At 44.4% G+C, this 53,934-nt stretch carries 64 protein-coding genes and 1 pseudogene; 30 read left to right on the forward strand and 35 right to left on the reverse strand.

Annotation, left to right across the window (positions count from 1 at the left end):
* The 6 genes from ABWP14_RS09465 to ABWP14_RS09490 form a co-directional block, all read right to left on the reverse strand.
* Positions 1 to 203: hypothetical protein (locus ABWP14_RS09465; protein ID WP_353202724.1), on the reverse strand; the 203-nt coding region annotated here is incomplete at its 3' end.
* 4 nt (positions 204 to 207) lie between these two features.
* Entirely contained in the window at positions 208 to 975 is a 768-nt protein-coding gene (gene folE / locus ABWP14_RS09470; protein WP_353202725.1) for a GTP cyclohydrolase I, read from the reverse strand.
* A 42-nt stretch (positions 976 to 1,017) separates the two neighbouring features.
* On the reverse strand, positions 1,018 to 1,389 hold the full coding sequence (locus ABWP14_RS09475) for an MAPEG family protein (protein ID WP_353202726.1): 372 nt from the start codon (positions 1,387 to 1,389) through the stop codon (positions 1,018 to 1,020).
* On the reverse strand, positions 1,386 to 2,042 hold the full coding sequence (gene plsY / locus ABWP14_RS09480; RefSeq protein WP_353202727.1) for a glycerol-3-phosphate 1-O-acyltransferase PlsY: 657 nt from the start codon (positions 2,040 to 2,042) through the stop codon (positions 1,386 to 1,388). The genes ABWP14_RS09475 and plsY overlap by 4 nt, the downstream gene beginning before the upstream one ends.
* A 51-nt stretch (positions 2,043 to 2,093) precedes the next feature.
* Positions 2,094 to 3,050, reverse strand: a complete 957-nt coding sequence (xerD, locus tag ABWP14_RS09485; RefSeq protein WP_502930177.1) for a site-specific tyrosine recombinase XerD — start codon at positions 3,048 to 3,050, stop codon at positions 2,094 to 2,096.
* Entirely contained in the window at positions 3,043 to 3,528 is a 486-nt protein-coding gene (locus ABWP14_RS09490) for a YajQ family cyclic di-GMP-binding protein (RefSeq protein WP_353202728.1), read from the reverse strand. Before ABWP14_RS09490 ends, xerD begins: the two co-directional genes overlap by 8 nt.
* Before the next feature lie 103 nt (positions 3,529 to 3,631).
* On the opposite strand from ABWP14_RS09490, the gene murB reads away from it, so the two are divergent.
* Positions 3,632 to 4,675 (forward strand): UDP-N-acetylmuramate dehydrogenase, encoded by a 1,044-nt coding sequence (gene murB, locus ABWP14_RS09495; protein WP_353202729.1) that lies wholly within the window; start codon positions 3,632 to 3,634, stop codon positions 4,673 to 4,675.
* A gap of 29 nt (positions 4,676 to 4,704) precedes the next feature.
* On the opposite strand, the gene xseA is transcribed toward murB, so the two are convergent.
* A complete protein-coding gene (gene xseA, locus ABWP14_RS09500) occupies positions 4,705 to 5,907 on the reverse strand; it encodes an exodeoxyribonuclease VII large subunit (protein ID WP_353202730.1) in 1,203 nt (400 codons plus the stop codon).
* A gap of 313 nt (positions 5,908 to 6,220) precedes the next feature.
* On the opposite strand from xseA, the gene ABWP14_RS09505 reads away from it, so the two are divergent.
* The 9 genes from ABWP14_RS09505 to ABWP14_RS09545 all read left to right on the forward strand — a co-directional run bounded on the left by ABWP14_RS09505 (position 6,221) and on the right by ABWP14_RS09545 (position 10,981).
* A complete protein-coding gene (locus ABWP14_RS09505; RefSeq protein ID WP_353202731.1) occupies positions 6,221 to 6,868 on the forward strand; it encodes a MotA/TolQ/ExbB proton channel family protein in 648 nt (215 codons plus the stop codon).
* A complete protein-coding gene (locus ABWP14_RS09510; RefSeq protein ID WP_353202732.1) occupies positions 6,865 to 7,326 on the forward strand; it encodes an ExbD/TolR family protein in 462 nt (153 codons plus the stop codon). Before ABWP14_RS09505 ends, ABWP14_RS09510 begins: the two co-directional genes overlap by 4 nt.
* A gap of 21 nt (positions 7,327 to 7,347) precedes the next feature.
* Positions 7,348 to 8,436, forward strand: coding sequence for a tetraacyldisaccharide 4'-kinase (gene lpxK, locus ABWP14_RS09515; protein WP_353202733.1), 1,089 nt, complete (start codon positions 7,348 to 7,350; stop codon positions 8,434 to 8,436).
* Positions 8,437 to 8,466: 30 nt separating this feature from the next.
* A complete protein-coding gene (locus tag ABWP14_RS09520) occupies positions 8,467 to 8,643 on the forward strand; it encodes a Trm112 family protein (RefSeq protein WP_353202734.1) in 177 nt (58 codons plus the stop codon).
* Positions 8,633 to 9,397 (forward strand): 3-deoxy-manno-octulosonate cytidylyltransferase, encoded by a 765-nt coding sequence (kdsB, locus tag ABWP14_RS09525; protein ID WP_353202735.1) that lies wholly within the window; start codon positions 8,633 to 8,635, stop codon positions 9,395 to 9,397. The genes ABWP14_RS09520 and kdsB overlap by 11 nt, the downstream gene beginning before the upstream one ends.
* A gap of 91 nt (positions 9,398 to 9,488) precedes the next feature.
* Positions 9,489 to 10,154 (forward strand): adenylate kinase, encoded by a 666-nt coding sequence (gene adk, locus ABWP14_RS09530; protein WP_353202736.1) that lies wholly within the window; start codon positions 9,489 to 9,491, stop codon positions 10,152 to 10,154.
* A 132-nt stretch (positions 10,155 to 10,286) separates the two neighbouring features.
* Positions 10,287 to 10,475 carry a type II toxin-antitoxin system RelE/ParE family toxin gene (locus tag ABWP14_RS09535; RefSeq protein ID WP_353202737.1) on the forward strand — a complete coding sequence of 63 codons (189 nt, stop codon included), beginning with the start codon at positions 10,287 to 10,289 and terminating at the stop codon, positions 10,473 to 10,475.
* 40 nt (positions 10,476 to 10,515) lie between these two features.
* Positions 10,516 to 10,674 carry a type II toxin-antitoxin system RelE/ParE family toxin gene (locus tag ABWP14_RS09540; RefSeq protein ID WP_353202738.1) on the forward strand — a complete coding sequence of 53 codons (159 nt, stop codon included), beginning with the start codon at positions 10,516 to 10,518 and terminating at the stop codon, positions 10,672 to 10,674.
* The gene (locus tag ABWP14_RS09545; RefSeq protein WP_353202739.1) at positions 10,664 to 10,981 is read left to right on the forward strand and encodes a helix-turn-helix domain-containing protein; all 318 of its coding nucleotides are present in this window, start codon (positions 10,664 to 10,666) and stop codon (positions 10,979 to 10,981) included. The genes ABWP14_RS09540 and ABWP14_RS09545 overlap by 11 nt, the downstream gene beginning before the upstream one ends.
* A gap of 9 nt (positions 10,982 to 10,990) precedes the next feature.
* Here ABWP14_RS09545 and nrdR read toward each other — a convergent pair whose 3' ends face one another.
* Both nrdR and glyA read right to left on the reverse strand, forming a co-directional pair.
* Positions 10,991 to 11,437: a transcriptional regulator NrdR gene (gene nrdR / locus ABWP14_RS09550; protein ID WP_353202740.1), complete on the reverse strand. Its 447-nt coding sequence runs from the start codon at positions 11,435 to 11,437 to the stop codon at positions 10,991 to 10,993.
* A 19-nt stretch (positions 11,438 to 11,456) separates the two neighbouring features.
* Positions 11,457 to 12,701 carry a serine hydroxymethyltransferase gene (gene glyA / locus ABWP14_RS09555; RefSeq protein ID WP_353202741.1) on the reverse strand — a complete coding sequence of 415 codons (1,245 nt, stop codon included), beginning with the start codon at positions 12,699 to 12,701 and terminating at the stop codon, positions 11,457 to 11,459.
* Between the two features lie 64 nt (positions 12,702 to 12,765).
* Between glyA and tolQ the strand changes: the two genes are divergently transcribed.
* The 7 genes from tolQ to queC all read left to right on the forward strand — a co-directional run bounded on the left by tolQ (position 12,766) and on the right by queC (position 18,172).
* Positions 12,766 to 13,422: a protein TolQ gene (tolQ, locus tag ABWP14_RS09560; RefSeq protein WP_353202742.1), complete on the forward strand. Its 657-nt coding sequence runs from the start codon at positions 12,766 to 12,768 to the stop codon at positions 13,420 to 13,422.
* Between the two features lie 14 nt (positions 13,423 to 13,436).
* The gene (tolR, locus tag ABWP14_RS09565) at positions 13,437 to 13,856 is read left to right on the forward strand and encodes a protein TolR (RefSeq protein WP_353202743.1); all 420 of its coding nucleotides are present in this window, start codon (positions 13,437 to 13,439) and stop codon (positions 13,854 to 13,856) included.
* A 38-nt stretch (positions 13,857 to 13,894) separates the two neighbouring features.
* A complete protein-coding gene (locus ABWP14_RS09570) occupies positions 13,895 to 14,740 on the forward strand; it encodes an energy transducer TonB (RefSeq protein WP_353202744.1) in 846 nt (281 codons plus the stop codon).
* 10 nt (positions 14,741 to 14,750) lie between these two features.
* On the forward strand, positions 14,751 to 16,055 hold the full coding sequence (tolB, locus tag ABWP14_RS09575; RefSeq protein WP_353202745.1) for a Tol-Pal system beta propeller repeat protein TolB: 1,305 nt from the start codon (positions 14,751 to 14,753) through the stop codon (positions 16,053 to 16,055).
* Between the two features lie 126 nt (positions 16,056 to 16,181).
* Complete coding sequence (gene pal, locus ABWP14_RS09580; RefSeq protein WP_353202746.1) at positions 16,182 to 16,691, forward strand: peptidoglycan-associated lipoprotein Pal; 510 nt, start codon at positions 16,182 to 16,184, stop codon at positions 16,689 to 16,691.
* Between the two features lie 2 nt (positions 16,692 to 16,693).
* Entirely contained in the window at positions 16,694 to 17,422 is a 729-nt protein-coding gene (gene ybgF / locus ABWP14_RS09585; RefSeq protein WP_502930178.1) for a tol-pal system protein YbgF, read from the forward strand.
* Positions 17,423 to 17,431: 9 nt separating this feature from the next.
* Positions 17,432 to 18,172: a 7-cyano-7-deazaguanine synthase QueC gene (gene queC, locus ABWP14_RS09590; protein WP_353202748.1), complete on the forward strand. Its 741-nt coding sequence runs from the start codon at positions 17,432 to 17,434 to the stop codon at positions 18,170 to 18,172.
* A gap of 24 nt (positions 18,173 to 18,196) precedes the next feature.
* Here the strand turns inward: queC and ABWP14_RS09595 are convergent, their stop codons facing one another.
* From ABWP14_RS09595 to ABWP14_RS09630, 8 genes and pseudogenes are all read right to left on the reverse strand, one after another.
* Entirely contained in the window at positions 18,197 to 18,415 is a 219-nt protein-coding gene (locus tag ABWP14_RS09595; RefSeq protein ID WP_353202749.1) for a hypothetical protein, read from the reverse strand.
* Positions 18,412 to 18,528 (reverse strand): annotated as a pseudogene (locus ABWP14_RS09600) (type II toxin-antitoxin system HigB family toxin); the annotation flags it as partial. The gene ABWP14_RS09595 and the pseudogene ABWP14_RS09600, both read right to left, overlap by 4 nt.
* 15 nt (positions 18,529 to 18,543) lie before the next feature.
* Positions 18,544 to 19,161 (reverse strand): riboflavin synthase, encoded by a 618-nt coding sequence (locus ABWP14_RS09605; RefSeq protein WP_353202750.1) that lies wholly within the window; start codon positions 19,159 to 19,161, stop codon positions 18,544 to 18,546.
* 9 nt (positions 19,162 to 19,170) lie between these two features.
* Positions 19,171 to 20,286 (reverse strand): bifunctional diaminohydroxyphosphoribosylaminopyrimidine deaminase/5-amino-6-(5-phosphoribosylamino)uracil reductase RibD, encoded by a 1,116-nt coding sequence (ribD, locus tag ABWP14_RS09610; RefSeq protein ID WP_353202751.1) that lies wholly within the window; start codon positions 20,284 to 20,286, stop codon positions 19,171 to 19,173.
* A 64-nt stretch (positions 20,287 to 20,350) separates the two neighbouring features.
* A complete protein-coding gene (locus ABWP14_RS09615; RefSeq protein WP_353202752.1) occupies positions 20,351 to 20,908 on the reverse strand; it encodes a pilus assembly FimT family protein in 558 nt (185 codons plus the stop codon).
* On the reverse strand, positions 20,901 to 21,230 hold the full coding sequence (locus tag ABWP14_RS09620; protein ID WP_353202753.1) for a hypothetical protein: 330 nt from the start codon (positions 21,228 to 21,230) through the stop codon (positions 20,901 to 20,903). Before ABWP14_RS09620 ends, ABWP14_RS09615 begins: the two co-directional genes overlap by 8 nt.
* Complete coding sequence (locus ABWP14_RS09625) at positions 21,227 to 21,787, reverse strand: hypothetical protein (protein ID WP_353202754.1); 561 nt, start codon at positions 21,785 to 21,787, stop codon at positions 21,227 to 21,229. Before ABWP14_RS09625 ends, ABWP14_RS09620 begins: the two co-directional genes overlap by 4 nt.
* Positions 21,780 to 22,136: a hypothetical protein gene (locus tag ABWP14_RS09630; RefSeq protein ID WP_353202755.1), complete on the reverse strand. Its 357-nt coding sequence runs from the start codon at positions 22,134 to 22,136 to the stop codon at positions 21,780 to 21,782. Before ABWP14_RS09630 ends, ABWP14_RS09625 begins: the two co-directional genes overlap by 8 nt.
* A gap of 122 nt (positions 22,137 to 22,258) precedes the next feature.
* On the opposite strand from ABWP14_RS09630, the gene ribBA reads away from it, so the two are divergent.
* The 3 genes from ribBA to nusB are packed head-to-tail and all read left to right on the forward strand — an operon-like array spanning position 22,259 to position 24,441.
* Positions 22,259 to 23,404, forward strand: a complete 1,146-nt coding sequence (ribBA, locus tag ABWP14_RS09635) for a bifunctional 3,4-dihydroxy-2-butanone-4-phosphate synthase/GTP cyclohydrolase II (RefSeq protein WP_353202756.1) — start codon at positions 22,259 to 22,261, stop codon at positions 23,402 to 23,404.
* A 3-nt stretch (positions 23,405 to 23,407) separates the two neighbouring features.
* Complete coding sequence (ribH, locus tag ABWP14_RS09640; protein ID WP_353202757.1) at positions 23,408 to 23,920, forward strand: 6,7-dimethyl-8-ribityllumazine synthase; 513 nt, start codon at positions 23,408 to 23,410, stop codon at positions 23,918 to 23,920.
* Between the two features lie 8 nt (positions 23,921 to 23,928).
* Positions 23,929 to 24,441 carry a transcription antitermination factor NusB gene (gene nusB, locus ABWP14_RS09645; RefSeq protein WP_353202786.1) on the forward strand — a complete coding sequence of 171 codons (513 nt, stop codon included), beginning with the start codon at positions 23,929 to 23,931 and terminating at the stop codon, positions 24,439 to 24,441.
* A gap of 28 nt (positions 24,442 to 24,469) precedes the next feature.
* Here the strand turns inward: nusB and ABWP14_RS09650 are convergent, their stop codons facing one another.
* The 3 genes from ABWP14_RS09650 to ABWP14_RS09660 are packed head-to-tail and all read right to left on the reverse strand — an operon-like array spanning position 24,470 to position 27,109.
* Entirely contained in the window at positions 24,470 to 24,877 is a 408-nt protein-coding gene (locus ABWP14_RS09650) for an aconitase X swivel domain-containing protein (RefSeq protein ID WP_353202758.1), read from the reverse strand.
* Positions 24,874 to 26,106: an aconitase X gene (locus tag ABWP14_RS09655; protein ID WP_353202759.1), complete on the reverse strand. Its 1,233-nt coding sequence runs from the start codon at positions 26,104 to 26,106 to the stop codon at positions 24,874 to 24,876. Before ABWP14_RS09655 ends, ABWP14_RS09650 begins: the two co-directional genes overlap by 4 nt.
* Positions 26,107 to 26,125: 19 nt before the next feature.
* Positions 26,126 to 27,109: a Bug family tripartite tricarboxylate transporter substrate binding protein gene (locus tag ABWP14_RS09660; protein WP_353202760.1), complete on the reverse strand. Its 984-nt coding sequence runs from the start codon at positions 27,107 to 27,109 to the stop codon at positions 26,126 to 26,128.
* A gap of 97 nt (positions 27,110 to 27,206) precedes the next feature.
* Here ABWP14_RS09660 and ABWP14_RS09665 point away from each other — a divergent pair, with 97 nt between their 5' ends.
* From ABWP14_RS09665 to ABWP14_RS09695, 7 genes are all read left to right on the forward strand, one after another.
* Entirely contained in the window at positions 27,207 to 28,139 is a 933-nt protein-coding gene (locus tag ABWP14_RS09665) for a LysR substrate-binding domain-containing protein (RefSeq protein WP_353202761.1), read from the forward strand.
* A 184-nt stretch (positions 28,140 to 28,323) separates the two neighbouring features.
* The gene (locus ABWP14_RS09670) at positions 28,324 to 29,025 is read left to right on the forward strand and encodes an RraA family protein (protein WP_353202762.1); all 702 of its coding nucleotides are present in this window, start codon (positions 28,324 to 28,326) and stop codon (positions 29,023 to 29,025) included.
* A 23-nt stretch (positions 29,026 to 29,048) separates the two neighbouring features.
* A complete protein-coding gene (locus ABWP14_RS09675) occupies positions 29,049 to 30,017 on the forward strand; it encodes a Bug family tripartite tricarboxylate transporter substrate binding protein (protein WP_353202763.1) in 969 nt (322 codons plus the stop codon).
* Between the two features lie 62 nt (positions 30,018 to 30,079).
* Positions 30,080 to 30,847: an HpcH/HpaI aldolase family protein gene (locus ABWP14_RS09680; protein WP_353202764.1), complete on the forward strand. Its 768-nt coding sequence runs from the start codon at positions 30,080 to 30,082 to the stop codon at positions 30,845 to 30,847.
* 57 nt (positions 30,848 to 30,904) lie between these two features.
* On the forward strand, positions 30,905 to 31,882 hold the full coding sequence (locus ABWP14_RS09685) for a Bug family tripartite tricarboxylate transporter substrate binding protein (RefSeq protein ID WP_353202765.1): 978 nt from the start codon (positions 30,905 to 30,907) through the stop codon (positions 31,880 to 31,882).
* 68 nt (positions 31,883 to 31,950) lie between these two features.
* Entirely contained in the window at positions 31,951 to 33,720 is a 1,770-nt protein-coding gene (araD, locus tag ABWP14_RS09690; protein WP_353202766.1) for an L-arabinonate dehydratase, read from the forward strand.
* 74 nt (positions 33,721 to 33,794) lie between these two features.
* A complete protein-coding gene (locus ABWP14_RS09695) occupies positions 33,795 to 35,273 on the forward strand; it encodes an NAD-dependent succinate-semialdehyde dehydrogenase (protein WP_353202767.1) in 1,479 nt (492 codons plus the stop codon).
* An 11-nt stretch (positions 35,274 to 35,284) separates the two neighbouring features.
* Here ABWP14_RS09695 and trmB read toward each other — a convergent pair whose 3' ends face one another.
* From trmB to ABWP14_RS09715, 4 genes are read right to left on the reverse strand one after another with little or no spacing between them, the layout of a single operon-like run.
* Complete coding sequence (gene trmB / locus ABWP14_RS09700) at positions 35,285 to 36,067, reverse strand: tRNA (guanosine(46)-N7)-methyltransferase TrmB (RefSeq protein WP_353202768.1); 783 nt, start codon at positions 36,065 to 36,067, stop codon at positions 35,285 to 35,287.
* Position 36,068: 1 nt separating this feature from the next.
* A complete protein-coding gene (locus ABWP14_RS09705) occupies positions 36,069 to 37,004 on the reverse strand; it encodes a UDP-glucuronic acid decarboxylase family protein (RefSeq protein WP_353202769.1) in 936 nt (311 codons plus the stop codon).
* Between the two features lie 49 nt (positions 37,005 to 37,053).
* Entirely contained in the window at positions 37,054 to 37,509 is a 456-nt protein-coding gene (locus ABWP14_RS09710; RefSeq protein ID WP_353202770.1) for a DUF2721 domain-containing protein, read from the reverse strand.
* A 28-nt stretch (positions 37,510 to 37,537) separates the two neighbouring features.
* Positions 37,538 to 38,383: an undecaprenyl-diphosphate phosphatase gene (locus ABWP14_RS09715; RefSeq protein WP_353202771.1), complete on the reverse strand. Its 846-nt coding sequence runs from the start codon at positions 38,381 to 38,383 to the stop codon at positions 37,538 to 37,540.
* A gap of 159 nt (positions 38,384 to 38,542) precedes the next feature.
* On the opposite strand from ABWP14_RS09715, the gene ABWP14_RS09720 reads away from it, so the two are divergent.
* Positions 38,543 to 40,126 (forward strand): TolC family protein, encoded by a 1,584-nt coding sequence (locus ABWP14_RS09720; RefSeq protein ID WP_353202772.1) that lies wholly within the window; start codon positions 38,543 to 38,545, stop codon positions 40,124 to 40,126.
* On the opposite strand, the gene waaC is transcribed toward ABWP14_RS09720, so the two are convergent.
* The 6 genes from waaC to ABWP14_RS09750 are packed head-to-tail and all read right to left on the reverse strand — an operon-like array spanning position 40,115 to position 45,877.
* A complete protein-coding gene (gene waaC / locus ABWP14_RS09725) occupies positions 40,115 to 41,167 on the reverse strand; it encodes a lipopolysaccharide heptosyltransferase I (protein WP_353202773.1) in 1,053 nt (350 codons plus the stop codon). The genes ABWP14_RS09720 and waaC overlap by 12 nt on opposite strands.
* 35 nt (positions 41,168 to 41,202) lie before the next feature.
* Positions 41,203 to 41,772, reverse strand: coding sequence for a dTDP-4-dehydrorhamnose 3,5-epimerase (gene rfbC / locus ABWP14_RS09730; protein ID WP_353202774.1), 570 nt, complete (start codon positions 41,770 to 41,772; stop codon positions 41,203 to 41,205).
* 13 nt (positions 41,773 to 41,785) lie between these two features.
* Positions 41,786 to 42,700, reverse strand: coding sequence for a glucose-1-phosphate thymidylyltransferase RfbA (gene rfbA / locus ABWP14_RS09735; RefSeq protein ID WP_353202787.1), 915 nt, complete (start codon positions 42,698 to 42,700; stop codon positions 41,786 to 41,788).
* A 21-nt stretch (positions 42,701 to 42,721) separates the two neighbouring features.
* Positions 42,722 to 43,675 (reverse strand): dTDP-4-dehydrorhamnose reductase, encoded by a 954-nt coding sequence (gene rfbD / locus ABWP14_RS09740; protein ID WP_353202775.1) that lies wholly within the window; start codon positions 43,673 to 43,675, stop codon positions 42,722 to 42,724.
* 25 nt (positions 43,676 to 43,700) lie between these two features.
* A complete protein-coding gene (gene rfbB, locus ABWP14_RS09745; protein ID WP_353202776.1) occupies positions 43,701 to 44,759 on the reverse strand; it encodes a dTDP-glucose 4,6-dehydratase in 1,059 nt (352 codons plus the stop codon).
* Positions 44,756 to 45,877: a glycosyltransferase family 10 domain-containing protein gene (locus tag ABWP14_RS09750; protein WP_353202777.1), complete on the reverse strand. Its 1,122-nt coding sequence runs from the start codon at positions 45,875 to 45,877 to the stop codon at positions 44,756 to 44,758. The genes rfbB and ABWP14_RS09750 overlap by 4 nt, the downstream gene beginning before the upstream one ends.
* A gap of 51 nt (positions 45,878 to 45,928) precedes the next feature.
* Between ABWP14_RS09750 and ABWP14_RS09755 the strand changes: the two genes are divergently transcribed.
* A complete protein-coding gene (locus ABWP14_RS09755; RefSeq protein WP_353202778.1) occupies positions 45,929 to 46,819 on the forward strand; it encodes an alpha-1,2-fucosyltransferase in 891 nt (296 codons plus the stop codon).
* On the opposite strand, the gene ABWP14_RS09760 is transcribed toward ABWP14_RS09755, so the two are convergent.
* The 3 genes from ABWP14_RS09760 to galE are packed head-to-tail and all read right to left on the reverse strand — an operon-like array spanning position 46,816 to position 49,722.
* Entirely contained in the window at positions 46,816 to 47,802 is a 987-nt protein-coding gene (locus ABWP14_RS09760; protein ID WP_353202779.1) for a glycosyltransferase family 2 protein, read from the reverse strand. The genes ABWP14_RS09755 and ABWP14_RS09760 overlap by 4 nt on opposite strands.
* Positions 47,803 to 47,808: 6 nt before the next feature.
* Positions 47,809 to 48,711, reverse strand: coding sequence for a DUF6492 family protein (locus tag ABWP14_RS09765; RefSeq protein ID WP_353202780.1), 903 nt, complete (start codon positions 48,709 to 48,711; stop codon positions 47,809 to 47,811).
* Positions 48,712 to 49,722, reverse strand: coding sequence for a UDP-glucose 4-epimerase GalE (gene galE, locus ABWP14_RS09770; protein ID WP_353202781.1), 1,011 nt, complete (start codon positions 49,720 to 49,722; stop codon positions 48,712 to 48,714).
* A gap of 133 nt (positions 49,723 to 49,855) precedes the next feature.
* On the opposite strand from galE, the gene ABWP14_RS09775 reads away from it, so the two are divergent.
* Positions 49,856 to 51,238 carry a hypothetical protein gene (locus ABWP14_RS09775; protein ID WP_353202782.1) on the forward strand — a complete coding sequence of 461 codons (1,383 nt, stop codon included), beginning with the start codon at positions 49,856 to 49,858 and terminating at the stop codon, positions 51,236 to 51,238.
* Here ABWP14_RS09775 and ABWP14_RS09780 read toward each other — a convergent pair.
* Both ABWP14_RS09780 and ABWP14_RS09785 read right to left on the reverse strand, forming a co-directional pair.
* Complete coding sequence (locus ABWP14_RS09780; protein WP_353202783.1) at positions 51,235 to 52,566, reverse strand: undecaprenyl-phosphate glucose phosphotransferase; 1,332 nt, start codon at positions 52,564 to 52,566, stop codon at positions 51,235 to 51,237. The genes ABWP14_RS09775 and ABWP14_RS09780 overlap by 4 nt on opposite strands.
* Before the next feature lie 17 nt (positions 52,567 to 52,583).
* Positions 52,584 to 53,735: a glycosyltransferase family 9 protein gene (locus ABWP14_RS09785; RefSeq protein ID WP_353202784.1), complete on the reverse strand. Its 1,152-nt coding sequence runs from the start codon at positions 53,733 to 53,735 to the stop codon at positions 52,584 to 52,586.
* Positions 53,736 to 53,934: the final 199 nt, after the last annotated feature.

Here is a 53,934-nt window from a genome sequence, read left to right on the forward strand (position 1 = left end):
TAAAACCAATTTCTGGTTGAGGACTCTGCAAGCAATATCCAAGAACGGGCTTGGAAGTCTTTTAAATTCTCAGGAGGAATCGTGAAAAAGGGATTTTCAATCTTAGGGCTAGTAATTTTCTCTACGTTCGGCATCGTTGGCAAAAAAGTGCAACCTGAAGTGATGCTCAGAATAAGCAGGAGAATGACTAACGATCTTTTCATCCGTCTATTTTCGCTCAATTAAGGATAAGAACTCGCGCCGCAGATTGGCATCTTTCAAAAAGGCGCCACGCATCACGCTATTGATCATTTTTGAATCTCGATCTTTGACACCACGCCATTGCATGCAAAAATGATCCGCTTCCATCACCACTGCAACCCCAACCGGCTTAATTTTCTTCTCCAGCATGTCGGTCAATTCCACTACAGCCTCTTCTTGAATCTGAGGACGGCACATGACCCACTCTGTAATACGAGAATATTTCGATAGTCCAATGAGTGCAGAGTTTTTACTTGGCAGAACACCAATCCAGACACGACCCATGATTGGACAGAGATGGTGAGAGCAGGCGCTGCGGACAGTAATCGGCCCAATGATCATCAACTCATTTAAGCGGCTGACATTAGGGAACTTCGTTAAGACTGGTTGCTCAACATAGCGCCCATTAAATACCTCTTGCACATACATCTTGGCAACGCGGCGACTAGTGCCTTTTGTGTTGTGATCACTTTCAGTATCGATTACCAGGCTCTCTAAAACTGCCTGCATCTTCTGCGCAACCTCGTCTACCAAAGCTTCTAATTCACCGGGCTTAATAAATGCAGAAATATTGTCATTTGCATGAAAGCGCGCATTCTGTGCCTTAATGCGACGACGAATCACTGTTGATAAAGGCGAGCCCGCATCATCTTGAGTCGATTTTTGAGTGACTCCTTTTTTTGTAGGTGTTTTTACAGCAGTACTTTTTTTACTGGCAACTTTTTTGATAAGCATGAATTGTGAATGTCTCGAGTAATATTTTAAAAGGGTTGAAATTTAAATCTGAAAAAAGAGGCTGATGACGCAGATGATGCCGATCAACCATACGATTGATCTTGCCGTAGACCAATTAGCCACATAACAGATTAAGTATGCAATACGTGCAAGTACAAAGCCTACTGCCAAGATATCAATACGGGCCTGAGGGGCATTTGAGATCGAGGCAATAATGACTGCGGCAAAAAAGAGGGGTAAGGATTCAAAGAGATTGGCTTGAGCAGCATTGGCACGCGCTCGAAATCCAGTCTGCTTCGCTAACCATTGACGCGGTAAACCGTTGTCATAGCCTTCCCAACCTTTTTTAGCGATTCCAGTAGCAACATAGGGAAGTATTCCCATGATTAATACGCAGAAATAAGCAATGGTCATGATGTGCCTTTATCTCCGCTTGCCAAAGTTTTTTTCTTAGAGCCAATTCGTGACTCAGTGCCATTCATGAGGTTTTGAATATTGCTGCGATGACGCCAGATCAACAATGAGCACACTACAAGTAGCGCTAGACCCATGGGCTGAAAACCGAATAAGAACACGAAGTAGATGGGGCCAAATACAGCGGCTGCTAGCGCCGCTAGTGAAGAGTAGCGCATAAACATCGCCACAATAATCCAAGTACTTAAGGTAGCAGCACCCAGAATCCAATTAATCCCAAACAAAATACCGCAAGCAGTCGCAACTCCTTTGCCGCCTTTAAAGCCATGGAATATCGGAAACAAATGCCCCAAGAACACCGCAATCACAACGCCAGATAAAACCCAAGAACCCAAGGTCGAAGTCAGAGACTCATCCCCCAATAACACTCGAGCAAGCATCACTGCGATGTAGCCTTTTAATGCATCGCCAATCAAAGTCAAAACAGCAGCCAATTTATTTCCGGTACGCAATACATTGGTCGCACCGGGATTGCCTGATCCATAGGTATGGGGGTCGGGCAAACGCATACATTTGCTCACCACCACCGCAAAGGAGATGGAGCCAATCAAATAAGCAATTGGAATGAGCAGGAGGGCTAAATTGGAATTCATAGCGCTATCTTAAACATTAATACCGCATTGGGTAGCACACTAAGTGCTGCACTAGGTACCGCGGGGATGGTGCTGTTGATGAATGGACTTCAGGCGCTCTCTAGCGACGTGTGTATAGATTTGAGTAGTAGAGATATCCGCATGGCCTAAAAGTAGCTGTACCACCCTTAGATCCGCTCCATGATTTAATAAATGGGTAGCAAAGGCATGACGTAAGGTATGTGGCGATAGCGCTACTGGGATGTTCGCAATCGTGGCATAACGCTTAATCAAAGCCCAAAAAGCCTGGCGAGTTAAACCCGTACCCGTATGACGACCAACAAATACCGCATCGGAGCTTTTACCCTCCAATAAGATCGCCCTGGCCTCAGCAAGATAGCGGCGTAGCCATTGACCCGCTTCTCCCCCAAAGGGTACTAGACGCTCTTTTCCGCCCTTACCATTGACGACCCTGACTACACCTTCATTCATACCAAGAGCAACGGTTTTGAGTGAGACGATTTCGGAGACACGTAAGCCACTGGCATACATCAGCTCTAACATCGTGCGATCACGTAAACCCAATGGGGTTTCAATATCAGGAGCATTGAGCAAAGTAGTCACTTGATCTTCACTCAAGGTTTTTGGAAAACGCATGGCTTGCTTAGCGGCACGTAAGCCGATACAAGGATCAGACTTAACTAAATTGATGCGTAGCGCATGACGAAAAAAACGCTTAAACACGGTCAGTCGTCGATTAGCAGTCGTCGCTTTATCAGCACGACGATAGGCAAAATACGCGGTGAGATCTTTTTCAGTGACGCCATATAAATCAGTACCCGATTGTTTATATAGCCACTGTGCCAACAATAAAAGATCGCGACGATAGGCTGTTAGGCTATTCTGAGCAAGGCCATCCTCTAACCAACAAGCATCACAAAAACGCTCAATCGCCTCTTGGCTTGCAGGCGCAATCTCAGCAGGTTCCGCTTTTAAGCCAGCGCCCACTGATGATTCTGTTTTAGTCACGGAAGTTATTAAAGCCCAATGGTGCTTCGGTAATCTCTTTGCGCAAGAAGTTCATGACTTCCTGAAGATCATCCCGCTTGGCGCCAGTGACACGTACTGCATCACCCTGAATGCTCGCTTGCACTTTCATCTTGCTATCTTTAATGATGCGCACTACTTTTTTAGCAAAGTCAGAAGCGATCCCTTTTTGAATCTTCATGGTTTGCTTACGCTTATCGCTACCGATCGTTTCTGTCTTGTCATCCTTTAAATAACGGACGTCTACATTACGCTTAGCCATCTTGCCAAATAAAACGTCCCGCACCTGACCCAATTTAAAATCATCATCGCCAAATAAAATCAGCGCTTCCTCTTTTTGCTCTACTCGGCTATCAGAGCCCTTAAAGTCAAAGCGATTACTAATCTCTTTATTGGATTGCTCAATCGCATTTTTCAGCTCAACCATATCGGGTTCGCAAACTACGTCAAATGAGGGCATATCAACTCCTTTTATTTTTGTGTGTCATCTTTACTTCAATAGTGCATTGCAGGGATTTTCCAGAAATTTTTCAGAAAAACCCGAAGACGGATAAGATTGTGGCATGAACTGTGCAAAAAATGCGCCCCCGTCACCCAATTTGACCCTGAATTTAGGGCTCAAATCCAGAAACACCTTTGGCTTAGCCGCAAGTGCCCAGCGCGCATTTGAGATTACCGACCCTGAACAACTACCCTCTTTAATGAGTGAGATTTCTGAAAAGGCTTGGCCTTGGCACGTTTTAGGGGGAGGAAGCAATGTGATTCTCCCGCCAACTTTATCGGGTGCCACCCTACTCATGAATATCGTAGGGCAAGAGGTGACGCATCAGGATGAGCACAATACCTATCTCACCGTTGGAGCTGGAGTCAACTGGCACGACCTGGTTGCCTGGACCCTAGAACATGAATTACTAGGTCTAGAAAATTTAGCATTAATACCAGGAACAGTAGGTGCAGCTCCGATTCAGAATATTGGCGCCTATGGAGTAGAAATTGCACAGTACATCGACAGTGTCCAAGCCTTTGATACTCAGACCAATGCATTTGTCACTCTTTCTAATGCCGATTGTCAGTTTGCTTATCGCGATAGTGACTTCAAACGCAATCCGCATCGCTATATCCTAACTACGCTCATTTTTAAACTCCCCAAAGCGTGGCAAGCACGAGTGCAATATGCTGATCTAGCGAATTACTTTTCTGAAGTAAATAATCAAGATCCCAGCGCTAAAGAAATCTTCACCGCCGTTTGCGAGATTCGCAGTAAAAAATTACCCGACCCCAAAGTCATTGGTAACGCGGGTAGCTTCTTTCAGAACCCCATTGTCAGTACTGAGCAGTGCGCCTCACTGTTAAAGCAATTTCCCAATCTGGTTTCATATCCAGACACAGCAGGCATGAAAAAACTAGCTGCGGGATGGCTCATTGACCAATGCGGATTTAAAGGTCAACGCCTTGGCGAAGTAGGTGTTTATGAAAAACAAGCACTCGTGATTGTGAATCACGGCAATGCCACTGCAGCAGATATCCTGGCTTTGGCAAAACAGATTCAAGATGCCGTACAAGTAAAGTTTGGTGTTTCTTTAGATATTGAACCCAATATCCTCTAGCGTACTCATATTTACTGTTCCGTCTTCAATCACTTCACGTCGCTCAGCTTGACGTTTGCTTTGCCTTTAGCAAGTCGGATTTCATATTCAGGACCTGCTGTTAACTCGCCTGGATCGCGCACTGCTTGTAAGCCTTCGGATACATTGAGAACCACTGCATAGCCTCGTTCTAGAGTGCGCTGTGGATTAAGCATTTCCAATTGAGATTGAAAGTGTCCTTGATTGCGCTTCCAGGCTTCCACTCTGACAGCCCAAGCTTGATTGAGGCGTTGTTGCCAGCTCGTGATCTGCTCACGCATGCGCTCTGGATTCGGTAAGGCATGGCTTAAACGCAAGGCCAGTTGATCCAAGGTTTGCGCTTCACGCTCTACCCGTTGACGCACCCTCTGGAGCATTGCTTGTTTGATTGCTTCTAATTCTTGTAACATTTGATCTTTGCGCGGCGCTGCTAACTCTGCCGCACCCGTTGGTGTTGGTGCTCGTAAGTCAGCAACAAAATCAGCAATCGTCACATCGGTTTCATGACCTACACCACTGACAATCGGAATGGGTGACTTAGCCATTGCGTAAGCTAACTGCTCATCATTAAACGCCCAAAGATCTTCAATACTGCCACCACCGCGTACCATCAAAATCACATCGACTACATTTTCTTTTTCAGCAGCTTTTAATGCAGCAATAATCCCTGCAGGTGCATCTGGTCCTTGTACTAATGTGGGATAAATCACAATCGGAATATGTGGCGCTCTTCTAGCCAATGTACTGAGCACATCTTTTAATGCCGCAGCTTGCGGTGAAGTAATAATGCCAATCGATCTTGGATGAGATGGAATCTCTTGTTTGCGATCAGCGTCAAATAAGCCCTCTTTGGCAAGCTTGGCTTTGAGCTTTAAAAAAGCCTCGTATAAACCACCCATTCCAGCGCGCCGCAAAGTCTGAATCGTAAGTTGAATATCACCACGCGGAACATACATTCCTAAGTTAGCGCTCACCTCTACTAAATCCCCAGATTGAGGCATGAAGTCAACTTGCCCATTTCGACCTCGAAACATGACGCACTTAATTTGACCCTCTTCATCCTTCAATGAGAAATACCAATGCCCACTGTCATATGCCTTGAAGTTCGAAATCTCCCCACTCACCCATACGGTATCGAAACGCTCCTCTAAAGAGGCAGCAATAGCGCGGTTAAGATCGCCAACAGTGAGGATTTCCCTTGATATTTCCGACATTTTTTTCTTTATCTACAAAAACATATGGCTTGGAGGGTTATAACTATCCACAGAAGCATATAGACTCTCAGGTTAACAAAAATAAGTAAGTATTCACTCACTCAAAACGTCACATAAATCCAACAAGTAAAGCTTAAGTCATTGATTTATATCACTAAAAAATAGATCTTTTTTTCCTAAAAACAGTTCAAAATAAGCTCATCCCATGATCAATCAATGACTTACGCCATTTCCTTAAAAAAGTTACACACAGAGTTATCCACAGGCTGGCTTTCAGAAAACGGTTTTTTAATTCAGCTAAAGTAATGAGCTTATGTACTCAATCTTACTGTCTGCCGGCTGGCCTATCTGGCCTCTTCTAATCATCTCCATTATTGGATTGGCTATTGTCATTGAACGAACCTGGTATTTACGTCAAATTCAGGTATTTCCCAAGGATTGCCTTGAAACAGCCTTTGGCTTGGCAAACGCCGTTTCCAATGGGAAATCCATTCCCGAGTCAGAGATAAGCTCCCTTAAACAGTCCTCCCTTGCTGGAAATTTATTTGCCTGCCTCTTACATGAAAAACTGCAAGGCAATAGTGCTGATTCTGCAATAGAAGAACTACAAGCCTTAGCCCAATCGATCTGGTTAAAACTGGATCGTTACTCAGGGGCACTAGCTACTATCGCCACCGTTGCCCCACTACTCGGCTTATTTGGTACCGTGGTTGGCATGATTGAGATCTTTGGTAGTCAAGGTGCCATCAATGGCGGCGCTGGCAGCCCTCAGCAACTCGCACACGGTATTTCAGTTGCGCTATACAACACCGCTTTTGGTTTATTGATTGCGATTCCTGCATTGGCTGCTTGGCGCAGTTTGCGATCCATTGCGAACCAACGTCAACGCGAATGTGAAGAGTTCACTAGGCAGTTATTTAAAAAACTGTATCCAATCACTGCAACCAATTCTGCACCATGAGTTGGTTAGATTCGCACGCTCGTAGAAAATTTTCTCTAGGAGAAATTGCGAGTCCTGCTGAACCCGAGATCAATCTCATTCCATTTATTGATGTGTTGTTAGTGGTGCTTATTTTTTTAATGATCTCTACTACCTTTACCCGCTTTCAAGAGCTAGCGATTACTTTGCCAACTGCAAATGGAAATGAAGCTCAATCTGAAGTAAGGCAAATTCACATTGCAGTGAGCCGTGATGGGCGCTTTGCCGTCAACGGTAAGGTTGCAGAGCGCTCCCAATTAGGCGCACTGCTCTCGCAGATCAGTAATCAAGGTGGGTCTTCTAAAGAGGCTCCAAATACTATGCAGGTCAACATCGACGCTGATGCCAGAGCCCCTCACCAGGCGGTCATGAGTGCACTGGAAGCAGCACGTGATGCTAATCTATCTAATATTGTCTTTAGCAGTCAAACGAATAAATAAAGAACACGAAAAACTAGACTCATGTCACTTTCTTTCTTTCGCAAAGCACCCCAGTTTTGGGAAAGACGTGGGCCTACTAGTATTGCCTTATGGCCTCTCTCTTGGATTTATGGATTAGTACTTCGCACAAACAAACTGATTCAAGATCTTGGAATTGGTAAGGAAAAAGCGGCCCCTGTTCCCATCATTATTATCGGCAATATTCGAGTGGGCGGTACGGGTAAAACTCCCATTGTGATTGCGTTAGCAGAGCGTCTCAGTCAACTTGGTTGGAGGCCTGGAATTATTAGCAGAGCTTATGGCTCTCAAGCACTAACAACACCACAACAAGTAAGTAGTGATTCAGATCCCAGTCGCGTTGGTGATGAGCCGGTTTTAATTGCTAAACGCACGCATGACCAAATTCCGATTTGGGTATTTCCAAAACGCAGTCTTTCAATACGTGCTTTGCTCAAGCATGCTCCCGAGGTTAACGTCATCATTAGTGATGATGGCTTACAACACAAAGGTTTAGTACGCTGGCCTGCGCGCGAAGGTGGGCGTGATATTGAGTTTGTGGTTCGCGATGCGCGTGGCGAAGGAAATGGTTTTTTATTGCCAGCGGGTCCATTACGTGAGCCTGCAACGCGCGAGCGTGACGCCACTCTCCTCACTGGCAAACAGGAGCCCAATAAAATCTATGGCTTACTCGATGAGTATTTTTTAGGGCGTAGAGCATTTCCTATAATTAGCGAATTGGGAACACCCTATCAATTAATCGATCCAAGCAATATGCAAACGATGGAGTCCATTGCCAATACCTATCTACCCATGCAGATCACTGCTGTAGCTGCTCTCGGTAACCCGCAAGGTTTTTTTGATGATCTGCTTGAAAATGGCATTGCCGCAAAGTGTATTCCCCTCCCCGATCACGCTACTTACACACCTGAGTTTTTTGAGTCGATTCATGCAGACTGCATCCTCATTACCGAAAAAGATGCCGTCAAATGTGCTGCCATTCAGGATGAACGTATTTGGGTTGTTCCTATGAATTTACGTATTTCTGATGACTTGGCAGACTGGCTGCAATCTATCCTACAAAGACCCGATCCAAACCGTTACACTTTGTAATCACAACACCTTCACGAAACACACAACATCATGGATAAACGCCTTCTCGAAATTTTGGTCTGTCCTTTATGCAAAAGCCCTTTACATCTAGATAGGACTAAAAAAGAGCTGATTTGTAAAGCAGATCGCTTGGCCTACCCGATTCGCAATGACATCCCCGTGATGATGGTAGATGAGGCTCGCAGTCTTGGTGCTGATGAATACTAAATCTAAGGCTCCTGAGTTTTTAGTAGTGATTCCTGCCAGACTAGGATCAACTCGCTTACCACGCAAACCACTGGCAGACCTTGCAGGTAAGCCAATGGTAGTGAGAGTTGCCGAACGGGCAAAACTATCTCTCGCTCAAAGCGTCATCGTTGCAACCGATTCAGCAGAAATTCAAGCAGCCTGTAATGAACATCAGATCGAATGTTTACTGACCAGCACAGATCATCCTACTGGGACTGATCGTCTTGCTGAAATTGTGCAATTACTTAAATTGCCAGCTGATGCATTATTGGTGAATGTTCAAGGTGATGAACCGCTCATTCCGCCTGAATTAATTAACCAAGTCGCGCAGACTTTAGCCGATCATACGCATTGCGCTATTTCTACAGTTGCTACAGCGATTCACGATAAAGCAGAAATTGATAACCCAAATGTCGTAAAAGTAGTGCTCAATAAAAATAATGAAGCCCTCTACTTTTCGAGAGCGCCGATACCGTTTGTACGAGATCAAGATCAGCCAATACCGACAACTCATCTGCGCCATTTAGGCATCTACGCCTATCGTGCTGATTTTCTGCAAGCCTATACGCGTTTAGAGCCTGCACCACCAGAGCAGGCTGAAGCCCTAGAGCAACTCAGAGCGCTTTGGAATGGCTATCGTATTGCGGTTCATATTGCCGCAGAGGCACCGCCAGCAGGGGTGGATACCCCCGAGGACCTAGATAGGATTCGCCAGATTTTGAGCAAAGCGTAATATCAGGATTTCTTGGGGATAATCCTAGGAACAAGGGGCCCAGGTTCCTGACAAAATACACGACAATGACAGCTCTTTTAGGGGGAAAATCATGCGCTTAATTCTGCTCGGTGCACCAGGTGCTGGTAAAGGAACACAGGCACAGTTTATTTGTGAAAAATATGCCATTCCACAAATATCTACTGGAGACATGTTACGCGCAGCTGTTAAAGCAGGAACAGAATTGGGTATTGCTGCCAAGAAAATTATGGATTCAGGTGGTCTTGTTTCTGATGACATCATCATCGGCTTAGTAAAAGATCGCTTAACCCAACCTGACTGCAGCAAAGGTTATTTGTTCGATGGTTTTCCAAGAACCATTCCACAAGCACAAGCGATGAAAGATGCTGAAGTACCGATCGATTTCGTTTTAGAGATCGACGTACCATTTGATGCCATCATCGATCGCATGAGTGGCCGTCGTGTTCACCCAGCCTCCGGACGTTCATATCACATCAAATTTAATCCACCAAAAGTTGAAGGAAAAGATGATGTCACTGGCGAACCCCTCATTCAACGCGATGACGATAAAGAAGAGACCGTTCGTAAACGTCTACAGGTATATAACGACCAGACTAGGCCCTTAGTGGAGTACTACTCAAGCTGGGCAGCGCAGGCAAACTCTGCAGATAAAGTAAAAGCGCCGGCTTATCGCAAAATTAGTGGAACCGGTAGTGTTGACGACATCACTGCATCTATCTTTGCCATACTTAAGTAATCAAGAGCTACTTCAATTAAAAGGACTGCATTGCAGTCCTTTTTGTTTTTAGGGAGCTACAACTCTATCCCCTTTCACATTCTAGGAAAAAGGGGTATTATTTAACTATACCACTTAGTGATATAATTTTGAATGCTTAAAAAACGCTCATTTAAAACAGAAACTTTTTCAAGGTGGATAAAAAAGGCAGAATTACAAGATACAAACTCATTGCAAGCAATAAAAGAAATGGAAAGTGGTCTGATTGATGCAGATCTTGGAGACTATGTTTACAAGAAGAGGGTGGCGCTAAAGGGTTTAGGAAAAAGATCCGGGGGGTAGAACTCTAGTAGCAAGTAAATTTTTGAAGAGATGGATATTTATGTATGGCTTCTCAAAAGGCGAGCAAGCTAATATTGATAGAGATGAATTGGTTTATTTGCAAGAAACTGCAAAAAGACTGTTAAATTTAAATGACGATGAACTAAATACTGCAGTTACTTTGGGTGAATTATTGGAGCTACAAGATTATGGCAACTAAGCAAAAAAGCCGAATTATTCAAGAGATGAAAGAAACCATCGCTGGCCTTCATAAGGCCGGGGTTGTCACCAAAAAAAGTATGCAAGAATTTTCAGCACTGCGTAATTTATCTGTAAAACCCATGACGCCTCGGCACATAAAACAACTTCGAAGTAAAACTAGATTGAGTCAGGCTGTATTTGCTATCGCAATTAATACTAGCTTGTCGACTATCCAGAAATGGGAAGCAGGCGATAAGGCACCAAGCGGCCCATCACTTAAGCTGCTATCTCTGATAGAAAGAAAGGGAATTGCTGCAGTTCTTTAAGTTAAAAGATTACTTCAACTCTTTTAGCGCACTCTCAAAGGACTCAATATCAGCAAAGCTTCTATAGACAGAAGCAAAGCGAATGTAAGCGACCTTGTCTAAGCGCTTGAGCTCACGCATGACTAATTCTCCAACGCGCTCACTTGGGATTTCTTTTTCGCCTAGGCTCAGTAATTTTTCTTCGATACGAGCAATCGCTTCGTCTACCGAATCGGAAGACACTGGGCGCTTACGCAAGGCCAGCTTAATCGAGCTCACTAACTTCTCATGACTGTACTCAACACGGCTACCGTTCTTCTTAACAATCGCCGGTAGCGCCAGTTCAACACGTTCATAAGTGGTGAAGCGTTTGTCGCACTTTGCACAACGGCGACGGCGCCGAATGGTATCGCCCTCGTCCGATACCCTGGTATCAAGAACCTGGGTATCGTCGTTATGGCAAAAAGGGCAGCGCAATGTAGGCTTTCTTTTTTACTTAACCGTAAACCGGGAAGCGTTTAGTTAATGCAGCTACTTCTGCACGAACCTTGGCAATATTATCGAGATCATGTGGATTATCTAAAACGTCAGCAATAAAATTACCCACTTGACGCGCTTCAGCTTCTTTAAATCCACGTGTGGTCATTGCTGGCGAACCTAAACGAATACCACTCGTCACCATTGGCTTTTCTGGATCATTTGGAATACCGTTTTTGTTACAAGTGATATGAGCATCGCCCAATACTTTTTCAGCCTCTTTGCCGGTCATCTTCTTCGCACGCAAATCAACCAACATCACATGTGAATCCGTGCCCCCAGAAACGATCCGCAAACCACGGTTAATTAAAGTTTCTGCTAAGGCCCTAGCGTTGGCGATGACTTGCTTCTGATAATCAATAAAGCTAGGCTCTTGCGCCTCTTTGAATGCTGTTGCTTTTGCTGCAATCACATGCATCAATGGACCACCCTGTAAGCCAGGGAATACCGCCGAGTTAATGGCCTTCTCATGCTCAGCTTTCATCAAGATGATGCCGCCACGTGGGCCACGCAAACTCTTGTGGGTTGTAGAAGTAACGATGTCAGCATGCGGCACTGGATTTGGATATACACCAGCGGCAATCAGACCAGAGTAATGCGCCATATCCACCATAAAAATCGCGCCCACTTCTTTTGCCAACTTGCCAATACGCTCCCAATCGATTACTAGAGAGTAGGCAGAAGCACCAGCAATAATTAATTTTGGTTTGTGTTCACGTGCTAAACGCTCCATTTGCTCGTAATCAATCGCCTCGTTTTTATCAAGACCATAAGAAATAGGGTTGAACCATTTACCGCTCATATTCAATGCCATGCCATGGGTCAAGTGGCCACCTTCAGCCAAGCTCATTCCCATAAAGGTGTCACCCGGTTTTAAGAATGCCAAGAAAACAGCTTGATTAGCAGATGCGCCGCAATGGGGCTGCACGTTAGCTGCCTCAGCGCCATAAAGTGCTTTCACACGATCAATCGCTAATTGCTCAGCAACGTCCACGAATTCACAACCGCCGTAATAGCGCTTCCCTGGATAGCCTTCTGCATATTTATTGGTTAACTGAGAACCCTGAGCCTGCATGACCGCTGGTGAGGCGTAGTTCTCAGACGCAATCAGCTCAATATGGTCTTCCTGACGGCGATTTTCATTCTGAATGGCTACCCACAACTCGGGGTCGGTTTTAGATAAAGTATTTTGACGGTCAAACATAGCGATAATCCTGATGAAGTTGAATTGCTTTAGTAAAATCAACCTACATCATACAAAACTCACCATGACCACTACACAAGACCTTTCGCTTCTCTCCCTTATCCTCAATGCCAGCCTATTAGTCCAGCTAGTAATGTTGTTATTAATTGGCATGTCAATTGCCTCTTGGACCATCATTTTTAAGAAAACAGCCATTTTGAGGGGCGTCAGAAGGGATACAGAGCGTTTTGAGCGTGATTTCTGGTCAGGTGGTGACTTGGGTACCCTCCTAGAGTCAGCGCAACGTAATACCCGCAGTGATGCTGTTCTAGAACACATCTTCGAAGCAGGCATGCAGGAATTTTTAAAGGTTCGTGAGATTGATGCAGCTCGCCGTGCCATGAAAGCAACCTACCAACGTGAAATGGATGCTTTAGAAGCAAATCTTCCTTTCTTGGCTTCAGTTGGCTCCGTTTCTCCTTACATCGGTTTGTTTGGAACGGTTTGGGGAATTATGAATTCCTTTCGCGGGCTATCGAATGTACAAAACGCAACCTTAGCTGCAGTAGCGCCTGGTATCGCCGAAGCTTTGATTGCAACAGCGATTGGTTTGTTTGCTGCGATTCCTGCGGTGGTTGCTTACAACCGCGCAGCAACGGATGTGGATCGTCTCTCTATTCGTTTTGAAACTTTTATTGAAGAGTTCACGAATATTTTGCAACGTCAGACTGCTGGTCGATAAGAGCAAAATAAGTCATGGCCACCTCCTCATTGCGTAAATCCAAACGTCGGGCAATGTCTGACATCAATGTGGTTCCATATATTGATGTGATGTTGGTGCTATTAGTAATCTTCATGGTTACTGCACCAATGGTCAATCCAGGAGTGGTGAACCTACCTACGGTAGGTGGCGCTAAGGTGCAATCACTCCCGCCGGTTTTCTTAACGATTGACGCGAATGAAAAAGTGATTGTTCGCAAAGATGGTGAGCCTGTTCAAACACTCGATAAATTTGAACTTGGTGCATTTGCAAGGGCACAAGCTGAGAAGTCTGCAGAACAGCCTGTTGTGCTGGCTGCTGATAAGTCTATTAAATATGAAGTGGTGATGGATGTCATGTCCAAACTCAAAGAGAATGGTGTCAAGCGAGTTGGCCTGGCAGTAAAGAGTCAATAAGCCCCTTGAATTTAGCCTGCACTGCATCTTCATAAGTCATGACAAGCGCGCAACTCTCTCAAAATCCATTTGGGCAAAGGGGTGGCGATCTGCCTGATCGTGAACGCGGTCGACTCACCAAAGAAGAAAGTACTAAACGCGCCTTTACCTTTTCATTAATTGCACACTTAGGTTTAGTAGCCTTTCTTGTCATCGGCATTAGTTGGAATAACAGCACTCCAGCTGGAATTGAAGTAGAGCTTTGGGATTCAACACAACAAGTTGAAACACCTCCTGCTCCGGAACTCAAAACAGAAATGAAAGAAGAAGCGGCCGATATTGTTGTGAAGAAAAAACCAGTAGAAAAAGAACCACCTAAAAAAGAAAAAGAGGTGGTTAAAGAGCCACCTAAGCCAGTAAAAGCGGCTCCTCCAAAAGAAGTACCTAAAAAAGTAGAGCCCCCTAAAAAGGTAGAAGCTCTAAAACCAGCTGCACTGACTCCCGCACAAATTAAAGCGAATGCCGAGGCAGACAAACGACGTGAAGCCAATATCGCCAGCCTTCGAGGTATGGCTACTAATGATGGCGGCACAGGCGGATCGGTCGGCAGTGGAGTTGGTGGGGGTGGCAATGCACCCCCTGGATGGAGCGATAAAGTCATTAAGAAAGTGCGTGCCAACATCACTTTCAATGCCGATTCCTTCAAAGGCAACAAACAAACCGTGGTTCAGGTGCGTTTAGCCCCTGATGGCGCTATCCTTTCTAGGACAATGACTTCTAGTAGCGGCGATAATGCTTGGGATCAGGCTGTTTTAAGCGCGATTGATGCAACACAGAGCTTGCCTCGCGATGACAATGGACAATTCCCGACATTAACACCCGAACTGAAATTAAAACCAAAGTAAATATCACCATATGATGAATTCAATTGCCCTCACTTTGCGAAAAACCATTCTGATTTTCAGCGCTAGTGTGTTGAGCTTATTGAGCCTTCCTAGCTTTGCTCAAATGAGCATTGAAATTACTGGTGTTGGTCAATCACTTTATCCCATCGCTGTGATGCGATTTAAAGATGAGGGCAAGTTACCTACGAGCGTCACTGACATCATTCGTCAAGATCTAGCACGCAGTGGTTACTTTAAAAATATTGAAAACGGTAACGCTAGCGAGAGTGGCGAAGACGCGCCAAACTATAATGCTTGGGCTGCCCGTGGAGCCAATGCTTTGGTAGTAGGCTCGGTAGTGCAAAAGGGCGCTGATCAATTTGATATTCAATACAGACTATTTGATATCCGTAAATCCCAGAGTCTTGGTGGCTTAAACATTAATTCCAGCGCTGATAATCTGCGCGCGGCTGCCCATAAAATTGCCGATGACATCATCATGAAGTTATTGGGTGAACGTGGCATCTTTTCGACACGCTTGTCCTATGTGATTAAGGACGGCAAACGTTTTCGTCTTGTGATCTCTGATGCCGATGGGCAAAACATTCGTAATGCCATGTCTAGTGGTGATCCGATTATTTCTCCATCATGGTCACCTGATGGTAAAAAGGTTGCTTACGTATCTTTTGAAGATCGCAAACCGGTCATATACGTTCATGAACTAGCAACCGGTCGTCGCATTGCTCTCTCCAATCAAAAGGGTAATAACAGCGCGCCCGCATGGTCGCCTGATGGCAAGAAGCTAGCGATCTCCTTATCCAAAGATGGTAATACGCAAATCTATAGCATCAATGCTGATGGTTCAGGCTTGCAGCGCTTAACTCGTGGTAACACAATTGATACCGAACCCCAATATTCTCCTGATGGTCGCTCTATTTATTTCACCAGTGATCGTGGTGGCAATCCTCAGATTTATCGCATGAGTGCAGAGGGCGAACAAGTTGAGGGTGGTAAACGAGTCAGCTTTAAACAAGGCTTTGTAACTTCACCACGCATTTCTCCTGATGGAAAATATTTAGCCTATATCGCTAATGTGGGCGGCGCTTTCCGCCTCTACATTATGAATCTAGCCACTGGTGACTCACAGGCACTAAGCGATGGGACCAGCGATGAATCACCTTCTTTTGCTGCCAACGGTAAGTACGTTCTCTACTCAACCAAGGTTGGTAACAGACGTGTTTTAGCAGCGGTGTCTGTTGACGGTAATACCAAGCAGATATTGAGCATTCCAGGTTCTGATGTACGTCAGCCATCCTGGGGCCCTTTTATGGATTAGTGACAAGGCATTGAAGCGGGATGGCTTCAAGCTTTATAGCAATTTAGGCAGTTCTAGCTCTCTAAGGGGTTAAAATAAACGTTATCAACTAATTTATTAGCTAATTTGTAAAAAAAGGAAGCCAAAATGACATTCTCAATCGCACGACGCGCCGCCACATTTGCACTCTTAGGGGCTAGCGCTCTTTTAGTAGCCTGCTCATCTGGAGTGAAATTAGATGATGTTGATGGCACTGGTACTGGTGCTGCAGATGGAAAAAGTAGCTTTGGTTCACAGCCGTGGAACGATCCTAAGAGCCCATTGTTTGAGAAAAGTGTTTACTTCGGTCTTGATGAATACACAGTCGAAACCAAGTATCAAAAAATGCTGTCTGCTCATGCTGGCTACCTTAAAGCTAATCCAAAGCAAAAAATCATTATTCAAGGTAACACCGATGATCGTGGCACTGCCGAGTACAACTTAGCATTAGGCCAACGTCGTTCTGATGCTGTTCGCAAATCATTAAATTTGATGGGCGTATCGAATGATCAAATGGAAGCAGTCAGTTTTGGTAAGGAAAAACCAAAAGCAGATGGCAACAATGAATCTGCTTGGACAGAAAATCGCCGCGCTGACATTGCCTACATCACCAACTAATGTTGATTGTTTCTACCCTGTTTAAACAAACGCTCTCACGAGCGTTTTGTTTAAGTGCTGCCGTTGTTTTCTGCTGCACTTCAACAAGTGCCTGGGCACTATTTAATGATGATGATGCTCGCAAAGCCATATTAGAGCTACGCAAATCTCTAGCCACCACTCAATTAGAGCTGCAAGGCCAGATTGATAAGCTCAAGTCCGAAAATACACAACTGCGCGGCAAGATTGAGAATATAGAGAAGCAAGGCGAAGATATTTCTAAAAGCCAAAAGACTTATTACAAGGACCTCGATAGTCGTATTGGTAATTTTGAGCCCCGCACTGTCACAATTGAAGGTGTTAGTGGCTCAGTTCAGCCTGCTGAAACTAGCGCTTACGACGATGCCTTAAAGCTATTTCAAAGTGGCAGTCTAAAAAAAGCTGACTCAGAATTTTCAGCATTTATCACTCGATTCCCCAAGAGTCCATATGTACCCCTAGCGATGTTCTGGGGTGGCAATAGCAAATATGCCACCAAGGATTACAAGGGAGCCATGACTCAATTGCAATCCCTCATTGCTCGCTACCCAAATCATCCGCGCCTTCCTGCTGCTATGTTGACCATCGGAAACTGTCAGTTAGAGATGGGCAATAAAGCAGCAGCCAAGAGAACATTTATTGAGATTGTTTCTCAGTATCCTGATTCGGATACCGCAAAAGATGCGCAACGGCTGATTGCTGCCACCAAGTAATCATCCGTAATGTCTTCGTTGTCTGCAGCCTTTTCACATTTTGCTCCACGCAAATCGGATGCGCCTGCGGTAATCTTGTTTTCAGGTGGTCTCGACTCCAGCACCATCCTCGCCTTAGCAAAAGATCTTGGTTATGCGCCGTATGCGCTATCCGTCAGCTATGGTCAACGTCATTCTTCCGAGCTAGCTGCTGCAAAACATATTGCAAAAAAGATGGGGGTCATTCGTCACGAAGTAGTGAACTTAGACCTCACTCGCTTTGGTGGTTCAGCCCTGACAGATTCCACTATTGCAATTCCTACTACACCCGGTAAGGACCAAGAGATTCCTGTGACCTATGTTCCAGCGCGCAACACGATCTTGCTCTCACTAGCCCTAGGTTGGGCCGAATCCTTAGGTGGATTAGATGTGTTCTATGGCGCCAATGCTGTTGATTATTCTGGTTACCCAGACTGTCGCCCTGAATACGTTGCCTCATTCGAGGAAATGGCTAATCTGGCAACTAAAGCAGGTGTAGAAGCCATCAATCACGAGAATCGCTTTCGAGTACATGCCCCGATTATCAATATGAGTAAGGCTCAAATTATTGAACTGGGAAGTACTCTTGGGGTTGATTACTCCCAAACCGTTTCTTGTTATCAAGCAAATGATTTGGGAGAAGCCTGCGGTGAATGTGAGTCTTGCCGCTTAAGGCAGGTAGGCTTTAAACAAGCCAATCTGAGTGATCCAACTCGTTATCGAATAAGCTGATATTAGGCTGCATATCCTTAGGAGTTATCCAGCTTGCTCCATTCGAAACTTAATAGCTTCAATGGGATCGGGTGGAGCTATAAAATAATGCTTAGCTTCATAAGCTTCAATCAACATTAGTAACATTTCAAACCGATATGCTTTTTTACTACCAGGCAATAGTTCGTGATCTACAAAATCTGATGCCTCAGCCAAGGCTGCTTCATATTCTTCTTCGGTAGGAATGGGTCTTAAATCTTTCATATACCTTCCATCTTCACTGTCTTTGCGTCAATACTGTCATATGCAGCATGATTTCCTATAAATTTTATATACAGCACACCAATTCGATATGCGACTGCCACAATTAAACGGCAATCATTACCTTTGAGTTATCTTGCTTGAGTCTCAAGCATGCGCGCTACATATCGCGCAATCAAATCAATCTCAAGGTTCACTAAGTCGCCCTGCTGGAGTTTTCCTAGAGTCGTATTCTCAAGAGTGTGAGGGATGATATTGATATCGACTATGCATGCGGTCGTTGTATCTTCTGTTTTATTCACAGTCAAAGAAACACCATTAACCACAATCGATCCCTTATAAGCTAAATAAGGGGCTAATGACTTAGGTGCTTCAATCCGAAGAAGCCAAGAACCATAGGCATCCGATGCAACTTGTGAGAAGTGAGAAACCTTACCAACACCATCCACATGGCCACTCACTAAATGTCCACCTAAGCGATCATTTAAACGTAAGGCCTTCTCCAAATTAACAGGACCAGTTTGATCTAATCCTACTGTCTTACTTAATGACTCACGCGAAATATCCAAAGTAAAGGTATTGCCTTCAAACTGGGTCGCAGTCATACAAGCCCCTTGAATGGCAATACTATCGCCAAGTATCGCATCATCTAAATAGCCCGCTGGTACCTCAACGACCAAATGCAAACCATCGCCCTTTTCTTGAGCGCTTTTGATTTGACCAACGGCAGTAATGATTCCTGTAAACATGGGTCGATTTTAATTCCGAATCAAGCGAAGACGTAAATCCGGTCCAAAGAGGCTCTGATCGATGATTTGCCAATTCTCACGAACTTCCAACTGCTGCAATGGTGTGACATTCGCCATACCGATACCCTCACCAATAAAGAAGGGTGCGTAGTAGAGCAATAGTTCATCTACACAGTTTTCCCTGAGCATCGAGCCATTTAGCTTAAAGCCCGACTCAATATGAATTTCATTCATCTCACGCTCTTTTGCAAGATAAGAAAATAATTGCGGTAAATCTACCTTGCCATATTCATTAGCCATTTCAATCACTTCAATACCGCGCTCCTGAAAGGCTGTCGCTTTTTGCTGCAGCTCTGCAGAATTTAAATGGGCACAAACAATGATGACCCCAGATTGATCAAGATTGTGCAAAATTTTGGCAGATGGTGGAGTCTCGAGCTTCGAATCAATAATGATTCTCCAAGGCTGACGATCAGTCTGTACGTCCCTGACATTCAAGCTAGGATCATCTTCTTTAACAGTGCCTACTCCCGTCACAATGGCGCAAGCTTGTGCACGCCAATGATGCCCATCAGCTCGAGCTAGCGGCCCAGTAATCCACTTGCTACGCCCATCGGGCAGAGCAGTCTTTCCATCTAAGCTAGCAGCAATCTTCAGGCGTACCCATGGCAAACCACGAGTCATCCGTGAAATAAAACCTTGATTGAGTGCTTGTGCATCATCCGCTAATAATCCACAGCGCACATCAATGCCAGCAGCCTTTAATTTCTCCAAACCCTGACCCGCAACTAAGGGATTTGGATCAGACATCGCCACTACTATCATCACTGGCTTTGCTGCAATTAATGCATCAACACAGGGAGGGGTTCGTCCAGTATGACTACAAGGTTCTAATGTCACATACATCGTCGAACTGCTAGCGCTCAATCCTTTAGCTTTGACATCAGCCAATGCCTGGACTTCAGCGTGAGGACCTCCTACTCTTTGGGTGTAGCCACGACCAATCACTTGGCTATCTTTCACAATCACACAACCCACACGTGGATTGGGGTTGGCTAAATAAAGTGCTTTCTGAGCCTCGGCTAAAGCCTCTCTCATCAATTGGTGGTCGACTGCGCTATACATGGGTCTATTAAAACCGATTGTGTGGATCAGCGCCAAATTTAGCCTCGTTTCAAGGGTAATCAGTTTATTTACAGCCTTTTAAATCAGTACTGGGATCGCAAATCCGCCAACGCCCACCACTTCCCATAATCAGTTGTCTCTCCAGATGCGAGGCTCTCCGATGACCCAATATCAGGCGATTTGCGACAAAGCCTCCTTGACCAGTCTTGGCAGCTCCAGCGGCATTAAACAAAATCCCTTTTTGACTGGAATGGGGATCACTAAACCCTTTTCCGCCACCCTTAAAGTACACCGGGAATAGTTGTTCTTGCGAAAACCAATGTTTACTAAGGCAAGCTATTCCGCTGGTTTTATTGCTACAAGCACTATAAACTAGCCAACCAGTCTCCCACTGATTATCTGCGCGGGGAGCGATCAAAATAGATTGGCCTAAATACAAAGCTTGGTTTCTGGCGAAATTAGCGTGAGCGATAAATCTTCTGGCAATCGCATCTATCTCTCGAGTAGCAATCTGCTCTTGCAAAAGCGGCATCGTGCTTACCGCCATGATGGCTACGATCAGGACTACTGCCATAAGCTCTAGCAGACTTCCACCAAATTGTTTATCAGCTAAATCAGTCAAAAGACTGCCGCCAATTTAATCGACTCGCCGCTCCAGTCTTTTCATCTAAGTAAACATGTACTTTAATACTCGGTTTTTGTTTACTAGAGATTAACCAGATATTTTTTCCAACTGATTGAATAAAGCAATGATTCTCCGTCAGTACTGCTAGCTGAGAAATATTCTCCTCACATTCCAATACAGATTTTTCAGCAACAATGAAGTTGCGATGCGAAAGCGTCATGCTATTTTTCTCAATAATAGCCAGTGCTGTCATGCGCTCTAAATAAGCTATTAAAGATGAAACGAGCAATAAGAGAGACAAGACCCAAGCCAAGATCACAAGAGGTTCCTGGTCGAAAAAGTACGCTGCAGTTCAAGCTGTAATGAGCGTCCATCTGTCATTTGCAAGGTGATCTTGTATAACTTTTGTGGCCTATGCTCACCACCATTTGACGGCGTAATGTCCTCGATCCACAAACCATGGATGCCATTCATCAAAGTCGTATTTTGAATGCGCCCCTGCCGATCCAATGACTGACACATCAAAGAGCCACCATTCACTTTCGCACCTTTAGGAACTCCAGCTTGATGCTCCACCAGAAAGCCCTGATGTGCTAACTGATGTTTAGTGCGGTCTTTGGTAATGACATTGCCGATGCAATCAAAATCGATACCGTCAGATAGGCCGTGTTTAACTGTCAGAAAGTCTGAGCCGCGATAGCCTAGCTTTTTCTGAATCTGAGTAAAGCGATTTGCATCTGATCTTTGACTCTTCGCAGAGGGGGATTGAATATGAGAATATCCTGCCATACGGATAGCTCGTCCTATTAACGTCAGGGCTCTATCACCATCAGTGATTAAAGCCTGTGTCTTCTCAAATTGAATATGTTTAGCCACCAGATCTGCGCTTGTTTTTAATAATGGATTGAGAAGCGCTAGGCAGAGCGCGAGGCCGACTAAACACTCGAGTAGATTCATTTTTTACGGGACCAGTAGAGATAGAGCGGGCATGCTCACTGCGTTCAAAAACATCCAATTCCTTTCTTAGTTCTGCTTTTTGAGTTTGAAACTGAGCTTGGCGTAAAGCCAAACTGAGATAGATCTGCACCATCGACATCCAAACGCCCAAAATAAGACTCATGGCTACGAGGACCTCTAGCAAAACAAATCCCTCTTGAGCACCTTTTTGTAAGGCGCCCTTGCTCAATAATTTTGTTTTCGGAAAATATCGGCTAAACCAGGGCATGCCTTATTTTCTAGATTCTCCAGACCCTTTGAAAGACTCCAGTGGGGCTCTTCATGTCAGAAAGATGGGGTATTACTGTAAGAGATCACCGTAATTGCCTCATCAGCTTAAAATAGAGGGCTATGCCAAACAAACTCGCCTCCACTGAGGAAATCATTGCTGAGCTCCGCGCTGGGCGGATGGTCGTCTTGGTCGATGAAGAAGATCGTGAAAATGAAGGTGATCTTGTACTCGCTGCAGATCACGTGACAGCTGACGCCGTTAACTTCATGGCCAAACATGGTCGTGGACTGATTTGCCTGACCCTGACCCGCAAGCGTTGTCAACAGTTAAACCTCCCCCTCATGGTGCGCGATAACGGCACTGCGATGGGTACGAATTTCACAGTCTCGATTGAGGCAGCAAGTGGAGTAACAACCGGTATTTCTGCAGCAGACCGCGCACTGACAATTAAAACTGCGGTAGCGCCTCATGCAAAACCAAGTGACCTCGTTCAACCTGGTCACATATTTCCCTTGATGGCACAACCAGGTGGTGTTCTGATTCGTTCAGGACATACTGAAGCGGGCTGTGATCTTGCAGCAATGGCTGGTTGCTCACCCACCTCTGTCATTTGTGAAATCATGAAAGACGATGGCAGCATGGCACGTCTTCCTGACTTGTTAGATTTCGCTAAAGAACATCAACTCAAGATCGGCAGTATTGCAGACCTGATTCAATATCGCAGCCAACATGAAAGTATTGTGGTGCGAGAGGGTGAGCGCGATTTCATCACCCCTTGGGGGAAGTTTAAAGGCGTGATCTATCGCGATAAGCCAAGTTCTTGCATTCATATCGCTCTGGTTCATGGCACCCCTACTGAAGATCAAGAAACCTTAGTACGTGTTCATGAGCCTGTGACCGTCTTAGACTTCCTCGATGCTAAGGTCAGTAACCATTCCTGGCCTCTGGTTCAAGCACTTCAACAAATTGCTGGATCAAAAGCCGGTGTTGCAGTACTACTCAACGCTTCAGGAATTGCTGCCCCCAACGATAGCGACTGGTTAGCGCAGTTTCAAAAACTGAATGGCGTAAAAACTGAAAATTCTGCACCCCTCGCACGTAAAACTGATTTCAGAAGCTATGGCATTGGTGCACAGATTCTGAAAGATATTGGAGTGGGTAAGATGCGTTTACTTGCCAATCCTATTCCCGTACCAAGCCTTTCTGGTTATAAGCTAGAAGTGACTGGCTATGCCCCATACACTGCTCCTCATTTAGAAAAGTAAATCATGACTAGTTCTAATAATGATTCTGTTGGTGTTTTAGCCATCGACCTCAATGGTCAAGATTTACGCATTGGTATTGTGCAGGCACGCTTTAATGAAGATCATTGTGTCGCCCTGACAACTGCGTGCATTCATGAACTCATTGCATTGGGTGTTGCCCAAGAAGATATCAAACTCGTCACCGTACCCGGTGCACTAGAAATTCCTTTTGCATTACAAAAGATGGCTGAGACTGGAGAGTTTGATGGTCTTGTAGCGCTTGGCGCTGTGATACGCGGTGAAACCTATCACTTTGAATTAGTCTCCAATGAATCAGCAGCAGGCATTACCCGAGTTTGCTTAGAATCTGGTCTGCCAATCGCCAATGGCATTCTCACTTGTGATACTGATGAGCAAGCAAAAGCTCGTGTTGACATTAAAGGTGCAGACTGTGCAAAAGCAGTAGTAGAGATGGCTAACTTAGCTTTAGCATTGACTCCTGATCTAGATATTGAGATCAACTCCAACGAAGAGTAATGATGAATATGTCTAAACCTGGCAATACTTCAAGCAATACCTCAGCCCCAAAAGATAGTAAAGCAAGTACGCCTAAGCGTTCACTGACGCCACGTCGTCGCGCTCGTGAGTACGCCCTTCAAGGGATATATCAAAGCCTCGTCATGCGACGTGCTGGCAGTCTTCCAAACAAAACCTTAATTGCCAAGCAGTTGGCAGAAGATCCAGCCTTTCGTCGTTGTCAGCTAGAACTCTTTCAGGGTATTTTTGAAGGTGTACTAGATCGTACAGATGAGTTTGAAGCCCTCATTACTCCTGCACTGGATCGCCCGATTAATGAGCTTTCACCCGTTGAGCACGCCGCCCTTCTGATTGGCACTTATGAACTTGCCGCCGACTTATCAGTACCCTATAAAGTGGCTATTAATGAGGCAGTGGAATTAGCCAAAACCTTTGGTGGTACTGACGGCCATAAATACGTCAATGGCGTTTTAGATGTCCTGGCCAAAAAACTACGCGGTACTGAAATACAGGCAGGCTGAAGACTCTAGCCCTCACTACCTGCTTCTTCTAGAGCACTTCCACAGTTTGGTTTTTAGTATCGATTCGTAATTTAGCGCCACTCGCAATGGCTTGAGTGATATCACAGTCAAAACCACTCAACATCGGAATGCCAGCATGGGCAGCGCCTTGAGCCAAAATAGGATTAACTGCATTAAAAATAATAGCTGCAGGGCAAAGGTTGCGAGATTTCATTTCATACAACATCCAGGCGCTGGCAACCCCACCTTTTGCTGCATCTAAAACTAAAATCTTATCTTTGTAAGACTGGCCAAATAATTGATGGGCTGGTCGTGAAAACACACCCTTAAGACGATCTAAATCATAACGAGCTGAAAAGCCATCGGCAGCACTTAAACATACGCCCTCGATGCTTTCACCTTGCGCATGTTTTGCCTTGTATATTTTTCCACTCAATTTAATCTCCCCGTTACCGCTGCATTAACGCAATCTTCCATAGACGCTAACATGGGTGTGTAGCCATAACCACCCAAAATATTGACTATCTTTGCGCTATTAGTCGCTAATACTTTCCAACCATTTGCTTCAGCAATTTCTCTAGCATAGGATTGATAAAAACACATTCCAGAAAACACTGTGCCGCCTGCATTTTCAATCATTGCGGTATACCCCATGCGATCAGAATCAGGCTTAACCTGTGGGCTTGTCATCGCTAGTAAAGGCTTAATAAATTTTTTGCCATCACATAGTTCAGCAATACTTTTCATCTCCATCAGACTCAGTTGAGGAGCAGAAAAGACGATGACATCTACTTCTTCAGCAATGCGATAGGAATTTTGTAAACCCATTACCTCTTCTTTAGTAATAATGACTTCAGGAAGATTCAAATACTCTAAATCCCTAGCGTGCAAAGCCTCAGGCGTAATACCCAAGATATGGAACAGTGCAGAGGAACCAAAGCTTGCCATGGCAGCGCCAAAATGCTTCATCGCATCAGAACCGGGATGTCCTTCAATTCCCTCAAGAATGGGAACCGCCCAATAGTTCCCAGATTTTTTACCGATCAGACCTCCTAAGGCCCCCCATTCATTGAGAGTCTTAGGAGTCCACATAGTTTTAAAACGATGGCTTGGCTTACGATGCTCATCTAAGTGATATCCATACCGAGGCGTCCTACCAGTAAGGCCTGCTGCCAATGCTGAAGGACCACCCTCAAAATTAGATCTTGCACCACAAATGCTGTTTGAGTAAATGACAACGCCTGTATCTCCAAATGCCAAATGCTCACCGTAGATGGGCGCCATAATGGTCTGGTAATTAATACAGGTATCGGTCATCGATACCCCCATCTTCACAAACGCATCAATGGCACGTCTTTCCAGCTCCAGCATTTTTTCAGTCTGACCCAGTTGCTTGGCTTTCGTAAAATCAGTACCCCTAGGGTCGGTAATCGTCGGAATGCGAACAACCCGGTCTTTCAATGCATTTTGAGCCAAGCCTTCAAGCCACTCAACCCCTGACTCACCCAAACTCTCTGTATCAGCCATGATATGTGCCTGAGATACTGCCACCAAATCTTGAGCGCCAAAAAATTCACCTACTTTAATCTGATGCTCAATAGCATTTTTTCTCACTGGACCAAATTCTCCAGCGAGCATTGCCTTTTCTTCTACGTTTAGCTTCATCTTGTTCTCTTATGATTCATTAATCGATGGTGGCCCCAGAATCGCGCACGACTCTAGCCCATTTGGCTATCTCACTCATCTGGAAATTAGCCAAACTTTCTTTGAAATCGGTATTTGGTTGGACTCCCAGATTGCCAAGCCGCTCTTTAAAGGCTGGGGACTGCGCCACACTTTCCGTAGTTGCCCTTAATTTTTTGGTAATTGCTTCTGGCAATTTAGCTGGCGCAAATAATGCCCACCAAGCTGTTGATTCAAATTGTGGATAACCCAATTCGGCCACTGTAGGCACATTAGGTAGTAGAGGAGATCGTGTCTTGCTAGTGACCGCTAAGGCGCGTAATTTTCCAGAAATAATATGGGGCAAAACAGACTGGATCGGATCAAAGACTAGGGGTATCTGTCCACCAATTAAATCCGTCACAGCAGGTGCGCTTCCCTTATAAGGAATGTGCTTGAATTTAACTTGAGCTACCGACTCAAATAAGGCTCCGGTTAAATGTCCAGGCGTACCATTTCCAGCCGTGCCAAAAGCGATCGAATCTGGTTTTGCACGAGCATCAGCAATCAATTCTGCAAGCGTCTTAATCCGATCATTTGAATTCATAGCGATCACCACTGGAGCTGATGCCACTAGAGCAATGGGCGTGAAATCTTTAGTCATGTCATACGGCAGCTGCTTATACAAACTTCCATTAATTGCATTGGTACCTACCGTACCCATCAGCAAGGTGTAGCCATCCGGCGCTGCCTTTGCAACCAGATCAGCTCCAATTGAGCCTCCTGCTCCGCCCTTGTTTTCAATCACAATCTGATCCTTGAGGCGCTCTTCCAAAAGTAAAGACAAAGGTCTGGCCACGATGTCTGTTGGACCCCCAGGAGGGAATGGAACCACCAATCGAATGGGCTTAGTCGGATAATTTTGAGAAATCGCATTACCAGACAGTAGAAAAGCACTGATCAACATTAATAAATATTGGCTGTTTTTACTATTGAGAAGATTCATATCGCTTTGCCTCACATTTCAGGGTCATGGGCTACTCTAAATCAACAAACATATAATGTAAATTTATATTAATTTAATTTAAATATAAGCCATTGTTATGAATATCAAACAGATTGACTTGCGATTACTGCGTAGCTTTCTAACGGTTGCCCGAACCGGCAACTTTGTGCGGGCGTCTGAAGCCTTAAGCATTACTCAATCAGCTCTTTCGCAGCAGATGAGAGAATTGGCTGGGCATCTGGACCAAGCTCTATTCGAAAAAAGAGGGCGCAGCTTAATTTTGACAAAATTTGGAAATGGGCTGCTCCAAAAAATTGAGCCCTTACTTGGACAGATCGAAGAAGCTCTGATGCAAAGTCTGGACGATAGCCGAAATATCATCGGCACTTTGCGTGTTGGCGCTACCAATACTTATTCAAAAACGATTGCACTTCCAGCCTGCATGGAGTTACTAAAAGAATATCCCAGCCTCAAAATAGAGCTTCAAGAGCTACCTGCTCAGAAGGTCTTAACCGAATTGATGGGGGGAACTATTGACGTCGCTATCATCCCTCAAGATTATCAATTTCCTGATCTCGAGTGGAGCAGTCTGATTACAGAGCAATTTTCAGTGATCGGCAATATCAAAATGATCGAGGAGCTACCGAATACTATTACCCTTAAATATTTAGCCAAGTATGAACTTGCAGCCCTCAATCGGCAATTTTTAATGCGCCAAAAAATTGATGCACAGGCCCGTAAAGAAGGCGCTTCCCTAGAAATTCGTATGGAAGCTTCCAGCATGGGAGATCTAATAGAGATAGCTAAATCTGGAAAACTTTTAGCACTCGGAAGCTCAATTGCCCTATTAAAGGAAAAACAATTAAGGTCGAAAGAGATCGAGGGAGAACTCTTAATCAGAACTGCTGCTGTATGCTGGAGAAAGACAAAATTTGTTAATAGCGCAATGATCGCCTTCCAAGAGAAAGCTCAAGAAATCTCGAGTTCACTAGAAGCTGAAATCAAGCAAAGGAGCGCTAGGTTTTATTAGCTTTGAAGCTAATAAAAAATGACCAAATGGAATACAACGCCTTTTAATATATTAACGTTACTTATGATTATATTAATAAAATATAATCATTCATAAAGTCTCATTTTTGCTATAGTCAATTAATACTCTATAGGCAACTGGCATTTTCTCTGCCACCATATTTTTACTAAGGAATCACTCTGCCATGAATCATGATGATGCATTGCTCAATTATCTAGCTCAATTCGATACCCCCACTATCTGTAATGCCCTGGAATTAATTGATCCGTCATATAGAACAAATGGATTTACAACTGAGCCTTTGCAATGCATCTATCCTGATCTGCCTTCGATCGTAGGCTATGCTAAGACTGGGACTGTTAGTGCGATTGCGCCATCCAAGAAAAGTGCTGCCGAGCAGTTAGAAAATCGTATCAATTGGTATAAATATGTCGATCAAAATCCCAAGCCAAGCATTGTTGTTTTACAAGATATTGATGGGGAAAGGGCTGGTTTTGGCGCATTCTGGGGCGAGGTCAACTCCCATGTGCATCGTGGATTAGGCGCAAAAGGCGTCATCACCAACGGCTCTATCAGAGATATCCAAATGAATGCAGTTGGCTTTCAAATGCTTGCTGGAAGCGTGATGCCTAGCCATGCACATGTCCATATCGTGGATATTGCTTGCGATGTCACTGTTGCTGGTCTTAGCGTTCAATCGGGTGATTTAATTCATGCAGATCGTCATGGTGCTGTGATGATTCCTCACGATGCCGCGATGAAGATTAAAGAAAAGATTGAATTAATTGCCAGAAAAGAAGAAGTCATTATTGGCGCCGCGAAAAAGCCTGGATTCAATTGGGAAATATTGAGTGAATCCATCAAAAAAACATTAGACATACATTAAATCTCATTTAAGGAAGAGCCCCAATGAAAAAAATATTTTTACTTCCATTGATAGTTTTATTTTCATTCTCAAATGCCTTTGCCCAAACTTCAGATTGGCCCAATAAACCAGTCAAAATAATAGTGCCCTTCACCCCTGGTGGCGCGCTAGATCTCACCGCCAGAGAACTTGCGAAACGATTTTCAACCAAATATAACCAAAGTTTTGTAGTTGAAAATCTTCCTGGAGCCGGAGGCACAGTCGGCATTAGCTCGTTTATAAAGTCAAAGCCAGATGGCTATACCCTACTGGTAGCGTCAACTGGTCAACTCTCCTTACAGCCAGCAATTTATAAGAATCTTCCATATGATCCAGCAACCGATTTAAAACCAATCAGTCAATTAACTTCAGCGCCTTTTATATTGGTGGTCAGCAGTGATTTTCCTGGTAAAACTGCAAAAGATTTAGCCGCCGAACTAAAGGCAAATCCAAAAAAATATAACTACACCTCTACGGGCAATGGAACCCTGGTTCACTTAACTGGTGAAATGTTTAGTCAAGCTTCTGGAGCCAATGCAACCCATGTCAGCTATAAGGGTGGCCCCGAATCTGTCCTAGCGGTTGCATCAAAAGATGCTTTATATACGATTACCAATATCTCAAATGCAATGCCCTTATTAGGTAGTGGCAAACTAAAAGCCTTAGCCACATCTGGCAGCAAAAGACCAAGTGGTTTAGCCGATATCCCCACAATTGCTGAGAATGGCTTTCCAAATTTTGACTCTACTGTCTGGGTGGGTTTATTTGGCCCCAAAAATATTCCAAATAATATTGTTGCATCGCTTAATGAAGCAACTCGCCAAGCACTTGCAGACCCAACATTTATTAGCAAAATGACTGCTAATGGTGATGAACCATCCCCTAAAAGCCCTGATGAATTTTCACAATTCATTGCTAAAGAGACAATCAAGTGGGGCACAATCGCGCGTAATGCTAATGTGCAGTTGGAATAAACTCGTTAGTGAACTTTTAGCATCAGTATTTTTTATCTTTAAATTAATTTTTTAGGAACATCATGCATTCAATTACTAAATCACTTAAATCAAAACTACAGCAAGGAAAAATGATTGGTGGTGCATGGATGATGACCGTCAATCCAGCCTATGCCGAACTTGCTTCCGTCATTGGATTAGATTTTGTGGTGATTGATATGGAGCATGGCGCCATTGCTTTAGCTGACTTGCCTGGGATCTTGCGGGGCTTTAGTCGAGAGACAAGTGCAATTGTGCGTGTGCCATCTGCCGATCCTAGTTTAATTGCGCGAGTGTTGGATCGCGGTGCGCATGGTGTGATGGTGCCACGAGTTGAGAGTGTTGAAACTGCTCTAGAGGTTTCACGTGCCGCTAAATTTCCTCCTCAAGGTGATCGTGGACTAGCACTCCCTGCTCTGAGGGCATCTGGCTATGGAACCAATCCTGACTATCGAAGTAATGCCAATGCAGATACCTTGATGATCATTCAATTGGAATCAGCTAATGCGATGAATTTAGCTCTAGAAATTGGCAAGCTACCAGAGGTCGATTTAGTATTTGTAGGCCCAACTGACTTATCAGCCAATATGGGCCTCGAAGGGCCAGATCATTTTGCCGCTTTGAATCAAATCATTGATGGCGTTGTAGCGAAATGCAAAGCGGCTAAGATTCCTGTGGGCATCATTCCATTTGCAGGAAGAGCAATCCCTGATCTGAAGCAACTGGGCTTTCAGATGATTGTGGCGGGTAGTGATGTAGCTTTTTTACGAGAGTCTGTTATCAATTTAAAGAAGACCTTAGAATCAAACTAGATTGCCATTGTTAATGAGAAGTATGTGCAATATAGCAACTATAAAATAGGAGGGGCAATGTTCAAACAATGGAAATACTTGTTCTTAATGGCTACTGTGCTATTCACTCAGATATTACCGAGTTATGCGCAATCAAACTATCCCAATAAACCGATTAAGCTCGTAGTGGGCTTTCCTCCTGGCGGAGGCGTAGACTTTACTGCTCGTCTTATTGCACCCCAGCTTGCTGAGGCACTTGGCCAACAAGTCATTATCGAAAATAAACCGGGCGCTGCTGGGGTCATAGCACTAAATGAGTTAACACGCGCTGCACCCGATGGCTATACCCTGGCCGTAGCGAATATTGGTCCCATGGTTTTAGCGCCTAACATGATGGCCAAAAAACCATATGATCCATTGAAAGACTTCACTCCAATTGGTCAAATTATTTCTACCTATTTTCTTGCAGTGGTTCCACGAGATCTTCCGGTTGACTCACTGAAGTCCTTTATTCAATGGGCCAAAAAGAATCCTGATAAAGCAAATTTTGCCTCCGGTGGTAATGGCTCCATAACCCATTTAAACGGTGAACTACTGAATACACTTGGCGGCACTAAGCTTACTCATGTGCCATATAAAGGATCAGCGCCAGCAATTGTCGATTTAGTTTCTGGTCAAACCCATATTCTGATTGATATCACTGGCATCCTAGTTCCTCAAGTTCAATCAGGCAACTTAAAAGCAATTGCGATTACGAGCCCTACGCGGGATAAAGATTTACCCAATGTGCCCACTATGCGTGAGTCAGGATTTACTGAATTAGAAACCTCAGGATGGCAAGGAATAGTGGGCCCTGCAGGGATGCCTAAGGATGTCGTACAAAAATTACAGGCCGCCCTCAAGAAAACCTTAGCTAACCCAGATGTACGCGAGCGCCTAGAAAAAGCAGGTACTCCGATTACAGAACGCTCTTCTGCAGAGTTTGCAGCATTTATAAAGTCTGAAAATGATCGCTGGGTATCTGTTATCAAAGCATCTGGCGCCTCAATCGAATAAATCATCAGTGGTATGTTCAATGCTACACAATACCTTAGACAATTAACCAATTAACAAACATACATTCAATGATAAGTACGAAGCGTAAAAAACCTGAAGAACTCCGAAGCCATCGTTGGTATGGCGTAAAAGATATGCGTAGTTTTGGACATCGTTCACGCACTGCGCAAATGGGATATAGCCGCAGTGACTATGCAGGTAAACCGGTGATTGCCATCATTAATACCTGGAGTGACATCAATCCCTGTCACAGTCATTTTCGTCAACGTGCCGAGGAAGTCAAAAGAGGTATTTGGCAGGCCGGTGGCTTCCCAGTGGAAATGCCAGCAATCAGCTTATCCGAACCATTTCAAAAACCGACGACGATGTTGTATCGAAATCTATTAGCGATGGAGACAGAAGAATTACTCCGCTCTTATCCTGCTGATGCGTGCGTTTTAATGGGTGGCTGCGATAAGACTACACCTGCGCTGTTGATGGGTGCGATCAGTATGGACCTACCCACCATATTTATGCCTGCAGGTCCAATGTTACGCGGCGACTATCGTGGTCAGTTTTTAGGTAGCGGTAGTGATGTTTGGAAATATTGGGCTGAGCTACGCGCTGGAAATATTACTGAGGACGATTGGGCTGAAATTGAGAATGGTATTGCACGCTCACCTGGTCACTGCATGACCATGGGTACCGCCTCAACAATGACAAGCACAGTGGAGGCTCTGGGCTTATCTTTATCTGGATACGCCTCTATACCAGCACCAGACTCCAGGCATGCGCAGATGGCCACCCAAACTGGTCGTCGCATCGTTGAAATGGCATGGGAAGATCTCAAACCTTCTGATATCTTGACTGCTGCCTCTTTTGATAATGCTGTGATGACTACCTTAGCTTTATCAGGATCTACTAATGCTGCCGTCCATTTAATTGCTTTATCAAAACGTGCTGGCTTTAACCTCACCTTAGAGCGCTTTGATGAATTGGCTCGTAAGATACCCGTTCTTGCCAATATAAGGCCATCTGGTAAATATCTCATGGAAGATTTCTTCTATGCAGGCGGTCTTCGTGCCCTCTTAAAGCAACTTGGTAGTTTTCTGAATCTCAAGGAAAAAACCGTTGATGGAAAAACCATCGGTGAACTCATCGCTAATGCAGAAATATTTAATGATGATGTGATTCGCTCTGTAGAGAACGCCATGGTTAAAAGTGATGGCTTAGCGATTCTCAAAGGTAATCTTGCCCCAGATGGCGCAGTCATTAAGCCGCCTGCTGCTGAAAGCCATTTACTAAAGCACACCGGTAATGCCGTGGTCTTCAAGAATTATGAAGACTTATCAGCTCGGATCGATTTACCTAATCTAGAAATTGATGCCAACTCCGTGATCGTGCTTCAAAATGCTGGCCCTCAGGGCGCCCCTGGGATGCCCGAGTGGGGACAATTACCAATTCCTAAAAAGCTGCTAGAGCAAGGCGTACGAGATATGGTTCGGATTTCTGATGCCCGCATGAGCGGCACAAGTTATGGCGCGTGTGTATTGCATGTGACCCCTGAATCTTATATTGGTGGTCCATTAGCTTTTGTGCAAGATGGCGACCTGATTGAGTTAGATGTACCCGCTCGTAAATTAAATGTCTTAATTTCTGATGCGGAAATGTCCAAACGTAAGGCGGCATGGGTAGCTCCGCCACCAAAATTTGAGCGTGGCTTCGGCAAACTCTATCTACAGCACATACAACAAGCTGATAAAGGCTGTGACTTTGACTTTTTGGAAACCCAAGTGAGTTCTACCCCTTCAGGAAGCTCAAAAGGAAGCGGTAAAACTGGAGAACCAGAGATTCATTAAATCCTGCAAAGAAGACTGCTGAGATATAAAATGATCTTTTGTTCCCTCAAATCTGTACTTATTTAAAGTTCACTATGCAAACAATCGATATTCGCAAACTTCTCAAAGATCCTAGCCTATTTAAAGAAGAATCCTTCATCAACGGTAAATGGGTGAAGTCTGGATCTGGCGCCACTTTTCCAATTAACAACCCCGCTAATAACGAAATCATTGCGCAGGTTGCTAACCTTGATGCAGCTGATGCAGAAAAAGCAATCGCTGCTGCAAATGCAGCCTTTCCAAAATGGAAAGGGATTACTGGTAAAGAACGTGCTGGTTTTATGCGCAAATGGTTTGATCTCATTTTGCAAAATAAAGATGACCTCGCTATTTTGATGACATTAGAGCAAGGTAAACCCCTTGCTGAATCTTCTGGTGAAGTGGTGTATGGTGCCTCGTTTATTGAATGGTACGCAGAAGAAGCTAAACGAGTCTCAGGAACTATCCCCACCACAATTTGGGGCGATAAACGTTTTATGGTTCTCAAGCAACCGGTTGGTGTTTGTGTAGCCATTACACCCTGGAATTTCCCCAATGCCATGATCACTCGCAAAATTGCTCCAGCCATGGCAGCCGGCTGTACGATTGTGATCAAGCCTGCAGAGCAAACCCCTTTATCTGCTTTAGCTCTCGCAGAACTTGCCATTCGTGCTGGTATTCCAGAGGGTGTTGTGAATATCATCACTGCCGATGCTGATCGTTCTGTAGCCATTGGTAAAACGCTGTGCGCCTCTCCGATTGTGCGTCACCTCTCCTTTACAGGATCAACTGAAGTTGGTCGTATTTTGATGGCTCAATGCGCACCTACCGTGAAGAAGCTTGGCCTTGAACTTGGTGGTCATGCTCCTTTCATCGTCTTTGAAGATGCTGATATTGATGCAGCGGTCACTGGGGCAATGGCCTCTAAATACCGTAACTCAGGTCAAACCTGTGTTTGCGCCAATCGTATCTACGTTCACAAAAAGGTCCATGACGTGTTTGTAGAGAAGTTCTCTAAGGCTGTACAAACCATCAAAGTGGGTAACGGTATGGATGCTGGTGTTTCCCAGGGTCCTTTGATCGATCATGCTGCCCTTGAAAAAGTAGAGCGCCATATTGCCGATGCTCTTAGCAAGGGAGCTAAGCTGATTACTGGTGGCAAGCCTTCCCCTTTGGGTGGTACTTTTTATGAGCCTACCATTTTGGCAAACGTCTCTAGCAATATGCTCATCACTTATGAAGAAACTTTCGGTCCAGTTGCGCCGATTATTCCTTTTGAAAGTGATGATGAAGTTGTAGAGCTAGCGAATAACAGCCAATATGGTCTAGCCTCTTACTTCTATAGCCGCGATATCGGTCGCATCTGGAAGGTTGCTGAAGCCTTGGAGTACGGTATGGTCGGTGTGAATAGCGGCATCCTCGCGAATGAAGTCGTACCTTTTGGCGGAGTCAAGCAATCCGGCTTAGGCAGAGAAGGTAGCGTCTTTGGTATGGATGAGTACTTAGAGTTGAAATACGTTTGTATTACGCTCTAAATATTTTTCCTTCATTTTTTTCTATAGACTAAATCCCAAACACCGTGGCCTAGCTTGATGCCACGGTTCTCAAACTTAGTAGTAGGTCTATAGGCTGGTCTTTCAACATATCCTGCATGCATTGCTTTGAGTTGCTCAAGCGTGGGCTTAAATTCATTTACAGACTGATCGAATTGGGCGATATCCGTCTCAATGAATGTCTCAATCCCAACCTGCTCACTAGACATATTTTGCAAACTGGCTTCTGCATTAAGAACGAGTAACATTTGCTCTGCATAGTTATGCCAGTCGGTTGCTAAATGGATGTAGCCCCCTGGCTTTAAGCGAGTAACCAGCAGCTTTATAAAGCCAGCTTGAATCAGCCGGCGCTTGTGATGACGCCTCTTATGCCAAGGATCTGCAAAGTAAATATGGATACCATCCAAAGTGTTTTCTGAAAGCATTTGCTCAAGCACTTCAACTGCATCATGTTGAATTAATCTGAGATTGGTGAGTTGGCCTTCGCCAATGAGTTTTAGAAGAGCGCCTACCCCAGGCGTATGCACTTCAATCGCTAAAAAATCATCATCGGTTCGAAGTGCGGCAATTTTGGCAGTAGTCTCGCCCATACCATAACCAATTTCTAGAATCTTCGGTTTTATCGATCCTGCAAAAATCGCTGGAAGATCAATCTGTTCTTCTTGAAAAGGAATTAAAAATTGCGGGCCCAGCTGATCTATTGCGCGTTGTTGACCTGCAGTAGTTCTGCCCGCCCTTAAGACAAATGAGCGAATACGCTCAACTGGATGCGACAAGCTAAGCCAATACCTTCCTAAAGTAGGCAATGGTCTCTTTGAGGCCGTCTTCAAGATTCACTTTTGGCTCCCAACCCAGCTTGGCTTTTGCTAATTCAATATTGGGTTGACGCTGCTTAGGATCATCTGCAGGTAGTGGCTCAAAAACCAATTTTGATTTACTTCCAGAGATCTTCAAAATGGTTTCCGCTAACTGCAACATCGTAAATTCACCTGGGTTACCAGTGTTGACTGGACCTGTGAAGCCTTTTTCAGAATTCATCATGCGAACAAAGGCTTCAATTAAATCATCCACGTAACAAAAGCTACGCGTTTGTTGACCATCGCCATAAATAGTAATGTCTTTGCCCTGAAGCGCCTGAACAATAAAATTACTGACCACTCGACCGTCTTGGGGATTCATGCGTGGGCCATAAGTATTAAAGATACGCATGACTTTGATATCAAGACCGTGCTGGCGGTAGTAGTCAAAAAACAATGTTTCTGCACAGCGCTTGCCTTCGTCATAGCAAGAGCGAATGCCGATAGGATTGACTCTGCCCCAATATTCTTCTGGCTGAGGATGTACCTCTGGATCGCCATACACCTCACTCGTCGATGCTTGCAAAATACGCGCGCGGGTCCGCTTAGCTAAACCCAGCATATTGATCGCACCATGCACACTCGTCTTGGTAGTTTGTACTGGATCGTATTGATAATGCACTGGGGATGCTGGACACGCTAAGTTATAAATCTGATCAGTTTCTACATACAGAGGAAAGGTAACATCGTGGCGCATCACTTCTAAATTGGTATTTGACAGTAAGTGCGTTAAATTTTGCTTAGTGCCGGTAAAGAAATTGTCGACTACTAAAACCTCGTTCCCATCCTTGAGGAGTCTTTCAGTGAGATGTGAGCCCAAAAAGCCTGCGCCGCCAGTAATGAGAATTTTCTTCATTTCGCTTATCTTTAATTAAAGTTCTACCAATTTTAACGTTTTGAGGGGGCTAGCTGTGAGGTGAATCCCAGCTAGCTGACCGATAGGCATAGATGATTTCAGCCAAAACGCAGCCCAAAGAGGTCATAAAAGCGACTAATCCCAGAACAAATGTCCAAATAACATAAGGTGCATGCAAAGAACGTACCGCCCCCGCTTGGAAGAAAAAGAGCTCTAAAACTGTCAGCGAGATAAATAGGCCGCTTAAAACATCAAAAAAAATTGCTACGGTACATAAACGACCTCGCATCTTTGCTTCACTCGCCTCAAGCAGCATTTGTTGACGGGCAGAATCTGAAAAATGATGATCGCTATGCATTAATTTATTAATCGCACGCATGCGATCTACTGATCTTGCCAGGCGCGATGAAATAGCATTAATCAGAGTGGCGACAGCGGTTAATAAAAAAACAGGTGCTAATGCCAGCTGAATATTATTGGTAATCGCGTCAATGGTGACATCCATATTGATTTCCTAAGAGGCTAGTAGTTGATTAATGAGACCAAGCTATCAAACCTGTATATGCTGTAATGAGCACTAACAAGCCAAATACAATTCGGTACCAAGCAAATGGCACAAAGTTATGGTGTCCAACATAGCGTATTAACCAGCGCACACAAATAAATGCAGAGATGAAAGCTGAAATAAAACCTACTGCAATCGCCAAACTATAAGCGCCAGTAAAAGTAACCGGTGAGTTCCAAATCTTTAGTAACTCATAAGCCGTTGCACCACCAATCACTGGGATGGCTAAGAAAAAAGAGAATTCAGTAGCAACTACTCTTGGAATACCAAACAGCATGCCACCAATAATCGTTGCACCAGACCGAGAGGTACCCGGAATCAAGGCAGCACATTGGGCTAAGCCTACCTTTAGGGCATCCAATGGAGTGAGGTCATCTACCGTATGAATTACTCTTTCTGAAGGGCTTAAATGAAGCTGACGGTGTTCTGCCCAGAAAATCACAAGGGCGCCGACAATAAAAGCCGTCGCCACTGGAATAGGGGCAAATAAAACTTCTTTTATATATTTACCAAATAAGAAAGCTAAACCCATTGCCGGAACAGAGGCAATCACAAGATTCAAGACAAAACGCCTCGCTAGTGGGCTAGTCTTCAATGAGGTAACAACACTGATGAGCTTATGTCGAAATTCCCAACACACTGCCAAGATTGCACCGAACTGAATAATGACTTCAAACGCCTTGCCTTGATCGTCATTGAAGTCCAATAAATCCCCAACCAAAATCAGGTGTCCCGTACTAGAGATGGGCAAAAACTCTGTTAAGCCCTCTACTATCCCCAGAATTACCGCTTTAGCTAACAAAATTAGATCCATGGGCTAAATTTTATAGGTATCCAGGCAAGAATTAGAGTATTTGGCAAAATAGCTCATAAATAAGCAATTTGGATAAATTAGCCTTAAACTGCATGGCACATTAAAAAGCATTTGAATTACATGAACAGAAGCCGCCCTCTACCCTCTCAGATAACAGCAATGAGCTTAATCCTGGGACAAGCGCTGGGCTTTGGATGGGTTTCCAGCAATGTTTGGGCACAAAGTGCCAGTGGGGCGCCACCCTCTTTACCCTCCAAAGTAAGTGTTCAGTCACTGACTGGCATCGACCAACCGCCACAATTCATTGCAAAGCCTAAGACTGCCTTACCAGACCAAGCCACCCCTTCTTATATCAACGCAAATAGCTCAGGATCTATAGACAAAAATCGATTAACTGACTTAATCACTCTTTATCAAGAGGCTGCCTTTAGCGATCCCGTTTTAAATGCCGCTCGCTCTAATTACCAGGCCAGTAAAGAACTGTATTGGCAAGGCCTGTCGCTCTTACTTCCACAAGCCAGTGCCACACCAGGCGGCACTCGCTACTTCCAGCATGGAGCAGGAAGTACCATCGTTTCACCGGGTTCCGGTAACTCACGTGTGTTTGATCAAAAGAATTACACCGTCACCCTGACGCAACCCGTATTCAATCTCACAGCCCTTGAAGCATTTAAACAAGGTGATTTAAATACTAGGCTTGCCGACATGCGCTTTTATTCGGCTCAGCAAGATTTAATTATTCGGGTATCGCAGGCTTATTTTGATGCCCTAACAAGTCAAGACAATGTTGAACTCTATCGCAATAAAAAGAGTCTGATCAAACAACAACTTGAAATTGCACAAGCTAAATTTGATGCTGGTCTTGCAACGATTGTCGATGTCAATACGGCACAGGCAGCCTTGGATTTGGCCAATTCTCAAGAAATTGCAGCCCAAGCGGGTTTAGTAGTGACGCGCGGTGTTTTAGAGCAATTGGTTGGCCATCCAGTTGGTGCATTAAGACCTCTCACTAAAGAGGTGAAGATCGATGGAGTTCTTAAGGATCCTCGCTCAAAGAGTAAAGATGCAAAAGATATCCCCATTACAGATAGCGTCAATCCACAACTACCTCCAGGCCAAACCTTGGATGATTGGATTAAACAAGCAGAGGTAGCAAACTTTACTGTCTTGGCTAGCCAGCTAACAGTCAATCTTGCTGAGAGCACTTATCGTGGCTCACAAGCCTTGAACTACCCCTCAATTAACTTTATAGGGACTAGTGGCTATAACACCTCTAATGGCACTCCAAATAGTTATCAACCTAATAATACAAACGTCTATAACAACACACTTGCATTACAGATGAATATTCCTTTGGTATCTGGTGGCTATGCCAGTTCTGTCATTCGTCAAAATGCAGCCTTAGTAGATACCGCTAAGGCCAACTTTGATAATGCTAGGCGTACAGCAGCGCAAAATACACGCGCTGCATTTACTGGATTTTATGGTGGGCTTGCAAGTGTAAAAGCGTTTGAAGCTGCCGAGCGTTCAACCAGCTCAGCATTAGAGTCCAGCAAACTTGGATTCCAGGTGGGCACCTTAATTAATATTGATGTGTTGATTGCTTTAGATTCTGTGATTAACACTCGATTACAGTTACAACAAGCACGCTATAACACTATTCTCAGCGCGATTAAATTAAAGGCGCATGCTGCTGCCCTTACCGATCAAGATCTCATCTCGATCAATACTTTACTGCGTTAATTCCTGAGCAGGTCTCGTGAGTAGCTCTACAGATGCCTTGATAAGCTCAGCGGCATCTGGAGGTAGTCCAATATCTCCCACATTACGGATGTGATGAGCCCAATAACCCTCAGTCTTCCATCGCGGAGAATCGCAATAGATTTCTATTGTAGGCAAACCCAAGACTGCTGCTAAATGCGTAAGACCGGTATCAACTCCAACGGTCAACGCAGCGCCTGCAATCACGGCAAAGGCATCTTCAATCGAAAATGCTGCTGGCACTAAGGCATTCGGAATCTGCTTTGCTAACTCAGTACTAACAGCCTTCTCGGCAGCATTACCCCATGGCAAAACAACTTGATACCCACGATTGCTAAGTTCAATACCTAAGGTAGTCCAGTCTTCATTAGACCAACGCTTAGCCTCTCTCGCCGTGGAATGAAAAAATAAGACGTATGGGGTCTTTAATTGAGAGATGGAAGGTTTGAGTAAATCTACTTTCATTCGTGATGCATAGAAATGGGGGGTGTCCGAACGCTTGATTGCCAGCCAATCAAATGCTGAGCACATCACTAAGCGTGAACGATCAACTGCATGAGTCTGCATGGGAACTTGTACTTGATGGTTATAGAAGCATTTCGCAAGCGGCTCATATCCTGAGAATTGGGTAGCATTTGCCAAACCAGCAACTACTGCATTGGGTGATTTTTTAGCCAAAGCACAGACCAGAGCTGATTTGAGCAAGCCTTGGGTTTCAATCACGACGTCATAAGAAATTTCTTGCAAATGCCTTCTAAAGGAAAAAAATTGCTTCCAAGTAGAAAGCTCAAAAAGATGTTTTTTCCAACGACGCAGGTCAAAAGGAATAATTCGGTCAATTCCCTTAAAGTCCTCTCTTGTCCGCAAAGGCTCAAGTAGGTGAACGTAAGCCTCTTCAACTACCCAATCGATTTGCGCATCCGGTAAGCGTGCTCGTAAATCCCAAACCAGCGGTAAATTGTGAAGTACGTCACCTAAAGAGGAGAGCTTTACTAATAAAATTTTAGGCGATGAAGTGCTCATGTGAGCATTATCTTATCTTTTGCTAGCAGGGCGATTTAAAACTTCGGAGCAGCATTCCAAGCTAAGCCATTTTGATCTTTGGCATTCATATTAGGAGTTACGCCTTCTGGGAAGGGCCATTCCACTCCTACGGTAGGATCATTCCAAGCTAGACAGGCTTCGCTCTGAGGGTGATAGTAGTCGGTCGTTTTATATAAGAACTCCGCAGCTTCAGATAGCACCAAAAAGCCGTGGGCTAAACCTGCCGGTATCCACATCTGTTTATGATTCTGAGCGCTGAGTTCAACGCCAACCCATTTGCCACAAGTGGGCGATGACTTACGAATATCTACCGCGACATCAAAGACACTGCCTGCCACAACGCGCACCAATTTACCTTGAGCTTGTTGTAATTGGTAGTGCAAACCACGCAAAGTCCATTGCTTCGAAAAAGAATGATTATCTTGTACAAAATCGACAGTAAGCCCTGTGGCTTGCGTAAAATCCTGCGCATTAAAGGACTCAGTAAACCAGCCACGCTCATCACCAAATACTGTTGGCTCAATAATCAATACATCATGTATTGCTGTGGAGCTAACTTGGAGCTTAGGATTGGGAGCAGACACCGCTATGTTTCCTTTATTTCTTAGAAGACAAAGAGACGGGTTGGGCCGAAGTGTTGAGCTCGTTCAGAATCTTATTGAGGTATTGACCGTAAGTATTTTTACTCAGCAAACTAGCCACTTTTTGTACCACCTCAGCACTAATCCAGCCTTGGCGATAGGCAATCTCTTCAGGGCAAGCAACCATCAGTCCTTGGCGCTTTTGAAGGGTTGCAATAAAACCGGCCGCATCTAACAAAGAATCATGGGTGCCCGTATCAAGCCACGCAAAACCGCGCCCCATGATTTCGACATTGAGTTCATTTTTGTCTAAATAAAAACGATTGACGTCGGTGATTTCATATTCACCGCGGGCACTCGGCTGAATTGAAGCCGCTATATCACACACCTGATTATCGTAAAAGTACAGACCAGTAACCGCGTAGTTACTTCTCGGTTTAGCAGGCTTCTCTTCGATCGACACTGCTTTGTAATCCTGATCAAACTCCACTACGCCATAACGCTCTGGATCAGTGACGTGATAAGCGAAAACGGTAGCGCCACTCGTTCTATGGTTCGCACTATTGAGCTGAGCTACGAGCTCATGCCCATAAAAAATATTATCCCCAAGTACTAAAGCGCTTGGATCATTACCAAGAAAATACTTACCCAAGGTAAATGCCTGTGCCAAGCCATCAGGCGATGGTTGAACGCAGTATTGAATATTGAGGCCCCACTGGGAGCCGTCGCCTAATAACTCAGAAAAACGGGGGGTGTCCTGCGGTGTCGAGATCAATAAAATATCCCGAACGCCAGCCAACATGAGAGTAGTCAGTGGGTAATACACCATCGGCTTGTCATAGACCGGCATCAATTGCTTTGAGACAGCTTGGGTCACTGGATACAAACGTGTTCCAGACCCGCCAGCCAAAATAATGCCTTTACGATTCATTGCCATTTTCTTATCTACTTTTTATAAGAGACCATCTTTAGCCAATTGCTGCACATAGGCCCGCACATCATCAGACCAAGGCTTATTCCATCGCTGCAATTTTGACACATCCCCAGTTGCCACAATGGCTTGCCTGAGCTTATCAGTGGCCATACGAGAATTCATGGGCCTAGGAGCTGGTAAGGGGTATTCTGAAGCCTTAATGGGCTTGATGGAGCTTGGGAAAGTCTTTAAGGAAACGCCCGCCTCAAGTGCCGACTCCACGACCAAGCAAGCTAATCCATGCCAATTACTCTCACCTGGGGGAACTGCATGATAAATACCAGACTCAAATTTTCTGAGTTGACCCTTTGAATCGAGTGCTAAATCTAGGCTGACACTCGCTAACCAGTCGGCTGAAGTGGGAACGCCTAGTTGATCTTGAATCACTTTGAGCTCTTCACGTTCTTTAGCTAAACGCAAAATCGTTCTAATAAAGTTTCCACCTGCTCCATACACCCAGCTTGTGCGAAAAATAGCGTACTGACCCTGAGTCGAATTCAAAAAGGCTCTTTCGATAGCTACTTCTCCAGCAGCCTTACTCTTACCGTACTCACTCAGTGGATTGCGTAAATCATTCTCAAGGTAATACCCAGCCTTACTGCCATCAAACACATAATCAGTAGAGTAGTGCAATACAGTAGCTCCATGAGCAGCAGCATAGTGCGCCATTGCCTCTGGAGCTCTGGCATTAATAGCATTCGCTAAGGCAACTTCCGTTTCAGCTTTATCTACAGCAGTATAGGCTGCCGCATTAATGATGAGGTCTGGTTTAGCTGTGTTCAATAAAGCATTTACTTTTTCAACTTGCGAAAGATCACAATCACTGCGTCCTACAAATTGAATCTGCAAATCCTGATCAAAAGTCGTGCTAGCAAATAGGGCTTGAAAAGCTTTGCCTAATTGACCGTCTTTGCCAAAGATGAGGATATTCATGCGAGGGATTTACGGTCTTGAGATTTCAGTTGTACTGCTTTTGCAACCAATCGCGATAAGAGCCACTGACAACGCCCTCAATCCAGACTGGATTTTGTAAGTACCACTGAATCGTCTTCCGAATACCGGTACTAAAGGTTTCAGCAGGCCTCCAACCCAGATCTCGCTCTACCTTGCTTGCATCAATCGCATAGCGTCGGTCATGCCCTGGGCGATCTTTAACAAATGTAATTTGCTCTGCATAAGACTTGCTATCTGCTCTTGGCTTGAGTTCATCCAAAATTTGGCAGATGGTTTTGACCACATCGAGATTGGCTTTTTCATTCCAACCACCGATGTTATAGGTCTCACCTAATTTTCCTTTAGCCAAAACCTCACGAATCGCTGAGCAATGATCGCCTACATAGAGCCAATCTCGAATTTGCTGGCCATCACCATAAATCGGCAGCGGCTTACTATTTAGAGCATTAAGGATTACTAAGGGAATGAGCTTCTCTGGGAAGTGATACGGTCCATAGTTATTAGAGCAATTGGTGGTGACTACCGGGAAACCGTAAGTATGAAACCAGGCTCGTACTAAATGATCCGATGCAGCCTTAGACGCAGAGTATGGACTGTTGGGTTCGTATGAATTTGTTTCAGTAAATGCAGGATCGGTCAAAGATAAAGAGCCATATACTTCATCAGTAGAAACATGATGAAAGCGAAAGTGTTCTTTTGCATCACCTTGTAGACCATTCCAATGCTCGCGCGCGCACTCCAATAAGTTAAATGTTCCCACAATATTAGTTTGTACAAATTCAGCTGGCCCATGAATGGAGCGATCCACATGGCTCTCCGCTGCAAAATTGACAATGGCGCGTGGCTGGTGCTCTTTTAATAATTTGCTGACAAGCTCCTTATCGCCAATATCGCCCAGCACAAATACATGGCGAGCATCATTCTTCAAAGAATCTAAAGTGGCTAGGTTACCGGCATAAGTCAACTTATCGAGGTTCACAATACCTTCTGCCTTTGGATTAGCAAGCCAATCCAAAACAAAATTACCTCCAATAAAACCTGCACCGCCAGTAACTAAAATCATGATTGAAGTGGTCCTAAAATGGCATCTGCAAATGCTTCTGAACTATACGGCTTAAATGCGGGAGAGGCCAGAAATTGTCTGCCTGCCTCTTGATAAGCCATGAAGTCCTGCTCATTCATTTTACTAAGGTATCGATAAAGTTCCTGATAAGGATTGGCTCTAGTTAAAAACTGACGAAAATCGATAAAGCAGCTGCTGGGCACAATATTCTGAATCTGTGGTTCACCCCAGTAAATCGGTACACACCCAGCAAATAAAGAATCAAATATCTTCTCGGTAATATATCCCGGAATATCTTTGGCATTCTCAAAGCAAATGCAAAAGCGCGCTTTGGCTAATACCTCAAACTTATTTTGTGCGGGCCCCTTGTAACTCCGAAAGACAGCATTGCCTAGCAAAAAAGGCAACACCTTCTCTAAACGATAACGCCACTTTCCTGACTTGCCAAGACGCTTTTGGGGAACAAGCCAGCCATTGCCAAATAAAGAAAAATCTTTTGCTACATTCGCCTCAAACCAACGAATCGCTTTAACGCGCTCAGAGTAGAGCTCTCTTTTATCTGGCAAATTGGCATGACGATTACTACCGATTAATACACAAAAGAGATGACGATTTACAAAACCTGGATTGATTATTTGATGTAATTTAAATTGTGCGGGCAGCACATTAGGATAAGCAATTGGAAACTTAGGGGTAGGGGCTGTTTTTTGGGCGAGTGAACTCTTTGAATTTACATTGAGTAAATCTTGATCCCAGGTGAAGATGCCATCGAATTGATTGAGGTAATTTGCATCGCCATTCACAGGTACCGTGAGCTCAGTTTCAAAACGGACCAGATAATTTTTGCAATTGTCGATTGGAATAATCGGCAATGCCTCTAAGTACAGAGTGAAATTGGGTTGAATGCCCTCTTTCTCAAGGACATCCAAAGTATGAAGTTGAATGCCTCGCTCAACCGCTTTAGAGCGCAGCATCCTAAATGGCGCTAGGCAATCATCACGATTTCGAGGGCTTTGAGGATTAAATAGATCATCTTGACCCTCCTCCCATCCGACAATCCCTCCAACTAACATAGCAGGTCGCTTATTTAAGGTTAAGTTCTCATCAAGCACCAGCATGAATCGATGCTGATGTGATTGTTTGTTTGTTAATGGTCTAATTATAGGGTTATGGCCATTTATTCCTACCTTCAGGGCGGCTTAGGCAATCAAATGTTTCAATATGCGATTGCTAGAGCCCTCTCAGAACATTATCAAAGCACTTTTTTGCTTGATCACTCTTGGTTTGATTCACCACAAATAGAAACAACACCTCGCCCATATCAACTTGGGTTTCTGAAGATCCAAGAAGTGGCTCAAACTACAGTAGGTTTTCCCAAAAGACCTAACAGGCTGAAAAGACTATTACAACAATTTCTACCCTTTGGATCAATTGTTTACTACCAACAAAATGCTTTTGAATTTGATGCTGAACTATTGAACTTAGATGGGTTGGGACAACAAGATCTATTTTTATTTGGATACTGGCAAGCACTCCCATATTTAGAGCCAATCAAAATGATATTGCAGCAGGAATTTAAAACTCAACACGCAATATCAGATCACTACCAATCCTATCTCGAACATATTTGTACCTCTGAATCCGTCATGCTCCATATACGTCGAGGGGATTATGTGAACTCACCCTCAGCAGCAAAGTTTCATGGCGCACTTGCCTTAAGCTACTACCAAAAGGCCATTGAAGAATTGTTACTCAATAAACCCAATGCCCATTTCTTTATTTTTTCAGATGATTTACCTTGGGCTAAAGAAGCCTTACCAAAGGATTTGCAAATTTCTTTTGTGGAAAATGCTTTACAAGCTGATGATGCCGCACAAGAACTACAGCTCATGTACGCATGCAAGCATCACATCATTGCGAATAGTTCATTAAGTTGGTGGGGCGCCTGGCTTAAACAAGATTGTGGCGGCTTCGTATTTGCACCTAATCGCTGGATCAGAGATAGTAGCCTAGATTTATCCAATCTACTGCCAGCACACTGGCAAAAAATTCCTGCTTAAGCTGGCTTACCCATTCGCCCAAGAATACTGCCATAGAAAGCAATGCAGACACGCTCTAGACGTGTGAATGGTGTCCATAAGCCATTACCCCGAAATTGAAAGCGGGCATAGAGCTCCATATTTGCACCAATCGATATATGAGAGATACGCTGATTCATGAGCTGAATGAAAGTAATGCCGTACTTTAAGCGCTCATAAAATGGCAGCGGCCTTGGCAGGCAAGATTCTGATATGCCCAGCTTTTTTAAGTAGTTCGCCTGGGCATTAGAAAACACATTGCGCGCAGCCTGAAGGTGATTCACACTAGTCTGCGTAGAATGCAAGCGATAAGTAATGAGTTTCTGTTTAATATTGGCAAACCGATAACCAGCCAAGGCAATCTCAGTCCACAAACAATAGTCTTCTGCGTGCATGTACGAAGCTTTGTAGGGAAACTGCTTAAAGATTTCCAGCTTGCCCATCATGGCTGGATTACAGACTGGACTGCAGACACTCAATAAAGCTTGAATATCAGAATTTGAGTGACGCTGCTTGGAACTTTTTCTTTCGCCAGTCACTTGATTTAAGGTGAAATGGTCGGCACCACATAAATCAGCCTGATGATTTTCTAAAAACTCTACCTGAAGCGCCAATCTTTCTGGGAAAGCACGATCATCGGCATCCAGTAAAGCAAGATATTTCCCTTTTGCCATACCTGCAATGAGATTACGAGTGGTAATCAAACCGCGGTTCTGATCTGAATACACTTTAATGATTCGTTGATCAGTAAATTGATCAATAATCTTGCGAGTACGGTCACTCGATCCATCGTCAACAATAATTAACTCAAAATTAGTATAAGTTTGCGCCAAAATACTTTCAATTGCTTCAGCGATATAACGCTCAGAATTAAATACCGGCATTGATACGCTAACCAATGGCATATCTTTCATTTCCTGATTTTCGGATTGCTCCAGATGGGAAGTCTTGGAAAGATCGTTCATACGTATTTAAAGGTAGCTTTGCAGTAAACGGAAGAAGCGCTTACTTCTTTTTAAGATCCGAGAAAGCAAAGGCTTACTTGGGACACCATAATCTAACTCAGACTCCCAGGCAGATTGATAAATTACGCCCATAAAGTTTTGTTTTAATTTCTCCTGGGTCTCGCCCAAGCGACGGGACAAGTAATAGTGCCAGTCATAATGATAAATCCTAAACAGAGGCTCAATCATGCGCACCGGGATTGCTTGATATTTCAGCAAGGCCTCACCATAAATCAAGGTCTCTGGATGCTCTGGAGTAATGAGATCCCAAAGCGTCATTTCCTGAGGTTGTAAATACTGCTGATCTAGGGACTCCCATACTTTGGCCGACCAGATAAAAGGGGCAGGTGCGCAGTAATAATTGGGGCCTACTCGACCAAATAAGGCCTTGACCGTTTCTGCCTCTTTTCGAAGTTCTCTCTCAACCCGCAGATGACCGCGATTGGTCGCCATCTGAAAGAGTTCTTTATTTTGATGGAGTACGGTGTAAGGAAGTCCATCGGAAGCTAAAAAATCTATATTTCCAAAATCGCGAATAAAAATACTATCTGAATCAATACATAAATAATTACTTGCCAAACCTAATCGCCAAAATTCAGACTTAATCACTTGTTGTGCAATGCCACCAGATTTGGTTTTCTGAATATCTTTTGGCGCACGGGGATTCGCTTGAACAATTGCTTCATCAGCAACCCACTGATAACCCTGGTTCTCACCTAGGAGTGAAAATAATGCATCACGATCTACCTGGGGAGTAGAAATATAAAAAGGGATCGATTCGATATTGTGTTTACGTAAGGATTCAAGCAAGCGCTTAACACGCAATAAATCTCTTCGATACGATTTGCAATAGAGAACGAAATCTACCATTTACGATTCGTAACCCATTGGATTTTGAGATTGCCAACGCCAACTATCAGCACACATCTGACCTAAATTGCGGCGTGCTTTCCAGCCTAGTAATTTTTCTGCAAGTGATGGATCGGCGTAGCAAGTAGCAATATCACCTGCACGTCTTTCGACTACCTGGTAGGGAATAGAGTGGCCTACTACATCGCCATAGGCTTTGAGCACATCCATCACGCTATAGCCTTGGCCGGTTCCTAAATTCACCGTTAAGGAATCACGGCCAGCCAATAAATACTCTAACGCTTTGACATGGGCCTGCGCTAAATCGACCACGTGAATATAGTCTCTAACGCCCGTTCCATCATGGGTCGACCAATCATTGCCGTAAACCTTGAGCTCAGGCATCCTGCCAGCAGCTACTCGTGCTACTAAGGGAGTGAGGTTATTTGGTATGCCCCGAGGATCTTCACCAATCATTCCAGATTCATGAGCGCCAACTGGATTGAAATAACGCAAATAGGCTACACGCCAACTTGGATCAGAAATCTCTACATCCCGTAAAACCTGCTCACTCATTAACTTCGTTTGACCATAGGGATTTGTGGGGCGAACGGGAGACTGCTCATTAATAGGTACCTCACTTGGATCGCCATAGACTGTTGCCGAAGAACTAAAGACAAAATTCTTACAGTCATGTGCTTTCATCACTTCGAGCAATGTAAAAAGACCGCCAAGGTTATTTTGGTAATAACGCAGTGGCTGAGCAACCGACTCACCAACTGCTTTTAAAGCAGCAAAATGAATGACACCTTTAATAGGGTACTTTTTGAAGACAGTCTCCAAAAAAGTCTTATTACATACATCGCCTTCAATAAACTCTGACTTTTGCCCAGCCAGTGCTTCAATCCGAGATAGAGCCAAAGGACTAGAATTAATAAAATTATCTAGGCCTATAACGCGATTACCCGCTTGCAGTAATTCAAGCCATGTGTGTGAGCCGATATAGCCAGTGGCACCCGTTAAAAGAATCATTGCAATTTGTCCGCCAATGTAAGCACTTGATTAACTCGGAAATACTAGAAACCAAATCCTTTATCAAGCCCCGAGCAGATCGATAAGGGGTGGGTGGCTGATTTTCCCAATTTAGCCGTTATTATTTGATTATATGAAACCTATTGGCTCAAATCGCTCTTTCTTCATTTTGAGCGCCGTGATCATCTTCATCAGCAGTACTTTGCTGGCTGTTTGGTCCCTGATAAATACGATTGCCCTGCGCAATTCGCTTTTGGCTATTGGCTCCTTAGTAGCCCTCTTTTTGCTGTGGCAATATTCCAAGCAAAAAAGTGTAGAAGGTGTTTCCATACCCCAATCTGCTAATTGGGGTCAATACACACCCCTCGCACTCTCCTTTTCAATGCTCATTTGGGTTGTGATTCATTACTTCTTTTTTAGCAGCGAATCTGGGCACCAATTTCAAGAACTCAGTAGCACTTGGCTGAGAGTCTTAGAGTCGATCTTGATTGGAACCGCGACTGGACTGATATTGCGCGAGCATCCACAACGTGCGCAATTTTTATGGCTCGGAATTTATGGCTCCTTTGTTTACTTACTCATCCATTACCTAGGGGTCTATTTTCAAACTGGCCAGGCTTTCATGCCGAACTATTATTTTTCCAGCCCCTTTGGGAACAAGATTAATACGGTATTGATGGGCGGCCTATTTATCAGTGCTATTTGTGGTTCATCTGCCAACGCATTACTTAATAATCGCCCTCATTACCCATGGCCAATCTATTGCTATTGGCTCTTAGGTGTACTCACTATTTTGTTCGCCGTTACCACTATTATCGATACGCGCAATGGTGTGGGTGTTGGCATTATCTTGATTGCAAGCTGGGTTCTCTATGTAGGAAGCTCAAAGTTAACTCAGCAAATCAAACTCGGAAAGCTGGATTGGAAAATGAGTTTAGCGACTCTGATTCCAGCGATTCTGATCATTATTTTTATTCAGCAGCATTTAAGTATCAACCGCGGCTGGAATCATTTTATTGACGATGTTACGGTTGCCGTCAAAATTGATGAGGTTCCTAATTGGCAAGATGTCAAAAAATATGGTTACCCAAAGACCGCTTCTGGTGAACCGGTATACCCCAATAACTATGAGCGTGCTGCTTGGGCGACCGCTGGAATCCATTCCATCACTCAAAATCCCCTGGGCTATGGACTTCTAGAGCATTCATTAGGGAAAGTAATTCGTAAATCTTATCCTGAGACGACGATTCGCTCCTCACATAGTGCTTGGATTGACCTTGGCCTGGCATTTGGTATTCCTGGACTTTTACTGACGCTAGGCGCCCTGCTATCAACAATTGTCTTAGCCTTAAAAAGTAATTCACCGAACCGCTTAGTGGTCATTTGGATTGCGGCAGATTTACTCTTTACTTTTACGATTGCAGAAGTGAGTAGTAAGCACACCATTGAAATTTTGTTCTTCTGTATTGCGCTACTTAACGCAATGTTGATACAGCCAAGAAAAACAGAAAGCTAGTAAGCGTTTTTATTGACAAAGCCACGGAAGATCGTAAAGAAGATAATCTTCAGATCTAACCAGACAGACCAATTTTCAATGTAATACAGATCATGCTCAATGCGTGCAGTCAGATCGGTATCGCCACGCCAACCATGTATTTGCGCCCAGCCTGTAATACCAGCTTTGACTAAATGCTTTTTCATATAACCTGGGATTTCTTTTTTGAATTGCTCTACAAAAACAGGGCGCTCGGGTCTTGGTCCCACAATCGACATCTTGCCCTGCAAGACATTAAAAAACTGAGGTAACTCATCGAGGCTAGTAGAACGCAACCATTTAGAGAATGATGTCACTGATTTATTGGCAGAGCCGCCCCACACCACCTTACCCTCTTCAAGATCAGCGGGCATCGTTCTAAATTTATAGATCTCAAACACTTCACCGTTCCAGCCCACACGCTCTTGACGATAAAACACCGGGCCGGGCGAACTCAGCTTGACTCCAATTGCCAAAATCAGCATTAAGGGACTAATAAATACCAAGATCAAAATCGACAAACAAAAATCTTCCATTGATTTGAGGAATAAATTCATGCCCGTCATTGGGGTACCGTATAGGTCAATCATCTGCATACCCAATACTTCACTCACACCATGATTGATCAAGCGGAAAGAAAACCAATCTGGCACAAATCGAATGGTTGCGGTACTCATTTGCAAATGCTCCATCACCATCCGCATTTGCGAACCATCACCCATCGGCAGGGCCAGCCAAATTTCATTGAGAGGCTGCTTTGCTAAATCCGTTAATTTGCCTTCGTCTAAGTCTTTTAATTGGAGCTGCACCCGATAACCAGACCAAGGTGACTCACTAATGCGACGCGCTATTTCATCGGCAGTTCCACCGGAACCCACGATGGCGATATGTCTTAAATTCACGCCTTTGCTACGATAGCGCCGAATCAAAACATAACTAAACAAGCGGCTGCCACATAAAAGAACGAGGCTCATGATGGCCCACGAACCCAACCACAGTCGTGAATACATCTCTGTCGATTTACTAAACACCAACCAAATCAGAATCAAAATCCAGGTTTTTAAAACACCGCTTGCCACCTGACCAAAAAGGGCCATGAGGTTGCCGCCGCGCCAAGAACGATAAGCGCGATTAGTTAAAACCAAATAAGCCAAGCTTGCTAACACCATTAAGGAGGCATAGCGTTGTAAATCTAAATCAGGATCTTTGAAATACTGAATTGCAAAAAAAGTACCCAGCCCCACCAAATTGATGATGACAAAATCAAAAACACGAATCAGATACGAATTAATAATGAAGGATGCAGCCATCGTCGTATTTTGCAGTACTAAACGATATTGATGGAAAATTTGCGCAAAGCGTCTACAACCGCCTCAACTGAAATTTGATCCATTATGTAGATTGGGTTTTCTGGGTACTCAAAGCCTAAGCTGAGGTATGCGCCACCCTCTTTGGGCCCTGGCCCCAGCACCAGAGTGTTTTGCCCATTGCTAGCGCCTGGATAGACAGGGCCCCAACGCTCAGGATTGGTCGGGCCATGCAAGGCAACTAAGGGCTTGTTTAATAAAGCAGCAAGATGCATGGTGCCAGTATTCACCGAGACGACAGCTACTGCGCCATTAAGGTAGGCTGCTGTTGTCAGGAGATCGGCATGCCCTGCTAAATTCAGAAGAGCGTCGGATGGATTGCCTTCAAGCCTGCGATCAACTTCCTGGAAGAGGGCATTACCTCGAACCCTATCCCCAGGACCCCCAGTAATTACGACCCCATAGCCGGATTGAATCAGCTTGAGAGCCAAGGCTGTCCAGGATGCAATCGGCCATTCGCGCAATTCAAAGTGATTGCCACTAGCCCATGGATGCAAGACGAGGTAAGGATGCTTAATATTTAAGTAATCTATACCAGCTAGGCTAGATAAATCGAGCGGGGGCATGGCTTGCGCCTCTATGCCCAAAGGCCCCAATAAAGCCCGAAAATTGTCTAATTCATGGACTTTGGGGCTGTGTTTGACTGTGGCGTCATAAGAAAAATGGCGATGTTGACCCTCAGTCTCAAAGCCAATGGTCCAGCGCGCACCACTCAATGCTGCCACTACAGCCCCAATTCTGGGCCACTGAGAGGTATCAATCAGCAAATCAACCGGATGGTCGCGAACCTGCTTCATTGCTGCCAAAGGCTGCGTAATGGGAACTACCACCAGATCGTCATAAGCCTTGATCAGGTCAAAAGTGGAAACATTCGCTGGAGTAGCGAAAATGGTGATTTTTGAGCCAGGATAGGCTTTTCGGATATTCGCTATTAGGCAAGAGGCCAGCAAAGCATCGCCAATGGCGGCAAAAATACAAATGCCAATATTCTGAAACTGAGCAGGTTTGGGTCTTTTGCTACGAAATAAGCCTAAAACAAACAATAAAGGCACGCCTATCCAGCGATCTAGCTTGCGCAAGAATCCTCTACCGCGTTCCGCTTTTACTGGCATACCCACCAATATCTACCCTTGTTCTCTTATTCGAGTCATCCCATTGTATTTGCTTGTCTTTCTGCGGGGGGACAAGCGAAAGCCAGCATTTAAAACAATTTACAATAGCGTACATACCGCATATTGATCTGTTTAATCCAATCATTAAGAAAACCCCCATGTCAAAATCAAAAGTTGCCCTGATTACCGGTATTACTGG

It is taken from the genome of Polynucleobacter sp., from assembly GCF_040400325.1.
Classification (GTDB): domain Bacteria; phylum Pseudomonadota; class Gammaproteobacteria; order Burkholderiales; family Burkholderiaceae; genus Polynucleobacter.

What these genes read in the sequence shown, in the direction of transcription:
- folE (WP_353202725.1), bottom strand. Translation starts at nt 975, where the DNA reads ATGCTTATCAAAAAAGTTGCCAGTAAAAAAAGTACTGCTGTAAAAACA.
- ABWP14_RS09475 (WP_353202726.1), bottom strand. Translation starts at nt 1,389, where the DNA reads ATGACCATTGCTTATTTCTGCGTATTAATCATGGGAATACTTCCCTAT.
- plsY (WP_353202727.1), bottom strand. Translation starts at nt 2,042, where the DNA reads ATGAATTCCAATTTAGCCCTCCTGCTCATTCCAATTGCTTATTTGATT.
- ABWP14_RS09490 (WP_353202728.1), bottom strand. Translation starts at nt 3,528, where the DNA reads ATGCCCTCATTTGACGTAGTTTGCGAACCCGATATGGTTGAGCTGAAA.
- murB (WP_353202729.1), top strand. Translation starts at nt 3,632, where the DNA reads ATGAACTGTGCAAAAAATGCGCCCCCGTCACCCAATTTGACCCTGAAT.
- xseA (WP_353202730.1), bottom strand. Translation starts at nt 5,907, where the DNA reads ATGTCGGAAATATCAAGGGAAATCCTCACTGTTGGCGATCTTAACCGC.
- ABWP14_RS09505 (WP_353202731.1), top strand. Translation starts at nt 6,221, where the DNA reads ATGTACTCAATCTTACTGTCTGCCGGCTGGCCTATCTGGCCTCTTCTA.
- ABWP14_RS09510 (WP_353202732.1), top strand. Translation starts at nt 6,865, where the DNA reads ATGAGTTGGTTAGATTCGCACGCTCGTAGAAAATTTTCTCTAGGAGAA.
- lpxK (WP_353202733.1), top strand. Translation starts at nt 7,348, where the DNA reads ATGTCACTTTCTTTCTTTCGCAAAGCACCCCAGTTTTGGGAAAGACGT.
- ABWP14_RS09520 (WP_353202734.1), top strand. Translation starts at nt 8,467, where the DNA reads ATGGATAAACGCCTTCTCGAAATTTTGGTCTGTCCTTTATGCAAAAGC.
- kdsB (WP_353202735.1), top strand. Translation starts at nt 8,633, where the DNA reads ATGAATACTAAATCTAAGGCTCCTGAGTTTTTAGTAGTGATTCCTGCC.
- adk (WP_353202736.1), top strand. Translation starts at nt 9,489, where the DNA reads ATGCGCTTAATTCTGCTCGGTGCACCAGGTGCTGGTAAAGGAACACAG.
- ABWP14_RS09535 (WP_353202737.1), top strand. Translation starts at nt 10,287, where the DNA reads ATGCTTAAAAAACGCTCATTTAAAACAGAAACTTTTTCAAGGTGGATA.
- ABWP14_RS09540 (WP_353202738.1), top strand. Translation starts at nt 10,516, where the DNA reads ATGTATGGCTTCTCAAAAGGCGAGCAAGCTAATATTGATAGAGATGAA.
- ABWP14_RS09545 (WP_353202739.1), top strand. Translation starts at nt 10,664, where the DNA reads ATGGCAACTAAGCAAAAAAGCCGAATTATTCAAGAGATGAAAGAAACC.
- glyA (WP_353202741.1), bottom strand. Translation starts at nt 12,701, where the DNA reads ATGTTTGACCGTCAAAATACTTTATCTAAAACCGACCCCGAGTTGTGG.
- tolQ (WP_353202742.1), top strand. Translation starts at nt 12,766, where the DNA reads ATGACCACTACACAAGACCTTTCGCTTCTCTCCCTTATCCTCAATGCC.
- tolR (WP_353202743.1), top strand. Translation starts at nt 13,437, where the DNA reads ATGGCCACCTCCTCATTGCGTAAATCCAAACGTCGGGCAATGTCTGAC.
- ABWP14_RS09570 (WP_353202744.1), top strand. Translation starts at nt 13,895, where the DNA reads ATGACAAGCGCGCAACTCTCTCAAAATCCATTTGGGCAAAGGGGTGGC.
- tolB (WP_353202745.1), top strand. Translation starts at nt 14,751, where the DNA reads ATGATGAATTCAATTGCCCTCACTTTGCGAAAAACCATTCTGATTTTC.
- pal (WP_353202746.1), top strand. Translation starts at nt 16,182, where the DNA reads ATGACATTCTCAATCGCACGACGCGCCGCCACATTTGCACTCTTAGGG.
- queC (WP_353202748.1), top strand. Translation starts at nt 17,432, where the DNA reads ATGTCTTCGTTGTCTGCAGCCTTTTCACATTTTGCTCCACGCAAATCG.
- ABWP14_RS09595 (WP_353202749.1), bottom strand. Translation starts at nt 18,415, where the DNA reads ATGAAAGATTTAAGACCCATTCCTACCGAAGAAGAATATGAAGCAGCC.
- ABWP14_RS09605 (WP_353202750.1), bottom strand. Translation starts at nt 19,161, where the DNA reads ATGTTTACAGGAATCATTACTGCCGTTGGTCAAATCAAAAGCGCTCAA.
- ribD (WP_353202751.1), bottom strand. Translation starts at nt 20,286, where the DNA reads ATGTATAGCGCAGTCGACCACCAATTGATGAGAGAGGCTTTAGCCGAG.
- ABWP14_RS09630 (WP_353202755.1), bottom strand. Translation starts at nt 22,136, where the DNA reads ATGCCCTGGTTTAGCCGATATTTTCCGAAAACAAAATTATTGAGCAAG.
- ribBA (WP_353202756.1), top strand. Translation starts at nt 22,259, where the DNA reads ATGCCAAACAAACTCGCCTCCACTGAGGAAATCATTGCTGAGCTCCGC.
- ribH (WP_353202757.1), top strand. Translation starts at nt 23,408, where the DNA reads ATGACTAGTTCTAATAATGATTCTGTTGGTGTTTTAGCCATCGACCTC.
- nusB (WP_353202786.1), top strand. Translation starts at nt 23,929, where the DNA reads ATGTCTAAACCTGGCAATACTTCAAGCAATACCTCAGCCCCAAAAGAT.
- ABWP14_RS09655 (WP_353202759.1), bottom strand. Translation starts at nt 26,106, where the DNA reads ATGAAGCTAAACGTAGAAGAAAAGGCAATGCTCGCTGGAGAATTTGGT.
- ABWP14_RS09660 (WP_353202760.1), bottom strand. Translation starts at nt 27,109, where the DNA reads ATGAATCTTCTCAATAGTAAAAACAGCCAATATTTATTAATGTTGATC.
- ABWP14_RS09665 (WP_353202761.1), top strand. Translation starts at nt 27,207, where the DNA reads ATGAATATCAAACAGATTGACTTGCGATTACTGCGTAGCTTTCTAACG.
- ABWP14_RS09670 (WP_353202762.1), top strand. Translation starts at nt 28,324, where the DNA reads ATGAATCATGATGATGCATTGCTCAATTATCTAGCTCAATTCGATACC.
- ABWP14_RS09675 (WP_353202763.1), top strand. Translation starts at nt 29,049, where the DNA reads ATGAAAAAAATATTTTTACTTCCATTGATAGTTTTATTTTCATTCTCA.
- ABWP14_RS09680 (WP_353202764.1), top strand. Translation starts at nt 30,080, where the DNA reads ATGCATTCAATTACTAAATCACTTAAATCAAAACTACAGCAAGGAAAA.
- ABWP14_RS09685 (WP_353202765.1), top strand. Translation starts at nt 30,905, where the DNA reads ATGTTCAAACAATGGAAATACTTGTTCTTAATGGCTACTGTGCTATTC.
- araD (WP_353202766.1), top strand. Translation starts at nt 31,951, where the DNA reads ATGATAAGTACGAAGCGTAAAAAACCTGAAGAACTCCGAAGCCATCGT.
- ABWP14_RS09695 (WP_353202767.1), top strand. Translation starts at nt 33,795, where the DNA reads ATGCAAACAATCGATATTCGCAAACTTCTCAAAGATCCTAGCCTATTT.
- ABWP14_RS09705 (WP_353202769.1), bottom strand. Translation starts at nt 37,004, where the DNA reads ATGAAGAAAATTCTCATTACTGGCGGCGCAGGCTTTTTGGGCTCACAT.
- ABWP14_RS09710 (WP_353202770.1), bottom strand. Translation starts at nt 37,509, where the DNA reads ATGGATGTCACCATTGACGCGATTACCAATAATATTCAGCTGGCATTA.
- ABWP14_RS09715 (WP_353202771.1), bottom strand. Translation starts at nt 38,383, where the DNA reads ATGGATCTAATTTTGTTAGCTAAAGCGGTAATTCTGGGGATAGTAGAG.
- ABWP14_RS09720 (WP_353202772.1), top strand. Translation starts at nt 38,543, where the DNA reads ATGAGCTTAATCCTGGGACAAGCGCTGGGCTTTGGATGGGTTTCCAGC.
- waaC (WP_353202773.1), bottom strand. Translation starts at nt 41,167, where the DNA reads ATGAGCACTTCATCGCCTAAAATTTTATTAGTAAAGCTCTCCTCTTTA.
- rfbA (WP_353202787.1), bottom strand. Translation starts at nt 42,700, where the DNA reads ATGAATCGTAAAGGCATTATTTTGGCTGGCGGGTCTGGAACACGTTTG.
- rfbD (WP_353202775.1), bottom strand. Translation starts at nt 43,675, where the DNA reads ATGAATATCCTCATCTTTGGCAAAGACGGTCAATTAGGCAAAGCTTTT.
- rfbB (WP_353202776.1), bottom strand. Translation starts at nt 44,759, where the DNA reads ATGATTTTAGTTACTGGCGGTGCAGGTTTTATTGGAGGTAATTTTGTT.
- ABWP14_RS09750 (WP_353202777.1), bottom strand. Translation starts at nt 45,877, where the DNA reads ATGCTGGTGCTTGATGAGAACTTAACCTTAAATAAGCGACCTGCTATG.
- ABWP14_RS09755 (WP_353202778.1), top strand. Translation starts at nt 45,929, where the DNA reads ATGGCCATTTATTCCTACCTTCAGGGCGGCTTAGGCAATCAAATGTTT.
- ABWP14_RS09760 (WP_353202779.1), bottom strand. Translation starts at nt 47,802, where the DNA reads ATGAACGATCTTTCCAAGACTTCCCATCTGGAGCAATCCGAAAATCAG.
- ABWP14_RS09765 (WP_353202780.1), bottom strand. Translation starts at nt 48,711, where the DNA reads ATGGTAGATTTCGTTCTCTATTGCAAATCGTATCGAAGAGATTTATTG.
- galE (WP_353202781.1), bottom strand. Translation starts at nt 49,722, where the DNA reads ATGATTCTTTTAACGGGTGCCACTGGCTATATCGGCTCACACACATGG.
- ABWP14_RS09775 (WP_353202782.1), top strand. Translation starts at nt 49,856, where the DNA reads ATGAAACCTATTGGCTCAAATCGCTCTTTCTTCATTTTGAGCGCCGTG.
- ABWP14_RS09780 (WP_353202783.1), bottom strand. Translation starts at nt 52,566, where the DNA reads ATGGCTGCATCCTTCATTATTAATTCGTATCTGATTCGTGTTTTTGAT.
- ABWP14_RS09785 (WP_353202784.1), bottom strand. Translation starts at nt 53,735, where the DNA reads ATGCCAGTAAAAGCGGAACGCGGTAGAGGATTCTTGCGCAAGCTAGAT.